Source organism: Pseudomonas sp. R1-6 (assembly GCF_051132115.1).
In the GTDB taxonomy this organism is placed as follows: domain Bacteria; phylum Pseudomonadota; class Gammaproteobacteria; order Pseudomonadales; family Pseudomonadaceae; genus Aquipseudomonas.
This window is the reverse complement of record NZ_CP071662.1, coordinates 2,981,073-3,038,743: the sequence shown is the minus strand read 5'-3', so window position 1 is coordinate 3,038,743 and position 57,671 is coordinate 2,981,073. Positions and strand designations below refer to the sequence as shown.

At 63.0% G+C, this 57,671-nt stretch carries 43 protein-coding genes (1 of these 43 only partly in view); 30 read left to right on the top strand and 13 right to left on the bottom strand.

The window, feature by feature from the left end:
• A protein-coding gene (locus tag J3P81_RS13680) for a prepilin-type N-terminal cleavage/methylation domain-containing protein (RefSeq protein WP_434559133.1) crosses the window boundary here: on the bottom strand, positions 1-228 show its 5' portion. The gene continues 384 nt to the left of window position 1, outside the view; the window shows 228 of its 612 coding nt (coding positions 1-228); its start codon is at positions 226-228; its stop codon lies off the left edge, out of view.
• The gene (gene gspH, locus J3P81_RS13675) at positions 228-686 is read right to left on the bottom strand and encodes a type II secretion system minor pseudopilin GspH (protein ID WP_434559131.1); all 459 of its coding nucleotides are present in this window, start codon (positions 684-686) and stop codon (positions 228-230) included. Before gspH ends, J3P81_RS13680 begins: the two co-directional genes overlap by 1 nt.
• A 92-nt stretch (positions 687-778) precedes the next feature.
• On the opposite strand from gspH, the gene J3P81_RS13670 reads away from it, so the two are divergent.
• Positions 779-1,207: a type II secretion system protein N gene (locus J3P81_RS13670; protein ID WP_420763748.1), complete on the top strand. Its 429-nt coding sequence runs from the start codon at positions 779-781 to the stop codon at positions 1,205-1,207.
• Between the two features lies 1 nt (position 1,208).
• Here the strand turns inward: J3P81_RS13670 and gspI are convergent, their stop codons facing one another.
• Positions 1,209-1,589 (bottom strand): type II secretion system minor pseudopilin GspI, encoded by a 381-nt coding sequence (gspI, locus tag J3P81_RS13665; protein ID WP_420763749.1) that lies wholly within the window; start codon positions 1,587-1,589, stop codon positions 1,209-1,211.
• Between the two features lie 173 nt (positions 1,590-1,762).
• Here gspI and gspG point away from each other — a divergent pair, with 173 nt between their 5' ends.
• The 19 genes from gspG (at position 1,763) to J3P81_RS13570 (ending at position 34,693) form a co-directional block, all read left to right on the top strand.
• Positions 1,763-2,212 (top strand): type II secretion system major pseudopilin GspG, encoded by a 450-nt coding sequence (gspG, locus tag J3P81_RS13660; protein WP_249874554.1) that lies wholly within the window; start codon positions 1,763-1,765, stop codon positions 2,210-2,212.
• Entirely contained in the window at positions 2,200-3,183 is a 984-nt protein-coding gene (gene gspK, locus J3P81_RS13655; protein WP_434564111.1) for a type II secretion system minor pseudopilin GspK, read from the top strand. The genes gspG and gspK overlap by 13 nt, the downstream gene beginning before the upstream one ends.
• A complete protein-coding gene (gene gspL, locus J3P81_RS13650; protein WP_434559129.1) occupies positions 3,180-4,343 on the top strand; it encodes a type II secretion system protein GspL in 1,164 nt (387 codons plus the stop codon). Before gspK ends, gspL begins: the two co-directional genes overlap by 4 nt.
• Entirely contained in the window at positions 4,336-4,890 is a 555-nt protein-coding gene (gene gspM / locus J3P81_RS13645) for a type II secretion system protein GspM (protein ID WP_420763752.1), read from the top strand. The genes gspL and gspM overlap by 8 nt, the downstream gene beginning before the upstream one ends.
• Complete coding sequence (gene gspD, locus J3P81_RS13640; RefSeq protein WP_434559127.1) at positions 4,887-7,259, top strand: type II secretion system secretin GspD; 2,373 nt, start codon at positions 4,887-4,889, stop codon at positions 7,257-7,259. Before gspM ends, gspD begins: the two co-directional genes overlap by 4 nt.
• On the top strand, positions 7,256-8,698 hold the full coding sequence (gspE, locus tag J3P81_RS13635; RefSeq protein ID WP_434559125.1) for a type II secretion system ATPase GspE: 1,443 nt from the start codon (positions 7,256-7,258) through the stop codon (positions 8,696-8,698). The genes gspD and gspE overlap by 4 nt, the downstream gene beginning before the upstream one ends.
• A complete protein-coding gene (gene gspF, locus J3P81_RS13630; RefSeq protein ID WP_434559123.1) occupies positions 8,698-9,909 on the top strand; it encodes a type II secretion system inner membrane protein GspF in 1,212 nt (403 codons plus the stop codon). Before gspE ends, gspF begins: the two co-directional genes overlap by 1 nt.
• Before the next feature lie 340 nt (positions 9,910-10,249).
• On the top strand, positions 10,250-11,482 hold the full coding sequence (locus J3P81_RS13625) for a substrate-binding domain-containing protein (protein ID WP_420763755.1): 1,233 nt from the start codon (positions 10,250-10,252) through the stop codon (positions 11,480-11,482).
• A gap of 203 nt (positions 11,483-11,685) precedes the next feature.
• Complete coding sequence (locus J3P81_RS13620) at positions 11,686-24,198, top strand: filamentous haemagglutinin family protein (RefSeq protein WP_434559121.1); 12,513 nt, start codon at positions 11,686-11,688, stop codon at positions 24,196-24,198.
• A 253-nt stretch (positions 24,199-24,451) separates the two neighbouring features.
• Positions 24,452-25,051 (top strand): transposase, encoded by a 600-nt coding sequence (locus tag J3P81_RS13615; RefSeq protein WP_420763758.1) that lies wholly within the window; start codon positions 24,452-24,454, stop codon positions 25,049-25,051.
• A 146-nt stretch (positions 25,052-25,197) separates the two neighbouring features.
• On the top strand, positions 25,198-26,787 hold the full coding sequence (locus J3P81_RS13610; RefSeq protein ID WP_434559119.1) for a ShlB/FhaC/HecB family hemolysin secretion/activation protein: 1,590 nt from the start codon (positions 25,198-25,200) through the stop codon (positions 26,785-26,787).
• 31 nt (positions 26,788-26,818) lie between these two features.
• Complete coding sequence (locus tag J3P81_RS13605; RefSeq protein ID WP_434559117.1) at positions 26,819-28,651, top strand: DUF2341 domain-containing protein; 1,833 nt, start codon at positions 26,819-26,821, stop codon at positions 28,649-28,651.
• A gap of 10 nt (positions 28,652-28,661) precedes the next feature.
• Positions 28,662-29,087: an ExbD/TolR family protein gene (locus J3P81_RS13600; protein ID WP_434559115.1), complete on the top strand. Its 426-nt coding sequence runs from the start codon at positions 28,662-28,664 to the stop codon at positions 29,085-29,087.
• A 3-nt stretch (positions 29,088-29,090) separates the two neighbouring features.
• Complete coding sequence (locus J3P81_RS13595; RefSeq protein WP_434559113.1) at positions 29,091-29,813, top strand: energy transducer TonB family protein; 723 nt, start codon at positions 29,091-29,093, stop codon at positions 29,811-29,813.
• A 35-nt stretch (positions 29,814-29,848) separates the two neighbouring features.
• Entirely contained in the window at positions 29,849-31,540 is a 1,692-nt protein-coding gene (locus J3P81_RS13590; RefSeq protein ID WP_434559111.1) for a putative porin, read from the top strand.
• A 16-nt stretch (positions 31,541-31,556) separates the two neighbouring features.
• On the top strand, positions 31,557-32,204 hold the full coding sequence (locus J3P81_RS13585; protein WP_434559109.1) for a DNA repair protein: 648 nt from the start codon (positions 31,557-31,559) through the stop codon (positions 32,202-32,204).
• 34 nt (positions 32,205-32,238) lie between these two features.
• A complete protein-coding gene (locus tag J3P81_RS13580; protein ID WP_434559107.1) occupies positions 32,239-32,721 on the top strand; it encodes a YbjN domain-containing protein in 483 nt (160 codons plus the stop codon).
• A 5-nt stretch (positions 32,722-32,726) separates the two neighbouring features.
• The gene (locus J3P81_RS13575; RefSeq protein ID WP_434559105.1) at positions 32,727-33,692 is read left to right on the top strand and encodes a peptidylprolyl isomerase; all 966 of its coding nucleotides are present in this window, start codon (positions 32,727-32,729) and stop codon (positions 33,690-33,692) included.
• Positions 33,693-33,733: 41 nt separating this feature from the next.
• On the top strand, positions 33,734-34,693 hold the full coding sequence (locus J3P81_RS13570; RefSeq protein WP_434559103.1) for a LysR substrate-binding domain-containing protein: 960 nt from the start codon (positions 33,734-33,736) through the stop codon (positions 34,691-34,693).
• Between the two features lie 21 nt (positions 34,694-34,714).
• Here the strand turns inward: J3P81_RS13570 and mqo are convergent, their stop codons facing one another.
• The gene (gene mqo, locus J3P81_RS13565; RefSeq protein WP_434559101.1) at positions 34,715-36,364 is read right to left on the bottom strand and encodes a malate dehydrogenase (quinone); all 1,650 of its coding nucleotides are present in this window, start codon (positions 36,362-36,364) and stop codon (positions 34,715-34,717) included.
• A gap of 220 nt (positions 36,365-36,584) precedes the next feature.
• Between mqo and J3P81_RS13560 the strand changes: the two genes are divergently transcribed.
• Positions 36,585-37,370, top strand: a complete 786-nt coding sequence (locus J3P81_RS13560; RefSeq protein ID WP_420763770.1) for a DeoR/GlpR family DNA-binding transcription regulator — start codon at positions 36,585-36,587, stop codon at positions 37,368-37,370.
• A 91-nt stretch (positions 37,371-37,461) separates the two neighbouring features.
• Positions 37,462-38,388 carry a Gfo/Idh/MocA family protein gene (locus J3P81_RS13555; protein WP_434559099.1) on the top strand — a complete coding sequence of 309 codons (927 nt, stop codon included), beginning with the start codon at positions 37,462-37,464 and terminating at the stop codon, positions 38,386-38,388.
• Between the two features lie 71 nt (positions 38,389-38,459).
• Here J3P81_RS13555 and yghU read toward each other — a convergent pair whose 3' ends face one another.
• A complete protein-coding gene (yghU, locus tag J3P81_RS13550; protein ID WP_434559097.1) occupies positions 38,460-39,299 on the bottom strand; it encodes a glutathione-dependent disulfide-bond oxidoreductase in 840 nt (279 codons plus the stop codon).
• Between the two features lie 331 nt (positions 39,300-39,630).
• Here yghU and J3P81_RS13545 point away from each other — a divergent pair, with 331 nt between their 5' ends.
• Positions 39,631-41,685: a 2Fe-2S iron-sulfur cluster-binding protein gene (locus J3P81_RS13545; RefSeq protein ID WP_434559095.1), complete on the top strand. Its 2,055-nt coding sequence runs from the start codon at positions 39,631-39,633 to the stop codon at positions 41,683-41,685.
• 19 nt (positions 41,686-41,704) lie between these two features.
• Here J3P81_RS13545 and J3P81_RS13540 read toward each other — a convergent pair whose 3' ends face one another.
• Positions 41,705-42,610, bottom strand: coding sequence for an AraC family transcriptional regulator (locus tag J3P81_RS13540; protein ID WP_434559093.1), 906 nt, complete (start codon positions 42,608-42,610; stop codon positions 41,705-41,707).
• 110 nt (positions 42,611-42,720) lie between these two features.
• Between J3P81_RS13540 and J3P81_RS13535 the strand changes: the two genes are divergently transcribed.
• On the top strand, positions 42,721-43,068 hold the full coding sequence (locus J3P81_RS13535; RefSeq protein WP_030140590.1) for a carboxymuconolactone decarboxylase family protein: 348 nt from the start codon (positions 42,721-42,723) through the stop codon (positions 43,066-43,068).
• Between the two features lie 122 nt (positions 43,069-43,190).
• The gene (locus tag J3P81_RS13530) at positions 43,191-43,745 is read left to right on the top strand and encodes a DUF488 domain-containing protein (protein WP_434559091.1); all 555 of its coding nucleotides are present in this window, start codon (positions 43,191-43,193) and stop codon (positions 43,743-43,745) included.
• On the opposite strand, the gene J3P81_RS13525 is transcribed toward J3P81_RS13530, so the two are convergent.
• Positions 43,709-44,680, bottom strand: a complete 972-nt coding sequence (locus tag J3P81_RS13525) for a DMT family transporter (protein ID WP_434559089.1) — start codon at positions 44,678-44,680, stop codon at positions 43,709-43,711. The two genes, J3P81_RS13530 and J3P81_RS13525, sit on opposite strands and share 37 nt — an antisense overlap.
• A gap of 74 nt (positions 44,681-44,754) precedes the next feature.
• Here J3P81_RS13525 and J3P81_RS13520 point away from each other — a divergent pair, with 74 nt between their 5' ends.
• The gene (locus J3P81_RS13520; protein ID WP_434559087.1) at positions 44,755-45,609 is read left to right on the top strand and encodes a LysR family transcriptional regulator; all 855 of its coding nucleotides are present in this window, start codon (positions 44,755-44,757) and stop codon (positions 45,607-45,609) included.
• 19 nt (positions 45,610-45,628) lie between these two features.
• Here J3P81_RS13520 and J3P81_RS13515 read toward each other — a convergent pair whose 3' ends face one another.
• Positions 45,629-45,901, bottom strand: a complete 273-nt coding sequence (locus J3P81_RS13515) for a YceK/YidQ family lipoprotein (protein WP_434559085.1) — start codon at positions 45,899-45,901, stop codon at positions 45,629-45,631.
• A gap of 100 nt (positions 45,902-46,001) precedes the next feature.
• Positions 46,002-47,210, bottom strand: coding sequence for an MFS transporter (locus J3P81_RS13510; protein WP_434559083.1), 1,209 nt, complete (start codon positions 47,208-47,210; stop codon positions 46,002-46,004).
• A gap of 116 nt (positions 47,211-47,326) precedes the next feature.
• On the opposite strand from J3P81_RS13510, the gene J3P81_RS13505 reads away from it, so the two are divergent.
• Entirely contained in the window at positions 47,327-47,785 is a 459-nt protein-coding gene (locus J3P81_RS13505; RefSeq protein WP_434559081.1) for a winged helix-turn-helix transcriptional regulator, read from the top strand.
• Positions 47,786-47,800: 15 nt separating this feature from the next.
• On the opposite strand, the gene J3P81_RS13500 is transcribed toward J3P81_RS13505, so the two are convergent.
• Positions 47,801-48,547, bottom strand: a complete 747-nt coding sequence (locus tag J3P81_RS13500; RefSeq protein ID WP_434559079.1) for a substrate-binding periplasmic protein — start codon at positions 48,545-48,547, stop codon at positions 47,801-47,803.
• A 217-nt stretch (positions 48,548-48,764) separates the two neighbouring features.
• Between J3P81_RS13500 and J3P81_RS13495 the strand changes: the two genes are divergently transcribed.
• A complete protein-coding gene (locus J3P81_RS13495) occupies positions 48,765-49,460 on the top strand; it encodes a tRNA (adenine(22)-N(1))-methyltransferase (protein ID WP_434559077.1) in 696 nt (231 codons plus the stop codon).
• Positions 49,461-49,497: 37 nt separating this feature from the next.
• Here the strand turns inward: J3P81_RS13495 and J3P81_RS13490 are convergent, their stop codons facing one another.
• The 3 genes from J3P81_RS13490 to J3P81_RS13480 all read right to left on the bottom strand — a co-directional run bounded on the left by J3P81_RS13490 (position 49,498) and on the right by J3P81_RS13480 (position 54,438).
• Positions 49,498-51,801: an Orn/Lys/Arg decarboxylase N-terminal domain-containing protein gene (locus J3P81_RS13490; RefSeq protein ID WP_434559075.1), complete on the bottom strand. Its 2,304-nt coding sequence runs from the start codon at positions 51,799-51,801 to the stop codon at positions 49,498-49,500.
• On the bottom strand, positions 51,798-53,207 hold the full coding sequence (gene potE / locus J3P81_RS13485) for a putrescine-ornithine antiporter (protein WP_434559073.1): 1,410 nt from the start codon (positions 53,205-53,207) through the stop codon (positions 51,798-51,800). Before potE ends, J3P81_RS13490 begins: the two co-directional genes overlap by 4 nt.
• A gap of 235 nt (positions 53,208-53,442) precedes the next feature.
• The gene (locus J3P81_RS13480; RefSeq protein ID WP_434559070.1) at positions 53,443-54,438 is read right to left on the bottom strand and encodes an aldo/keto reductase; all 996 of its coding nucleotides are present in this window, start codon (positions 54,436-54,438) and stop codon (positions 53,443-53,445) included.
• A 113-nt stretch (positions 54,439-54,551) separates the two neighbouring features.
• On the opposite strand from J3P81_RS13480, the gene J3P81_RS13475 reads away from it, so the two are divergent.
• Together J3P81_RS13475 and J3P81_RS13470 are read left to right on the top strand one after the other, a co-directional pair.
• Positions 54,552-55,475 (top strand): LysR family transcriptional regulator, encoded by a 924-nt coding sequence (locus J3P81_RS13475; protein ID WP_434559068.1) that lies wholly within the window; start codon positions 54,552-54,554, stop codon positions 55,473-55,475.
• A gap of 124 nt (positions 55,476-55,599) precedes the next feature.
• Entirely contained in the window at positions 55,600-57,600 is a 2,001-nt protein-coding gene (locus J3P81_RS13470; RefSeq protein ID WP_420763785.1) for a M10 family metallopeptidase C-terminal domain-containing protein, read from the top strand.
• Positions 57,601-57,671 lie beyond the last annotated feature (71 nt).

The window sequence follows — 57,671 nt, the reverse complement described above, 5'->3', positions numbered from 1 at the left end:
GTCGGGCGGTGGCGGCTCGGCCAGTTCAGTGGTGGCTCGCAGGGCGAAGTCACGCTGCAGCTGGTTGAATGCGCGCATCAGTTGCGCGTGCTGTTCGGCGCTGTCCTGCAAGTGGGCGTCGGCGCGGGTCACACCGTCGAGCCCGCGCCAGGCGATCAGGCTGACAATTGTCATCAGCAGGATGGCGACCATCACTTCAATCAGCGTGAAGCCGTTTTGCCGAACCATCAATGCACCTCGATGCGGCCAGCCGCGGTGCGCGTCACCGATACGCTGGCCTGGTTGCTGGACAGAATGACGTGCAGGGGCGCGGCAATCCATTCGGCATCGAGCACCAGTGTTTTGCCTGGGTGGATGCGCACCTGCACCGGTCCCGCGCTCCAGTGCCTGGGGCGCAGTTGCGGGTCGTTGATGAACTCCCGGTCCTGTGCGCCGACAGCGTCCAGCCGCACGAAACGGTAACCCTGGCTGTCCGCGACCCAGGCGATGCGACGACCGTCGCTGCGCGCTTCGGCCTGGGCGGTTTCCAGCAGCAAGGCCAGGCGCTTGGCATCTTCGCGCAGGCCACTGGCAGCGTCGGCGTGGATATTCAAGCTGATGGCGGCGCTGGCGATGCCGATGATCACCAGCACGACCATCAATTCGATCAGCGTGAAGCCGCGTTGTCGGTGTCGCCATTCATTCATGGTCTCTACGCCTTTCGCTGGGGTGAATTTGCAATAAAACCGTGAGAAAGCGCTGGTAGCCTGAAGCACTGGACGTCACGGAGGATTCGCTCATGCGCCATTTCCATCGCCTTGATCCGGCCACGCTGGTCCAGGCTGTCGCCGTGTTGGCCAGCGTGGCGGGGCTTGTCACCTGGGGCTTCTTGCTCAACGATTCGGCGCCCGTGCAAGCCCAGGCCAATAGCGAACCCTTGCCGCCCTTGGCAGCCACTGGCCAAGCCGCGGCGCAATGGTTCGCCAGTTCCCCGCACAACCTGGAGATCAAGCTCAGCGGCCTACTGGCCGGACCCCATGGCGCGGTGGCGATTCTCAGCATCGAGGACTCGCCGCCGCGGGCTTTTCGTGCGGGTGAGCCATTGGGCGAAGGCGTGCGCCTGAGAGGAATCGAGGCTGATGCCGTGGTCATCGAGCGGGCCGGCGTTGAGTCTCGCCTGTCGATGGCTCGTTTGCCGGTGCCGGTGGCGCTGCCGTCGTTGCGCTGATTCATGGCGGGGTGACAGGGCGGCTGAGCAGCGTTTCCAGGCGCGCCAGCGGCGGTCCGTCATGTTCACGTTCATGCACCAGCACTTTCACTCTCAGCAGGTCGCCACTGCGGGTTACCTGCTGCTCGCAGCTGAGTTTCAAGCGTCCTTGATCACAGCGTTGCATGGCGCTGCCCTTATCTGTGGTCCCGCGCAGACGCACTTCTGCCAGGCTGTTCTGGGCCGCCAACAGCGCCATCGAGCGATCCCGCAACAGCGCGTTGCTCTGGCTCATCTGTGCACTGGCGCGAACGGCCGCTGACATCGCCACCGCCACGATCAGCAGCGCCACCAATACTTCGATCAGGGTAAAGCCGCGTTGCCGGGGTACCTGTCGGGTCATGGCAATGAGCATCGTCGGGGAAATGTGCTTCAGCCTAATGGCCGCGTTTGACGGATTGCTGACCAAAGCTCCTGAGGATTTTTTATACCAGTGACATATGCCGCTGGAACAATCCGCAGCGAATGGAAACCTCAACCAGCGCCAGAATGCGGCGCCAGCCAAGGAGTGTCGAGATGGGTGTCGCATCGTCTGGCCGTCCCACACGTGGCCCTCGCCGGCAGCGAGGTTTTACCCTGATCGAGATCATGGTCGTGGTGGTCATTCTCGGCATTCTTGCCGCCATGGTCGTGCCGAAGGTGCTTGACCGCCCGGACCAGGCCAGGGCCACGGCGGCCCGCCAGGATGTTGCGGGCCTGATGCAGGCACTCAAGCTGTTCCGTCTCGACCAGGGTCGCTACCCGACCATGAATGAAGGGCTAAAGGCCCTGGCGGAAAAACCCGCCAACGCCACCAGCGGCAATTGGCGCGCGTATCTGGAACGGCTGCCCAAGGACCCTTGGGGCCGCGCCTACAACTACCTCAACCCGGGCACCAACGGTGAGGTCGATGTGTTTTCCCTCGGCGCCGATGGGCAGCCCGACGGCGAAGGTGTCAACGCTGATATCGGCTCCTGGCAGCTCTAGTCGTGAATCGCTCAGCCCAGCGTGGCATGGCGGTGATCAGCGCCTTGCTGGTGGCGACCGTGGTCGCGGTGATCGCCGCCGGCATGATCGCCCGACAGGTCCAGGTGACTCGCGGCGTGGAAAGCGAAAGCCAGCGGGTGCGGGGCGCCTGGCTGTCCAATGGCGTATTGGAATGGACCCGCCAGGCGCTCTGGCAGCAACGCCTGCGCGAGCCCATGACGCGTTTGGACCAGGCGTGGGCGCAGCCCTTGCGTGGGGTGCGCCTGGGCACTGAAAGCGGGGTGTTCGACGGCCATATCAGCGATGAGCAAAGCAAGTTCAACCTGCGCAACCTGATCCTCGACGGCCAACTCGACACACTGGAAGTCGCCGTATTCGAACGCCTGTGCGCCGAGCTGGGCGTGCCCGTGGCCCAGGGCAACCGTATCGTCCAACGCGTGGTAGAGGCCTACCCCAAGCGCCTGCGTCCACCGCCACCAGTCTCCAGCGCGGCACCCGGGTTCGATAGCGGTCGCCTGACATCGCCGGACGCCGAAAGCCAGCCGCTGCCCGCCACCCGGCCGATGTTGCGCGGTCTCGATGACCTGGCCGGCCTGCCCGGGATCGACCTCGCGGCCCTTGAGCGCCTGCGCCCCTATGTCACGGTGCTGCCGGCGCTCACTTGGGTGAACGGCAATACCACCACGGCCCAGGTCTTGGCCGCACGAGTGCCCGGTATGAGCGTGGCCCAGGCACAGGCGGTGATTGCCGAGCGTGACCGTGGCCAGTGGTTCATCAACAGCGGGGATTTCCTCAACCGCTTGCGCGTGCCGCAGATGAGCACCGAGCAGCTGCGCCTGGGCATTACCAGCGAGTGGTTTCTATTGCGGGGACAGGCCACGGTCGAACAACGCCGCTTCGGTGTCGAAGCATTGTTTTATCGCAGCGAGCAGCGCAGGCCCCAGGTGGTCTGGTCGCGGGTGGGCGCATGAGCACCTTGCTGCGCATAGCGCTGGCGCCGTTGGCACAGTTGACCGCCGACAGCCCGTTGGACTTCGCCTGGCTCGATCGCAAGGGTGCGCTGGTCGAGCAGGGGCGGCGACCCCTGCGGGAGCTGAGCGGCGCGGCCCAAGGCAAAGCCCTGGAGCTCTGCTTGCATCCTCAAGACACGTTGCTCGCCTGCGTCGAGTTGCCGCCACTGCCACCGGCGCGCCTTGGCGATGCCGTGCGCTGTGCGGCAGACAACCTTCTGCTGGGCTGCGACGATACCGTGCACCTGGTGCACGGGCCTCGTGATGCGGGCGGCCAGGTTCAACTGGCCTGGTTCGAGCGCGCGGCGCTTTCGCGTCTTTCGCAACTGCTGCAGGGGCTCAGGTTGCAACCGCGTGGCGTGTACGCGGCGCCTTGTTTTCTGCCGCTGGCTGAGCCGGGCACATGCACGGCGGCAAGCGTGGAAGGTCATTTGCTGGTCCGTGAGGATCGCCAACGCGCATGGGTGCATCCGATGATGCAAGAAGGCGCCGAACAGTTGCGCGAAAGGACGGTGCGTTGGATCGGCGAGGGTGCGCAATCCGTCGATCCATGGCCGGACGAGCAACGCTGGATCGGTCCCGTCCCGGCGTGGAACTTACTGAGCGGGATCGAACAAAGCGTCCGGGGCAATCAGCGCTGGGGCCGCGCGGTCGGCTGTTGCGCGATGGCGGCGTTGATCTGGACCCTGGGCCTCAACCTGTACGCGATGCGGTTGGCCGGCGAGGGCCAGGCAATCAAGGGGCAGATGAGCAGCCGGGTCCAGCAGGCTTTTCCTGAACTGCCGGTGATTCTCAATCCCTTGCAGCAGGCTCGCCAGCAACGCGATGCCCGGCGCAATGGCGCGCTGGCGGAGGGTCCGGTCAGCTTCGCTGCCCTGGTGCAGCAGGCGGCTGGGCAGTTGCCGTTCATGGCGGGCGCGGTCGACAGACTCGACTTCGATGGCAGCGAATTGCACCTGACCCCCCGCACGCCTGCCCGCAAGCCACCCGCCGATAGCAACTGGCAAACCAGCCTGGCGCAAGCGGGCATCGTGGCCGATCTCGCCAATGGGCGATGGACGCTGAAGCGTTTGCCAGCGCACGCCGCGGCAGCGCCCGTTGCGGGAGGCGCGGATGAATAGCCTTGCCCGTTACCGCGCCCGCTGGCAGGCGCAGCGAGCCAGCGCTCAGCAGTTCTGGCAACGCAGCAGTGCCCGGGATAAACGCATCCTGCGGATCGCCGCGCTGGTGTTGCCCGTGGTGCTGCTGTGGTACGGCCTGATCCAGCCGCCACTGCAACGCATCGACCATTGGCAAGCCGAACTGCCGCGCCTGCGCTCCCAGGCGGCGGCCCTGGAGGGAGTGCTGGCCGAGGTTCAGGATGCCGGCGTGGTGTCCGGCGCGGTCACGCCACAGCTTGTGAAAGCGCGTTTGGATGACATCGGTCTGGCCGGCGCCTACGACCTGGAGCACCGCGTCGAGGCCGGCGCCGTGACCTGGCGGCTGACCCTCGACGACGCGCCCGCCGATGCCTTGTTGAACTGGTTACTGGACGACGCACCCAGGCTCGGCCTGCAGGTGCGCGACGCTCATTTGCAACGGGCAACCTCGCAAAGCACTGAGACGGCCGCGCGGATTTCCGGGGTCGTTGGCATGGAACAGGCGCCCGGCGCTAAGGAATCCTCATGAAGCGGTTTGGTCTGTATGCGTCAACAATTCCCTTGGCGCTGTTGCTCAGTGCCTGTAGTCAATTGGGCAGCGAGCAGGCGCAGCCCATTCCCGCTCAAAGTGAGCTGGGCCAGCCGCTGGCACAGACCGGCAGCGGTGACGCGTTGGCGGAGCGCCAGCGCGTGCAGGCACAGGCAGAGCAGCGACGCCAGGTCACGCGCAAGGCCCCGTCGCGCTCAAGCCTTCGGCCGCCCGCCGATAATGCCGGCCCGACCGGCAACGGGCTGGGCAACCAACCGGTGCAACTGAATTTCGTCGAGGCGGATATACCCGCCGTGGTGCGTGCGCTGTCACGCGCCACCGGTCGCCAGTTCCTGGTGGACCCACGTGTCAAAGGCCAACTGACCCTGGTGTCCGAAGGCGAAGTGCCGGCCCGCACGGCCTATGACATGCTGCTCGCGGCCCTGCGCATGCAGGGTTTTGCCGTGGTCGAAGTGCAAGGCGTCAGCCAGGTGGTACCGGAAGCCGACGCCAAGTTGTTGGGCGGACCGGTGGGGGACGCCGATCGTGCGGCAGGCAACGGCATGATCACCCGGACCTTTCGCTTGCAATACGAAAACGCCGTCAACCTGATTCCGGCACTGCGGCCCATCATATCGGCCAACAATCCCATCAATGCCTACCCTGGCAATAACACGGTGGTGGTCACCGACTATGCGGAAAACCTCGATCGGGTGGCGCAGATCATCGCCAACGTCGACATACCCGGCGCCATCGACACGGATGTAGTCCCCGTGCAGAACGGCATTGCCGTCGACATTGCGACGATGGTGTCGGAGTTGCTCGACGTGCAGGGCGCCGATGCGACGCAAAAGGTGTCGGTGATTGGCGACCCTCGATCCAACAGCATCATCCTGCGCACCGGCAGCCCCGAACGCACCGAGCTGGCCAGGCAACTGATCTACAAGCTCGACAATGCCCAGAACAACCCGAGCAATCTCCACGTGGTGTACCTGCGCAACGCCCAGGCCAATAAGCTGGCGCAAGCTTTGCGCGGCTTGCTCACGGGTGAAGGGGAAATGGCCGGTGCGTCCACCGACAGCGCACGGAGCCTGTTGAACGGCGGTGGCCTGGGTGGCCCGGCGGGCAGCAGTACGACCAGCAACGGCAGTCATTCGTCGAGTACTACCGGCAGCAGTTCGCAAGCCAACAATGGGCAGAATGCAGGCCTGCAAATGTCGAGCGGCCAGGGCAGCCATCAGGCAGGCGAAGGCGCAGTGGCGTTTTCCGCCAACGGCGTCACCGTGCAGGCCGATACCACCACCAACACGCTGCTGATTTCCGCGCCCGACCCGCTGTATCGAAACCTGCGTGAAGTCATCGATCTGCTCGACCAGCGCCGCGCTCAGGTGGTGATCGAAAGCCTGATCGTCGAGGTCAGCGAAGACGATGCGAGTGCGTTCGGCATTCAGTGGCAAGCCGGCAACCTGGCGGGCAACGGCTGGATCGGTGGCGCCAACCTGGGCGGTGCCGGCATCAATACCTCGGCCAAGAACAGCATTGATGCGTTGCCCGGTGGCTTGAGCATTGGCAAGGTCTCGGGCACGGTGAATATTCCCGGCATCGGCCAGGTGCTGGATCTGAAAGTGTTGGCCCGCGCCCTGAAAAGCAAGGGCGGAACCAATGTGTTGTCCACGCCCAACCTGCTGACGCTGGACAACGAAGCGGCGAGCATTTTCGTGGGCCAGACCATCCCCTTCGTCACCGGCAACTACGTGACCAACGGCGGCGGCAACAGCAACAACCCGTTCCAGACAATCGAGCGGGAGGAAGTGGGGCTGCGCCTGAATGTACGCCCGCAGATTTCCGAGGGTGGCACGGTCAAGCTGGACATCTACCAGGAAGTCAGCAGCGTGGACCCGCGCGCCTCCAGCGACGCCGGCACGGTGACCAACAAGCGCGCCATCGACACCAGCATCCTGCTCGACGACGGACAAATCATGGTGTTGGGCGGCCTGCTGCAAGACGGTTTTACCGAAAGCAGCGACGCGATTCCGGGGCTGGGCAGCATCCCGGGCATTGGCGCGCTGTTTCGCAGCGACAGTCGTTCGCGGACCAAGACCAACCTGATGGTCTTCCTGCGTCCCTACATCATTCGCGACAGTAACGTCGGCCGCAGCATTACCCTCAATCGCTACGATTTTATTCGTCGTGCCCAAGGCAATCTGCAGCCAGCGCACAAATGGCCGCTCACGGATATGCAGGCGCCGCAGTTGCCGCCGGCCGCCCAGGCGATGCCGCTCAATCCGCCGCCACGCCAGCCGATACCGCTCAATCAGCCACCCCGAGCGATGCGCGCCGTGCCGCTGGAACCGGACAAGCAGCCATGAGCCCCTCTCTGCAAACCGGTGCGGGCGCGTTGCCCTATGCATGGGCCAAGGCCCAGCGGCTCCTCCTCAAGGCAGGTGAGGAGGGCAACGTGTTGCTGGTCAGTGCCGCGACGCCGGGCTGGGCCATCAACGAGGTACGCCGGCGTTATGGCCCCACTGCGTTGCAACGGATACGCGACGAAGAGTTCGAAGCGCTGTTGACCAGCGCTTATGCCGACACCGGCAGCGCCGCGGCGATCGTCGGCGCGGCGGAAAACGAAGTCGACCTTGATCGCCTCATGCAGGACATCCCGGAAGTTACCGACTTGCTGGACAGTGAGGGTGGCGCGCCAGTCATCCGCATGATCAACGCATTGCTGACCCAGGCCGCGCGGGATGAGGCCAGCGATATTCATATCGAACCGTTTGAAAGCCATTCCGTGGTGCGTTATCGCGTCGACGGAGCCCTGCGCGATGTGGTCGCGCCGCGCAAGGCCCTGCACGCGGCGCTGGTGTCGCGGATCAAGATCATGGCGCAGTTGGACATCGCCGAAAAGCGCTTGCCCCAGGACGGCCGCATCGCCCTGCGTGTTGCCGGACGGCCCATTGATGTGCGGGTGTCCACCGTGCCCACCGGCCACGGCGAGCGGGTGGTGATGCGCCTGCTGGACAAACAGGCCGGGCGCCTGCAATTGGAAACCCTGGGCATGGCACCCGCGGTGCTGAGCCAACTGGATCAACTGATCCGCCAACCCCACGGCATCGTGCTGGTCACCGGCCCCACCGGCAGCGGCAAGACCACCACGCTGTATGCCGCCCTGGCCCGCCTGGATGCGAGCACCAGCAATATCCTGACGGTGGAAGACCCGGTGGAATACGACCTGCCGGGCATCAGCCAGATCCAGGTCAACACGCGGATCGACATGAGCTTCGGCCTGGCGCTGCGGGCGATCCTGCGCCAGGACCCGGACGTGATCATGATCGGTGAAATCCGCGATCAGGAGACCGCGCAGATCGCCGTCCAGGCGTCGCTGACGGGCCACCTGGTGTTGGCGACCCTGCACACCAACGACGCGGTGTCGGCGGTGACGCGGCTGACCGACATCGGGGTCGAGCCGTTCCTGTTGGCGTCGTCATTGCTCGGCGTCCTGGCGCAACGCCTGGTGCGTCGCCTGTGTCCGGAGTGCAAGCAACCTGACGAAGCCGCGCCGGGCCAATGGCGTCCCCATGGCTGCCCGCGCTGCAACCACACCGGCTACAGCGGGCGTACCGGCATCCACGAACTCTTCGTGGTAGACGACGAGGTGCGGCGCTTGATCCATCAGGGTGAAGGCGAGCAGGCGTTGCGCACCTGTGCGCGACAGGCCGGCATGTTGAGCATGCGCGAGGACGGCGAGCGATGGGTGAGCAGTGGTTCCACCGCCCGCGAAGAAATCCTGCGCGTGACCCGGGACGCCTGATGAACCGCTATCGTTTCGAGGCCGCCGATGCCTCGGGGAACATCGAGCACGGCGTGCTGGAGGCCGACAACCAGCGCAGTGCAATGAGTGAACTGCGCGGCCGTGGGCTGACGCCGTTGCGCATCGACGAGCAGTTGCAAGTCGGCAGCTCGGGTGCCTCGGGCCTGTTCAGCCCGAAATTGTCGGACAGCGACCTGGCCTGGGCTACCCGTCAATTGGCGAGCCTGTTGGGCGCCAGTCTGCCGCTGGAAGCGGCCCTGTCGGCCACCGTCGACCAGGCCGAGAAACGCCACATCGCCGACACCCTCGGCGCGGTGCGCGGCGATGTGCGCAACGGCATGCGCCTGGCCGATGCGCTGGCCGCGCGACCACGGGATTTTCCCGAGATCTACCGGGCGATGATCGCAGCGGGGGAGGAGTCTGGTGATCTCGCCCAGGTGATGGAGCGTCTGGCCGACTACATCGAAGAGCGCAACAACCTGCGGGGCAAGATCCTCACGGCCTTCATCTACCCAGCGGTGGTGGGCGTGGTGTCCATCGTCATCGTCATTTTCCTGCTGGGTTTCGTGGTGCCGCAGGTGGTCAGCGCTTTTTCCCAGGCGCGCCAGGACCTGCCAACCCTGACCCGAGTGATGCTGCAGGCCAGCGATTTCCTGCGCGCCTGGGGCTGGGCCTGTTTCGCCGGGCTGGCCGGTTGCTGGTGGGGATGGCGCCGCTATTTGCGTAACGCCGAGGCACGCCTGGCCTGGCATAGCCGGGTGTTGCGGCTGCCGCTGATCGGCCGCTTCGTGCTCGGGGTGAACACGGCGCGTTTCGCCTCGACCTTGGCGATTCTCGGCAGCGCCGGCGTGCCGCTGTTGCGCGCCCTGGACGCCGCTGGGCAAACGCTGGCCAACGATCGCCTGGCTCATTGCGTTGCTGATGCGACGCTGCGGGTACGCGAAGGCGTCGGCCTTGCCAATGCGCTGCGAGTCGGCAAGGTGTTCCCGCCGATCCTGATCCATCTGATCGCCAGTGGCGAAAAAACCGGTAATTTGCCGCCCATGCTCGAACGCGCCGCGCAAACCCTGTCCCGCGACATCGAACGGCGGGCCATGGGCATGACGGCGCTGTTGGAGCCGCTGATGATTGTGATCATGGGAGGCGTCGTGCTGACCATCGTCATGGCTGTGTTGCTGCCGATCATCGAGATCAATCAGCTGGTGCAATGAAACCTGCGTAATCCCACACCAGAGCGCCACTCGGGTTCATCGGTGCGACATGTACGGCGCGCCAAGCTACGGCGCACGGGGCAGGGCATACAATGGGGATTTAGCTCATGCTGCGAAAGCTGGGCGAAATGTCAGTAAGGTGTCGGTAACTCCCGAGAATATTTAGGAAAAACAACACCGAACACCCGAGATTTTTTCCTTTCTCTGTCACCGGAAGTTGAGAGCTTCTACGCCGTGGCCACCCCTTTAAAAGAGCGCTGGAAACCTGCTCGGGGCAGCGGTCGCGATGAGAAGCACAAGCGAACTACCAACGTCCAGACACGATGAAAGGAGATTCTTCATGTTCAAGCGCAACGTTCTTGCTGTTTCCATGGCCGTCGCCGGCCTTTGCTCCGCCCAGGCCATGGCCGCTGTCGTCGGTGGCGGTGCCACTCTGCCGCAGAACCTGTACGGCGTGCCTCCAACCGGTGGCGTCGCTGCTCCCGTCGGCATCCTCAACGGCCCTGCGCCACAACCGGCCTTCGCCAACTACGTGGGTGTGGGCAGCGGCGGCGGCAAGACTGCTTTCCTGACCAACAACTCGGACGTGCTGGTCTGGAACCTCGACGGCAACTCGGCAACTGCCCTGGAAAAGGTCTACGTTCCGGCCGTGACCGTTGACTACGCCGGCAGCGATTCGATCCTGTCCAGCGCTGAACTGACCACCTATCGCGCCGCTCACCAGTCGCCAGCCGTGCCGACCGGCAACGCCGCCAACTGGGGTCCGATCATTCAGATCCCTGCCGAAGCCACTTCGGTCACCGTTCCATACAAACTCACGTTGGCCAACGGCACCGCCGTCAACAACCTGAACCTGACCAGCGCCCAGCTGTGCGACATTTTCTCTGGCACTGTCACCACCTGGAACCAGGTCAACAGCACCTACCCCAGCACCCCGATCAAGGTCTACTACCGTGCTGGCAGCAGCGGCACCAGTGAGATCTTCACCCGTCACCTGAACAGCCAGTGCCCGACCAAGTTCACCACCAACGGCACCTTCACCACGGCTGTCGGCACCGTTCCGGCGAACTCCACTGCCGTGACCGGCAGCACCGCGATGGCCAGCACCGTGCTTTCCACCGAAGGCGCCATCGGCTACGTCGGTCCGGAAGACGTCAACGCCAGCAGCAACGCCGTGGTCGCTCGCGTCAACGGCAACCTGCCCACCGTCGGCAACGTGACGACCGCCCTGAGCACCATCGCTCCGCCAGCCGCTGCTGATCGTGGCCTGCCGGAAAACTGGGCCAAGGTCCTGCCTAACCCGGCGACGGGCTACAGCATCGTTGGCTACACCTTCCTGGTGTTCAACCAGTGCTACAAAGACAGCACCGATACCGCGGCTGTACGTGACTTCATCGGTCGCCACTACACCCTGTCCGATGCCAACAACAACGACGATGAAATCATCGCCGCCAAGCTGATCCCGATCACCGACACCTGGAAAACTGCCATTCGCAGCACCTTCTGGACCGCCAGCAACTCGCTGTCGGTGGGTAACGCCACCGCCTGCAACGGCATTGGTCGTCCGCAATAAGCCCTGATTAGCGTTCGCTCCATGAACCGGCAACAGCTTCGCGCTGTTGCCGGTTTTTCGTTTCAGGCAACCGCCCGGCAGATGAACATTGCGTGACAAAAGTTCGGTCGCGACGGCTTCAACCTGCCTTGGAATTAGTCATTTGTGCGCCTCGTCCCAGAGGTCGCTATCGAATTCGCCCTGCGTAAAAAGGATCCGTAGTGATGCGTTGCCGCCCCCAGAAAGCCACTCGCCGTAATGCTGATTCCGCCGCTGTGCCGTGCCTCAAGCCCTTGGCTCAAGCCATCGCCTTGCTGTTGCTGGCCAACCCCGCGTACGCAGCGACCAGTTTCAGTTCGGCCTGGTTCGCGGCCAAGGGCGCGGCTCCGGCGGCGGGCCCGGCCAGCCCCAGCGCGCCTCGCCCTGGAACGCCTCCACCGCTGGCGCAGCAGCAACGGGTGCAGCAGCAGTTGGGCCGTTCGCTGGCGAACATGAACAGCACGGTGGCGGCCATTGCGGCCAGCCAAGCTGCCCAGGCGGCAGGACGTGCGGCTACCTTTGGCGCACCGCAAACCATCCATAACGGTTTGGGTGGCAATGGCCTGAACGCGGTGATTGGTCCGGACGGCAAGCCACTGTTCGTCAACGCCAATGGCCCGGTGCAGACCGATGCCAATGGCAAGGTCGTGGTGACTGTCAAGCAGACCGCCGACAAGGCAATCCTCAACTGGGACACGTTCAATATTGGCCGTGACACCACCCTGGCGTTTCAACAGGACGCCAGTTGGGCGGCGTTGAACAAGGTCAACAACAGCACCGCGCCGAGCCAGATCCAGGGCCAGATCAAGGCCGACGGCACGGTGATGATTCTCAACAGCAACGGCGTGGTGTTCAGCGGCAGCAGCCAGGTCAACGTGCGTAACCTGGTGGCGGCCGCCACGGATTTCAGCGACGAACAGTTCAAGACCGGTGGCCTCTACAACGCCAACGCGGCGAGCTTTACCAACGCCCAGGGCGGGATCCGGGTGGAGAAGGGCGCGCAGATTTCCACGGCCGCCCCGAGCAAATCGACCGCCGGTGGCGGCTATGTGTTGTTGCTGGGCAAAAACGTCGACAACGCAGGCACCATCAGTACCCCGCGTGGACAGACCGTGCTGGCGGCGGGCGACAGCTTCACCATCAAGAAGGGCTTCGCCAGCGACGGTAACTCGACGTCGACCACGCGCGGCAATGAAGTCATCGCCCACCAGGATGGCGGCACGGGCGCCGGCCGGGTGAGCAACACAGGATTATTGATGGCGGCCAGCGGTGATGTGACGCTGACCGGCAATCATGTGCGGCAGGACGGTGTGGCCGTGGCCAGCACTTCGGCGGACACCCGTGGCACGCTGCACCTCACGGCGCGAGGCAGCGATGCCAGCGTGGCCCTGGGCGAGGGCAGCACCACGGCGATTCTAGTGGATGCCAGCGCGACGGCCCTGGACAGCCAACGCGACAGTGCCTTGAAACCGATCGTCAGCCAGGACGGCAAAGTCATTCCAGCGGACACCTATCGCCGCGACCTGTCCCTGGTGCAGATCGACAGCGCCGGCAGCGTCGATTTCCAGAAGGGATCGATCACCCTCGCCACCGGCGGTCAGGTGGCGGTGAACGCCGGCACCCGCAGCCTGGTGCGCGACGGTGCGGTGATCGACGTCTCCGGCGCCACCGGCGTCAAGGTGGCGATGGAAGCCAACAGCATCAAGGTCAACATCCAGGGCAACGAGCAGCGCGATGCCGCCGGCAACCGGGATGAAGGTGCGTTGAACAACAATGATGTTTGGGTGGATGCCCGAGAGTTGGTATTCGTACCCGCCGGCACCAACGGGTACGCCACTGATCGCTGGTACACCGCCGGTGGCCTGCTGGAGGTCAGCGGCTACCTCGGTACCCAGGGCCACAGCGCTGGCGAATGGATGGCCCAGGGCGGCACCGTGAGTTTTACCGGTAATGATGTGGTGACCCAGGCCGGCTCGCAGATCAATCTGTCCGGCGGCACGCTGGATGTGCAGAGCGGCACCGTCAAGCAGACCTGGCTCAAGGGCGCCGATGGCCGCTTGTATGAACTCAACAGTGCGCCTGGGGACATGCTCTACACCGGGATCTACAAGGGATACGAAGACCACACCCAGCGCTGGGGACAAACGAAGTATTACTACAATCCCTTGATTGCTCCACGTTCGCGCCAGGAGGCCGGCTACACGGTCGGTCGCGATGCCGGCACCCTAGTGATCGGCACTAAAAACGCGGTGCTCGAAGGCACGCTCGCCAGCGATACCTTCCAGGGTGACCGCCAGACCCGCGCCGCCCAGGCGGGCCTGGATGGCTACCAGCAGTCGCAGAAAGCCGTGGCCCGTGGCGGGCAGTTGGTGGTCGGCTCGTACGTGCCGTTCTACGTGAAGGAAAGCGGCACTGTGGAATATGCCCTTGGCGCCACGGCCAATACCTTGAAGAACGTGGTCTTCGGCCAAGACGCGGCGGGCGTTGCCGGTAGCGTCGGTCTGGACGGTGCCTTGCCGACGGATCGCCAGGGCACGTTGTACCTGGACAGTAACCAGCTCAACGGCTTCAAGCTCGGTGCCGTCAAGGTCGCTGCGAGCGAAGGCATCACAGTCAACGGTGCGTTGCAAGTGGCTCCGGCCGGTTCCATCAGCCTGTTTGGCCCGACGGTGGCCGTGAATGCCAATCTTACTGCCCACGCTGGTGCCATTCAGGTAGGCAGGGATTTCGTCCAGGTCGACGGCACGATGCCGGTTGCCGGCGCGTCCTCGGTCAGGGTGGCTGACGGGGTGCGTCTGGATGCCAGCGGGCTGTGGAGCAATCTACAACTGGACCCTGGCGATATCAGCGCCTTGCCTTACCAGAACGGCGGCAGCATCGCCCTGAAAACCGGCGGCGCCATCGTGCTGGGCGCCGGCAGCGTGCTGGACGTTTCTTCCGGAGCGGCACTGCTCAACTCAGGCAAGTTCCAGGGCGGCAAGGGCGGCGATGTCACCTTGAGCACTCTCACGGGCGAATTGAGCCTGGCCGGCGAATTGCGGGGCCAGGGTGTGAAGGGCGGCGGCACCTTGCAATTGCAGGCCGGTAAAGTCCTCATCAGCGACACCGCGACCTCCGCGGCGGCCGGTACCTTGCTGCTCGATGGCGGCTTCTTCAAAAAAGGCTTTTCCGCCTACGACATCATCGGCAACGACGGCCTGGAGGTTGCCGAGGGCACCCAGGTTGACGTCACCGTGCCGGTTTATCGCCAAGGCGCTGGCGCGCCTGGGGTCGCCACCGGTGGTGCATCGGGCAGCGCGCTGGAAACCTGGACGCCGCCGCTGTACCTCGAAGACGCCAGCAAGGGCGTGCTGACCCAGCGCCAGGGTGCCAGCCTGTCCTTGCAAGCCGGCAGCCAGCAAACCGGCGCGGCGAATGTCGCCACGGCTGACCTGCTGGTGGGCAAGTCGGCGGTGTTGAATGTCGACCCCGGACAAGCGATCCGCTTGACGGGCATTGGCCAAATCACCGTGGACGGCACGTTGAATGCCTGGGGCGGCTCGATCACTGTCGGCTCCGCGCCTGGGCCGCAAGCGGCGGTCATACCGCCCGGTGACAACTTCAAGTCGATCTGGATCGGCGAGAACGCGGTCCTGGACGTAGCCGCTCGCGCCGCCACCGCCACGGGTACCAGGGGGACCCAATACGGGTTCGTGCGTAACGGCGGAAGTATCGTCATCGGTGGTGAAATCGACCATGCGACGGGCGACGGCGGCGGTATCGGAAAATTCATCGTGGTGCGCGAAGGCGCGTTGCTCGATGCTTCGGGTGCCCAGGCGGTGCTGGATGACGCGGGGCAACGCCGAGTGGTTGCCAGCCACGGCGGCGACATCAGTTTTGGCTCGACCAGTGGGCTTTACCTGGACGGTCAGTTCAAGGCTGCCGCCGGCGGTGCCGGAGCGGCGGGCGGGAGCTTGTCGGTCGGGCTCGGGGCGACGGTTTATTTGAACAGCTCGGATTTGCCGGACAACCAGCGCAAGACTCGCGAACTGATTATCGAGCAGCACCATTCCGCGACGGGTATCACGGCCGGGAGCGCGCCAGAGCAGGGCGCCTCCCTGCTGGAGCACGGCTATGCACGGCTTGCGGTGGATCAGGTCGAGGCCGGCGGCTTTGATACGTTGTCCCTTTTCAGTACCGGTCTGCTGACCTTCGATGGCAATGTCAACCTGACGATGGCCAATGCGCTTCAGCTCTACGCGGGTGCGTACGGCATGGCGGAGACAGCGGCGGCGGACTCGGTGGTCAAACTGCGCGGTAACTATGTGCGCTTGGCCGGCGCGCAAGATAATACGACCGCCGGGGCTGACAACAGCAGCACCGGCATAGGGCTGGCGCCTTCGGCACGACCTGCCGCGGGGCAGTTGTTGGTGTCAGCGACCGGGTTGCTTGAGGTTCGCGACGCGGTGAGGATCGGTGGCAGCGGAACGCTGACGATGTCCGACGGAGAAGTCCGGCAGGTTGACCGTCGCGGCTTTGCAGATCTGCAGCTCAACAGTCAGGGTGACATTCGGATGGCAAGCAGCCAGGCCGATCATAAAATGTTACTCCGAACCCCTGGCGTCCTGGGCCTCACCGCCGCGCAGATCTACCCCGGCACCGGCGTGCAAGGAGCGCTGACCGCCAAGCGAATAGACATAGGCCGCAATGGCTCGGCGATCCCTTCGGTGCCTTACTCCGCGTTCGGCGAGTTGCGACTCGAAGCGGATGTCATCAATCAGGGCGGCATTCTGCGGGCGCCCTTGGGCAACCTGATCATCGGCCAGACGGCGCTGGAAACGGAGGGGCGACCTGGCAGTGACGTGAACCTGCTGTCAGGCAGCCTGACCTCCGTCAGCGGCGCGGGGCTCGTCATGCCCTATGGCGGAACAGCGGATGGCAAGTCCTACGTGTTCGATGGCGTGACGCTCGACAAGAGCCTGCTGCGGCCCGCCCTCAATGGCGTGCCGGGAAAGATTGATCTGGTGGGCGAGACCATCGACGTTGCGGCGGGGGCGGTGGTGGATGTGTCCGGCGGCGGCGAATTGACCGGCGCCGGTTTCATCTCGGGGCGTGGCGGCTCCACTGACGCGCGCTTCAACCCCTTGGTGCAGTTCGGTCCGGACGGTTTCCTGTTACCGGCACTGAGCAGCAACCCGGTCTACGCCATCGTTCCTGGCGTACAGACCGGCTATGCGCCCGTGGGCGGTGAAGCCGGCGCCGTCGCCCCCTTGGCCGGCCAGCAGATTACCCTTGGTGCCGGCGTCCCCGGCTTGCCGGCCGGCACCTATACCTTGCTGCCCTCGACCTACGCGCTGCTGCCGGGTGCGTTTCGCATCGAGGTCAACGGCCTGGCCGGGCAGGGCGGGGTGGTGCCGACCCAGGCCATGCGTAACGGCTCCTGGGCAACGGCCGGTACCCTCGGCATTGCCGGCACCGGCGTACGCGACAGTCTGGCGAGCCAGGTGATCGTCACCGCGGCCGATACGCTGCGCCGCTATTCGCAGTACAACGAGACCAGCTTCAGTCAGTTCGCCCTGGCGGATGCCGCGCGCCTGGGCGTGCCCGCCGTCCTGCTGCCCCGGGATGCCAAGGCGTTCAACGTCACGTTCGAGCGCAACCAGAGTGACCTACCGAGCTTCAGTTTTGCCGGCAAACTGCTGAGCAAAGCAGCCAAAGAGGGTCGCGGCAGCACCACCTCACTCACGTTGGTCAGGGCCGGGGACCTGGAAATCATCAAGGCTGGACAGGTAGCCAACGCCGGATTGAACGGTGTAACCCTGACCGACGATGCGGTCAATGCCATCGGCGCCAGCAGCCTGTTCATCGGCGGTTACGCCTTGGCCCGCTATGGCCAGGGCGGTAACTTCCTTGAGTTCACTGACGGTAACGGCAATGTCTCCCGGACCCAAAACATCACCCTGCGTAGCGGCGCGACCTTGCGGGCACCTGAAGTGTTCCTGGTGACGTCCAGCCCGAATGGCGGGATCACCGTGGAGCAGGGCGCGTCGATCAATACGCTGGGCATGGGCGCCGTGGCCCGTGACTCGCGTGATGGCTATCTCTACAACCCCGGCCGCAACAGCGTGCTCGCCGTCTCCAATGGCTACGTGAACATGCTGGCGCCTGCGGCGCCCAACCCGATGACGCCGGACAGCGCACCTGGCATTATCCGCATCGGTGTATGCGATGGTGTTTGCAGCGGTACAACCCGTTTGTACTCCGAAGGCACCATCGCTTCGGCCACGGACAATCGCTTCGAGCTGACGGATGCCGTACGCTTCGGTACCCGTAACCTGACCCTGGCGGTTGGCGGCATCAACGTTGGCAGCGCCGAGACCCTGGCCGACCTGGCGTCACGCAATCTGTTGCCCAGCGGGCTGACACTCAACCAGCAGGTGCTCGACCGCCTGTTGCAGGGCGATACCAGCGCTGGCGCGCCGGCGCTCGAAACCCTGGTGCTGGGCGCGCGCGATTCACTGAATTTCTATGGCAACGCCAGCCTCGATACCTTTGACGCTGTGACCGGCAAGTCGCGGCTCAAGGAATTGGTGCTTGGCACTCCAGCGATCTATGGCAAAGGCAATGCCAATGAAACGGCGCTGATTCGCACCGGTAACCTGATCTGGAATGGGGTGCAAAACGAGGCTGGCAGCATCGTGGCCGGCGGCGCGGGCACCGGCACGGGCAACCTGCAGATCGATGCCCAACGCATCGAGTTTGGTTATGCCCCAGCCACCGAGTCCAAGGCGGCCAAGGCCTATGACCGGCTTGCACTGGGATTTGCCAACGTCAATCTCAACGCCAGCGAACGCATCACCGCCAACCATAAGGGTGGCCTGCTGGTTTACCAGCGTCAGGGTGAATACATCACAGGCAAGGGGTTCCAGTACAGCGGCGGCAACCTGAACATCCTCACGCCGTTGATGACCGGCGAGGCCGGGTCGGTCAACCGGATCACCGCAGGCGGCAATATCCGTGTCAGCGCTCCGGCGGGCAGTCGCTTGCCGGTGGCCAGCGCCGATAGCTTGGGCGCCGAACTGGCGTTGAACGGCAAGAATGTGCGGGTCGAAGGCAACGTGGTGCTGCCCAGCGGCAAGCTGACCCTCAGCGCCGAGGATGAATTGACCCTCACCGATGCCGCGCGCCTCGACCTGGCCGGACGCAAAATCACCTTCAACGATGTCAGCAAGTACAGCTGGGGTGGTGACCTGATCCTCGAAAGCCGCAACGGCAATATCCGCCAGGCCGCCGGCTCGGTGATCGATCTCTCCGCCGTGAACAACCAGGCCGGGACCCTCAAGGCCACCGCATTGGCGGCGGCCGCTGGCAAGGTCGACCTGGCGGGCAGCGTGCTGGGCAGCAGCAGCGGCTACTACGATGCGGGCGGCACCGCCGTGCCCTACAAGGCCGGGAGCTTGGACATCCGTGCCCAGCGCCTGGGCGATGGTAGCCTGAGCGATGACTTCGCCGCCCTCAACCAACGCCTGAACCAGAGCCAGGTCTTCGGCGGCCGCAGCTTCCAGCTCAAGCAGGGTGACCTGGTGATCGGCGATGGGCTCAAGGCCGGCGTGATCAGCGTGTCGGTGGACGGCGGCAAGCTGACGGTCAACGGCACCGTGGACGCCAGTGGCGAGCGCGTGGGGTCCATTCGCCTGGCGGGCAAGCAAGGCTTGACCGTGGGCGGCGACGCGGTGCTCGACGCCCACGGCCGCGTGCTGCGGGTGGACAGTTACGGCCAGATCATCGATTCGCCGAACCGCGCCATGGTTGAGCTCAGTTCCGGAGATGGCCTGCTGACGCTGGCCGGTGGCGCGCGCATCGATTTGCGCCATGGCACCGCCACCACGGTCGGCCACGACGGCAAGGCCCGTGGCACCCTGGAGCTGAATGCGCCACGCCTGGGCGGGGCCACGGCCGGCGACATCGCCATCGACGCCAGCGGCAACCTGAACATCCAGGGCGCCAAGCTGATCGCGCTCAATGGCGTGCAACGCTACGACGATGCCGCCTACGGCACCGACCCGGCGGCCAGTGGCCGGCCGTACCAAGTCATCAATCAGGACTACCTCAACGGTATCCATGACGACAACCGCGACTTTATCGACAATGCCTTGAACAACAATGCCTTACGCGATGGCAAGCTGGCGGGCCTCAACAATGCCGCCTATCGCAACGCGTTCCACCTGCGCCCCGGCGTCGAAATCGTCAGTGCCACCGCCGACGGTGACCTGGTGGTGCAGGGCGACCTGGACCTCTCCGGTTACCGCTACGCCAGCCTCAACCCGCTTACACCAAAGACGGGCGTATACGGCTCCGGCGAAGTCGGCAGCCTGGTGCTGCGTGCCGGGGGCGACCTGACCGTGCTTGGCAGCATCAACGATGGTTTCGCGCCGCCGCCGGAAACCCCGGATGACGATGGCTGGGTGCTGACGCCCGGCAAGGTGATGTTCAACGGTGATTTGATCGTGCCGCGAGCGGGCATTGAATTGCAGGACGGCACGACGTTCCTGTCCGGCGTCATCCTCAACTACGACCTGCCACTGCAAGCCATTACCCTGGCCGCGGGAACCCGCCTGCCCGTGGACGGCGAGTTGGCCGAGGCGATTTCACTGCCTGCCGGCACGGTATTGGCGGCCAATATCCGTTACAGCGACGGCCGTATGGCGTATGCCGCCGGTACGCGCCTGACCGCCGACCTGACCGTGGCGCAAGGGATGATCCTCGGGAGTGGTTCAGTGTTGATCGGCGATACCGCCTTGACCGGTTTGGTCTGGCCAAAAGGCGTGGCTTTGCCCAGCCGTCCGGCAAGTTCGGTGACAGTTCATAGCCCAAGCACCGTGGTTCAGGCGGGCGCGTTGCTGTTGCCCTTGGGCGCGCTGATACCCGCAGGCACCGACGTGAAGCTGGCCGCGGGCGTGGACAAGATCAATCTGCGCGGCGGCGATGGCAAGGGCCGTAACTGGGCAATCGCGCCCATGTTGGCCGAGGGTTCGCAGTCCTGGTCGCTACGTGCCGTGGCGGGCGCTGATTTGCAAGCCGCTGATACCCGCCTGGTCAATCCGTATGCCGAGCATGGGCGCTTTACCGTGGCCGATACTCACTATGGAATGCTGGCCAAGGCGGGTGGCTTGGTGTTGACCGATCAAGCCTCGCTCGACTATTACGGTGACTTGAGCTACTCCGGGCGGCCCGTGGCGGAGTTGGCTGACCTCTACGGCATAAGCGTCGACGAGTTCTGCGGGCAGGGGGCAGGGCTCTGTGTCGCTGCGGGGCGGACGCTGACCGAGCAAGCCTCGCTCGATTATTTCGGTGACCTTACTTATGTCGGGCGGCCGGTGGCGGAACTGGCGGACCTGTATGGCATGTCCGAGGACGAATTCTGTTCGCAAGCGCCCGGATTATGCATCGGTGGGAGCGTTTACACCTACGTGGTGGGCACCAGCAGCTTCAGTGTGCTTCGTACCGGTACAGGCGATCTGGACCTGGTCAGCGCAGGTGATTTCAGCATGCAATCGCTGTTTGGCATTTATACCGCGGGCACGTCGTCCTTGAGCCTGGCCGACTCGGCGGCGTACAACCTTGCGCGAGGCGTCTCGCTGAATAACGCCGGCCTGCCGACTGACTCGATCCTGGGGAACGGTGACAGCCCTTATGAACGCTTGGTGGATGGCGGCGCAGACAGCCGATATCGCGCATGGTATCCAGACCATGGCGGTAACCTACTGCTGTCGGTGGGCGGCGATTTGGCCGGTGACATAGTCGGCAGAAAACAAAGTACTCTCGTGACCGAAGACGCACCGCAGATAGAGAGCTCGGGGGTTGGGAATTGGTTGTGGCGCCAGGGCGATGGTGACGGTACGCCTACCGCCTGGTGGATTAACTTCGGCACTTATGTGCCCCATGGCACCGATCCGGTATTGAACGGTTTTACCGGTATCGGCACCTTGGGTGGCGGCAACGTGGATGTGCGAGTCGCAGGCGACGCGGGTATGTTGGCCCCCCGTGGAGAGCGAGGTGAGCAGAGCGCCAGTCGCAGTCAGGGGATAGTCTTGGCGGTCGGCTCGACCGGGCGCATGGTGGACGGTCAATTGAAGTTCACGGGTGGCGGTGACCTGTCGCTGACAATCGGCGGCGCGCTCAACCCTTCACTGGAGGCTAGGGCGTTTCTCGACTTAGCCGGCCAGCCGGTTGATTCGCGCCATGACATGAATGGCAGCCTGACGAACTTGCGGGGTTCGCTGAGGGCCAGTGCCGGTTCGTTCGGCGGCATGGAATTGATCAACGGTCCGGACAAGGTTTCGCAGGACCCCCGAGAGATCCGTGCCTACAACCCATACGATGCAACGATGGCCAGCGCGACCGGTGGACTGCTGCTGGTACCCGGCGATGCCACCGCCAGTCTGGATGCCCGTGGCGATCTCGTACTTGGCGGCGCAGTGGACCCGGGCCGTGCGCCGACACGAGTCGCCCAGTCGGTGGACCTGGGCGGCGGGACCAGAGGCCCCGGATATTCCTGGTTCAGCCTGTGGACCGACCATACCGCTATCGATCTGTTTGCCGCTGGAGGGAACCTTACGCCTTCGACCCAAGGCGCAGAGCTTTCAACTGGCGTCAATATCGCCACGCCTCGTGGCGGTATGGACTATTCACCGACCGACGGGCGTTTCGTCTATCCGTCGATTTTGCGGGTAGCCGCGCCCTCAGGCAGCCTGTATTACGGGCCCTCATCACGTGGGGTAGGGGGCTTTGTGACCCCCTATTCCTTGATCCTGGCGCCTGGAAACCAGGCGCAGCTGGAGTTTCTCGCTGGGGATTCGATTTATGCGGGAGGCTACGCAATATCACCCACCCGTGCTCCGGAAAGCAGCCTGACGACCCCAGACAATCCTGCGTTCTATTACAGGGACGAGTCGGGCCGGCTGTATGGCGATCTGGAAGGGGCGAGTGTGAACCTCTCGCTACCCAGCAGTATCGGAATGGGCTTGTTCGCGTTTGGCGGTACCGGTGCAGACGGAGATTACCGAGGGGGCGATCAGCCAGTGCGCTTTTATGCGGTCAAGGGCGATATCGTGGGTTTGCGCACGGGCGAAATGATTGCCTTCAGTTCCGGCCCAAGAGCTGGCGAGACGTGGTACGAGGCCGCCAGCCCCGCATGGATCATGGCGGGGCGGGATATCGTCAACAGTGGTGACATCGCGGGCACTTTACTGACGCAGTTCGAAACCCGGCCCACCAGCACCGGCAACCTGTTCGTCCACGATGACCCCACGGACATCTCCATTGTCTCCGCCGGCCGCGACATCCTCTACAGCACCTTCAACGTTGCCGGCCCCGGTACGCTGGAAATCAGCGCCGGGCGCAATATCCTGATGGAAGACCAGGCCGCCGTGACCAGCCTCGGTCCGGTGAAAGCCGGTGACAATCGCCCCGGCGCAAGCATCGTGATGCAAGCCGGTGTAGGCGCCGCCGGGCCGGATTACCTGGGCTTCGTGCGGCAATACCTGGACCCGGCCAACCTGGCGGACGCCGGTGCCGGCCTGGCCCAACAGCCGGGCAAGGTGGCGAAGACTTATGAGGTCGAGCTGGCGGCGTGGCTGGCATTGCGGTACGGCTTCGACGGCGATACCGAGCAGGCACAGGCCTACTTCGCGGCATTGCCGTCCGAACAACAGCGGGTGTTTGCCCGCCAGGTGTATTTCGCCGAACTACGTGCCGGTGGCCGCGAGTACAACGATGCCAGCAGCCCGCGTTCCGGCAGCTACCTGCGCGGTCGCAACGCCATCGCCGCGTTGTTCCCCACCCACGACGTGGCCGGCAATGCCTTGGCTTACCAGGGCGACATCACGATGTTCGGCGGCGCCGGGGTGCACACCAACTTCGGCGGCGATATCCAGCTGCTGACGCCCGGCGGGCAGCAGGTGTTTGGTATCGAAGGCGAGGCCCCGCCGTCCAGTGCCGGGGTCATCACCCAAGGCACCGGTGACATCCAGTTGTTCAGCAACGGCAGCGTGTTGCTGGGACAAAGCCGGATCATGACCACCTTCGGCGGCGACATTCTCGCCTGGTCGGCGACCGGGGATATCAACGCCGGTCGCGGCTCGAAAACCACCCTGGTGTACACGCCGCCCAAGCGCGTCTACGACGACTGGGGCAACGTCACCCTGTCGCCGTCGGTGCCGAGCACTGGCGCCGGCATTGCCACCCTCAACCCCATCGCCGAGGTCGCGCCGGGCGACATCGACCTGCTCGCGCCGCTCGGCACCATCGACGCGGGAGAGGCGGGCATCCGGGTCTCGGGTAACATCAACATTGCCGCGTTGCATGTAGTGAACGCCGCCAACATCCAGGTGCAAGGCAAGTCCAACGGCGTGCCGGTCAGCGCGGTGGTCAACACTGGCGCACTGACCAACGCCAGCTCCGCCGCAGCGTCCGCGAGCGATGCCGCGGAAGGCGTCGCGCGCGAGCAACAAGCCGCGTCGCGCAACCGTATGCCATCGGTGTTCAGCGTGCAGGTCCTGGGCTTCGGCAACGAACGTCTGGCGCCGTCCCAGGAAGGCGCCAGCCGGGCACCGGACCCTGAACCGAACAACAGCGTGCGGGTATTGGGCGCCGGACGGTTGGACGACCAGGCGCGTAATCAGTTGACCCCGGAGGAACAGCGCAACCTGACGCTCTAAGAAACATCAAAAAAACCCCGGGCGACAGGCAACTGTCGCCCTTTTTTGTGGGCGCTCGGTCGCTGTCGGTAACCGTTCATGAAGATTCGATGACAAAAGTTCGGTAGTGGCAGGTGGCCGGGGTCAAGGTTGTGTGAAACGGCAACGGCGCAGGAACGCCGTGGACGAAAAGGCCTTATGCAGGGAAGCCGGACAACTTTTTTCTGGCGCTATTTCGCGCTGGATGCCAGGTGTGACAGGGGCATTGGGGTCTATGGAAAGTTACTCGAAAGTGGGCATGCAGGAGCTGGACCAGCGCCTGTCGAAAATTGTTGAAGCCGCGCGCAAAAAACCGGTCTCGGTGTACCGCTACGGCGCGCCTTGGGTGTGGATTGTGTCCCAGGACGATTGGCAGAGTGCCTTGAAGGAACTGTCCAGCTACGTGCCGCCAGGTCATTCCCTGGTGATGTTGCGCCCGCAAATCGAGGAGCTGCTGGAGGCCGCGTCCGAGCCCTTGCAGCAATGGGCCCGGGAACACCACATCCAGGTGCCGGTACCGGCCTTGATGCTCGCGTTGCTTTTGCAACTGCTGTACTCGCTGCCCAGTGAAAAACAGTTGTACGAGCAGCTCAATTACAACCTGTTGTTCCGCTGGTTTGTGGGCCTTGAGCTGAACCAGCGGGTCTGGGCGTTCTCGGTCTTTGTGCGCGATATCGGCGAGCTGCTGGACAGCCCGCACGCGGCGAAATTGCTCGAGCGCATCGTCAGTGAAGTGTTCTGCGGCGACCTGATGCACATGCCGGAGTTTTCGCTGAACTTCGCCTTGTTGCACACCTGGCTTTCCAGGCACGCAGGCCATTCCAAACGCAAATAAACCGTCAGGCAACAACACGATGCAAAGCGGCGCGTCATGCGGCGCGCGGCTTTGTAGCAGGCGCTGCGCGCGTGGCGCAATTGAATCGAGGGGGATGTGTGGATCATTGGGACTTCAACATCGGCCGGTGCAGGCCATACCTGCCCATGGCGCTCGCGCTGATGCTCGTCGCGGAGGCGCCAACGCTGTGGGCCGAGGAAGCCGATACAGCGGCCGAGGCCGGAACGCCTGCGCGCCTGGTGGACGTGAATGAGTACGTGGTGCGCGGCAACACCGTGCTCGATGCCCGGGAAATCGAAGAGGCGGTGTATGCGTTCCTGGGGCCGCAACGCAAGCTCACCGATATCGAAGGCGCACGCGATGCCCTGCAACAGCGCTACCAGGCCAAGGGTTACCAGTCGGTGTTCGTCGAACTGCCGGAGCAGCAGGTCGAAGGCGGCGTGGTGTACCTGCAGGTCAGCGAAACCAGGATCGGCCGGGTACGCGTGGTCGGCACCGAGCACTACTCTCCCGTCAATGTGCGCGAAGAAGTACCGGCGCTGACAGAAGGCAAGGTGGCCGATTTCGCGGCGGTGCAAACCCAGCTGGGGGTTGCCAACCGTAACCCCGGACGCCAAGTGGTGCCGGTCGTGCGCGAAGGGCAGCGCCCGGGAACGATGGATGTCGACCTGCAAGTCGAGGATAAAAATCCCTGGCAGGCGAGCGTCGGCTTGAACAACGACTACAGCGCCGACACCGAAAAGCTGCGTTCGGTGGTCACGCTCGGCCACAACAACCTCTGGCAACGCGGCCATACGGCTTCGCTGACCTATTTCACCGCCCCCGAGGACCGGGACAACGCGCAGGTCTGGTCGGGTTCCTATAACGCTCCCTTGAGTGAGCGCTGGAACCTGCAGTTCGCTGGCTATCAATCCGACAGCAACGTCGCAACCATCGGCGGCAGCAATGTGCTGGGCAAGGGCCATTCCTACGGCGTGTCGTTGATCTACAACGTGCCTGCGCAAGGCGTCTGGGCGAACTCGCTGTCGGTGGGCGTGGATTTCAAGGATTTCGATGAAGCCCTGCAGTTCGGCGGTTCGAGCGATGAAGTGCCGATCAAGTACGCGCCCATCACCCTTGCCTACAACGGCTTTCGCTACACCGAAACCTCACAGTTCGGCCTGGGCCTGAGCATCGTTGCCGGCACCCGCAGCTTCTTCGGTTATGGCAGCGACGCCGATGAATTTCGGGCCAAGCGCTACGAGGCCAATCCCAGCTTCGCCGTGTTCAAGGGCGACAGCACCTTCACCCGGAATTTTTCCGGGGACTGGCAAGCGGCAAGCAAGCTGAGCTTCCAATTGGCCTCCGGGCCGCTGGTCTCCAACGAACAGTTTTCCGCCGGTGGCGCCACCAGTGTGCGCGGTTATCTCGCTGCGGAACGCACTGGCGATGATGGCGTGCTGTTTTCCCAGGAACTGCGCACACCGTCGTTGAGCAAGCACCTGGGCAAAGGCATCGGCAGCTACGTCGACAACTGGCGTTTATACATCTTTGCCGAAGGCGCGCAGTTGGCCCTGCAAGACGCGCTGCCCGACCAGGAGGCCGACTACAGCCTGGCGAGTATCGGCTTCGGCACCCGCGCCACGTTGCGCGAATGGCTGTCGGGCAGCCTCGACTGGGGCCTGCCGCTCAAGGACGGCCCGAACACCCGCAAACACGATTCACGCGTGCACTTCAATGTGCAGGCGACCTTTTGACCGGTAGGCACAGACCTTGGAGCACTCCGTTATGCATCGCTTGATTTTCATTCTTCTCGCTTGCCTGGGCCTCGTGCTGCCGGCAACGGCCAGCGCTTGGTGGCAGGACGATTGGCACTACCGCAAACAGATCAGCATCGACACCACGCCCCAGGGCGCGGCGATCAGCCAGGCGGTGGGGCGCACCTCGCTGCTGGTGCGTTTGCACACCGGCAATTTCACCTTTGACGGTGTCAACGAAAACGGCTCGGACATTCGCTTTGTCGCCGCCGACGACCACACCGTGCTCAACCACCAGATTGAGAGCTTCGATCCGCTGATGGGCATGGCCTTGATCTGGGTGGACGTGCCCATGGTGGAGGGGGGCAAGCGCTCGGACATCTGGATGTACTATGGCAACCCGAAAGCACCGGCCACCAGCAATCCCCAGTTGGCGTTCGATGCCGATTACAGCCTGGTCTATCACTTCGATGGTGCCGTTGGCGCACCACCGCGTGATGCCAGCGCCTTTGCCAACCACGCGCAGAACGCACCGGCAAACATCATTGACGGTGTCATCGGGCGCTCGGCACAGCTCAACGGTCAGCCGCTGTTGCTGCCGGCCAGTCCATCCCTGGGCGTGAGCGCGGGTGGTGCGTTGACCTTCAGCACCTGGTTGCGAATGGAGCAGGGCGCAGGCGAGCAACTGCTGCTGGCCCGTCGTGATGCCGGCAATGCGCTGCTGGTGGGCGTGAACCAAGGCGTGCCCTTTGTGGAAGTGAACGGCCAGCGCGCCGTGGCCAACCAGGCCGTGGCACTGGGGCAATGGCAACACTTGGCGTTGACGGCTGACGCCAGCGGGTTGCGTTTGTATGTGAATGGAAAGCCGGCGGCGAGCCTGGCGCAACCGTTGCCGGCCTTGCAGGGTGCGATTGCCATCGGCGCCGACTCACCGGCCGCCGTCGATGCCGGCGTGGTGGCTCCGGCCGCTACGTATCAAGCCTTCACCGGCGCCCTCGATGAACTGCGCTTGTCCCGCGTCGCCCGTTCGCCTGAGCAGATCCTGGCCGATGCCACCGCCCAGGGCGCCGAGTCGCGCCTGGTGGCCTATGGGGTGGACGAAGAACAGTCTGGATTTGGTTTCGGCAGCCTGGGTTTCCTGCTCAATGCGGTGCCGCTGGACGCCTGGGTGATCATCGCCGTCCTGGTGCTGATGATGCTGCAGTCGTGGGTGATCATGGTGCGCAAGAGCCGCAATGTCAGCCGAGTCAGCCATGCCAACGAAGTCTTCCGCAGTCATTTCGCCAAGGTCGGGACACGGCTGGAACTGCTTGCAGATGACCGCGACCTGGCGCAGCGCCTGGGCGATTCGTCGCTGTGGCGCCTGTATGGGGTGGCGGTCGCCGAGATCCGCACGCGCCGCGACCAGGGCGCCGACACCTCGTCGATCTCCGCCGCCACCATCGAAGCCATCCGCTGTTCCATGGACGGTGTACGGACCCGGGAAAACCAACAGCTCAGTTCCAAGTTGTCGACGTTGTCCAACGCCATCGCCGGCGGCCCTTACATCGGCCTGCTGGGGACGGTGCTGGGGATCATGGTGGTGTTCCTCGGCACCGCCATGGCCGGTGATGTGAACATCAACGCCATCGCCCCCGGCATGGCGGCTGCGTTGCTGGCCACCGCCATGGGGTTGTTCGTCGCGATTCCGGCGCTATTTGGCTACAACCGCCTGACCACGCGAAACAAGGAAGTCAGCGCCGACATGCGGGTATTCGTCGACGAGTTCATCACCCGCCTGGCCGAAGTCCACGGCGAAAGCCAGTCCAGTGAAGCGGCGCATCGACGGGGCAACCACGTCGCCAGCCCATCGTTGACGGTGTAAGGGAACGACCATGGCCAACCTCAATAGCGCCTCGGACGACGACGAAGATGCCGCCGTCGATACCATCAACATCACGCCACTGGTGGATGTGCTCATGGTGGTGCTGGTGATGTTTATTCTCACCGCCACCGCCCAGGTCTCCGGGATCCAGATCAACCTGCCGAAGGCCAGCTCGACCATTTCGCTTTCGCAGCCCAAGACCAAGGCGATTTCCATCAATGATGGCGGCCAGGTGTTCCTCGATGCTTACCCGGTCACCCTTAACGAACTGGAAGATCGCTTGCGCATCGAGAAAGCCCAGAGCCCGGATTTTCCGATCATCGTGCGCGGTGACTCGGCCGTGCAGTACCAGAAAGTCGTTGAAGTGCTGGACCTGTTGCGCCGCCTGGAGTTGTCCCAGGTGGGCCTGGTCACCGGCAAACCGAGCCAGGGCTGAGTCATGACGTCTTTTCCTGAACAGGCGCAAAACGAACACCTGGAACGACAGCGGGACGGCACCGGCAGGGTGCGCCGCGTATTGCAGTGGACTGTCGGTTTGCTGGTGGGGGCGGGCCTGGCCTGGCTGCTGTGGTCATGGGCCAACGACATGAGCGGCATCCGTCGCGAGGCGCCGAAGATTCCCGCGATCATTCCGTTGCCGCCACCGCCGCCTCCGCCCCCGGAAAAACCGCCGGAGCCGGAAAAGCCGGTGGAAGAAAAAATCGTCGAGCCCGAACCCACGCCCGAACCGGAGGAAGTCAAGCCGGAGGAAGAAGCACCGCCTTCACCCGCCGAGGACCTGGCCGACCCGATGCAAATGGACAGCGACGCCCAGGCTGGCTCCGACGCTTTCAATATCGGCGCGGGCAAGGGCGGCGGGATGGCTGGCGCCGGTGGCGGACGCCTCGGCAACGGCACCTACAGCCAGTTCCTTGCCTACAGCTTCCAGCGCTTGCTGCGCGAGTCGCCCGAGCTGCGCAACCTGGCGTTCCGCCTGGAGGCCGACGTCTGGCTGGACCAGGCCGGTCGCGTGACGCGCGTGGAGCTGGGACGCAGCAGTGGCGATGCCGAACTCGACGCCAAGGTCCTGGCGACCTTGCGCGCTTCACCCCATCTGGAACGTCCACCCGCCTCGTTGCAGGTGCCGGTGCGTATCCGCCTACAAGGACGCCGACCGGCCTGAGCCGGGTCGACAAGAGACCATTAGGAGTTGTGTTCATGATCTGCAAAATCAATCGAGTGGCGCTGGGCGTCGGCCTGGTGATCGCCAGCCTGGCGGGCAGCGCGTTGGCGCAGACACCCTCGCAGAACGCGACGGTCAATCTGATTCGCCTGTTGGTGCAACAAGGCGTGCTCAAGCAGGACCAGGCGCAAGCGCTGATCGATCAGGCCGAAGCCGAGGCCGTGCAAGCCCGGCAGGCCGCCGCGACTGCCGCGCCAGTGCCAGCGCCCGGCGCGCCGGGGGAGGTGCGGGTGCAATACGTGCCGGCCATCGTTCGGGAACAGATTCGCGACCAGGTGAAAGCCGAAGTGATCGCCCAGGCCAAACAGGAAAACTGGGCCCAGCCCAACACCTTCCCCGACTGGGTCTCACGCATCACCTTTGAAGGCGACGTGCGCTTGCGCAACGAGTCGCGCTTCTACTCGGGCAGCAACAGCAACGAGATCGTCGACTTTGCCGAGCTCAACAACAGCGGGCCTTATGACGTCAACCCCAACAGCGGCTCGCAACTTCCGCCGTTGCTCAATACCCGCGAAGACCGCGAGAACATGCTGCGCCTGCGGGCTCGCATGGGGATGCGCGCCGCGCTTTCGCCGCAATGGACAGCGGCTATCCGCCTGGGCACGGGATCGGACAGCAGTCCAGTCTCCACCACCCAGACCCTTGGCGGCGGCTTTGACAAAAAGGACCTGTGGCTCGATCAGGGCTACCTCAACTATCGCCCCACCAAGGAACTGAGCTTCACCGGCGGGCGCATGCCCAACCCGTTCATGTCCACCGATCTGCTGTATTCCAACGACCTCAATTTCGACGGCTTGGCCGGCTCGTTCAATCACCCGTTGAGCCGCGACCTGGCAATGTTCGGCACCCTCGGTGCGTTCCCGGTGGAGTACAGCTCCGACAGCGCGTCGAGCGATGGTTTCAACAAGGAAGACAGCGAGAACAAGTGGCTCTACGGCGCCCAGCTTGGCGCGACCTGGGCGTTTGCGCCGGACAACAGCATCAAAGGGGCACTGGCTTACTACCAGTTTGACGACATCGAAGGGCGGCGCTCCAACCCTTGCGCTATCTACGACGGCGCGCCGGCCTGTGACAGTGACGAAACGCGTCCGGCGTTCATGCAAAAGGGCAACACCCTGATGGAACTGCGCAACCTGGTGCCTGACCCTTCCGCGCCGACCACCTCGCCGCAGCCACAGTTCGTGGGCCTGGCCTCGGAGTTCAACGTGCTTGACCTCAACCTGGTGTGGGACACCTTGCTGTTCGACGATCTCAAGCTGCGCAGCCAGGGCAACTACCTGGTCAACCTTGGTTACGACGAAGGCAAGATGCGCAAGCGCTCGGCCGGTGCGCTGGTCAACAACGTGGACGAAAACGGTGACATCGAAAGCGGCGATACCGCCTGGATGCTGCAGTTCACCCTGGGCAGTTCCCTGGACCTGAAGAAGCGCGGCGATTGGAACCTGTTCGCCGGCTACAAATACATCGAGCCGGACGCCTTGCCGGACGGCTTCAACGACTCCTCGTTCCACCTCGGCGGCACCAACGCCAAGGGTTATTTCCTCGGCGGCAACTACGGCATCGAAGATAACGTCTTCGCGACCGCGCGCTGGTTGAGCAGCGAAGAAGTCTACGGCGCGCCGTTCGATATCGACGTTCTGCAACTTGAGCTCAACACGCGCTTCTAGCGCCGGGAGAGACAGCATGAAAAAGTCATTTCATCCCGCGATCCACGCCGTGGTGCTGCTGTTGGGGCTCGGTGCAGCCCTGGGCGCATCGGCGCAAACCTTGGAAGAACGCCTGCGTGCCCAGTTGCGCAGTACCACTCAACAGCTGCAAACCTTGCAGAGCGAACAGGCGCAAGGCGCCGCCGCGCGCCAGGCAGCACAAACCGAGCTGAGCGCGGCACAAGCGCAAATCAAGCAACTGACCGCCGAACTCGCCAAGGCCCGCAGCCAGAGCGAACAACTGGGCGCGCAACAGGACGCCGTACGCAGCAGCGCCCAGGCGCAGATCGCGGCCAGTACCGAGCAGGTCGGCAAGTTCAAACAAGCTTATGAAGAGCTGCTGGGCCGCGCACGGGGTATAGAGGCAGCGCGCGCCACGCTGCAAGCCAGCCTGACCAGTCGGGACAGTGAAGTGCAGCAGTGCGTGGCGAAAAACCAAGAGATGTACGGCATCGCCAAGGAGATCCTCACTGCCTACGAAAACATCGAGGTCAGCGACGTATTGAAGATCCGCCAACCCTTCGCCAGTGGGGCACGGGTGAAGTTCGAAGAATTGGCGCAGCGCTACGGCGATGCGCTGTACCAGACCCAGTTCGATGCCGCCAAGACCACTGCCGGCAACTAACCATTGATCAAATGACCATAAGGAACATCCTGTCATGACCGCACAGACACTGATCCATAGCATCACTCCCGAGCAACTGGGCGAATTACTGCAAGCCGCCGGTTATCGTGTCAATCGTACCGAGCAAGGCGCCGTGGTTCAGTTGTTGAGCGCCAGCCAGGGCATTGGTTTTGCCGTGCGTTTCGGCAACCCGGCCGCCACCGAGGGCAGCTATGTCGATTTCACGTTCAGTTGCGCGTTGCGCATCGAGGGCCAATTGCCTGACGGTCTGGTCCAGGTATGGAATGCCAGCCGCCGCTTTGCCCGCCTGAGTCGCCAGGGCGATTTCCTGGTGATGGAAATGGATGCCATCGTTGCCGCCGGTGTCAGTGAAGACCACGTGCGTGGCGTGCTGGAACTATGGGACCGCCTGTTGCAAGAGTTCGTGGTGTACCTGCGCGACTACAGCCAGCACGCACGCGAGCAGCACAAAGACGGTGCGGATGTAACGCAGGAAGCTGCGGTCGAAGAGGTCTGATTACGATGAACAGGTTTAGTAGACTGGCTGGCATCAGTGCGGCTGTCCTGATGCTCGGCGGCATTGTGCTGACGGTGATCTCCAACCCTGACGGCGTATCCCAAGCCTCGGTGCCTGCGGCACAACCGAAACCCGCCAGAGCCCCGGCCGAGGCTGCACCGGCCGTGGCCAGTCTGGGCGAACTGCAACTGAGCAGCGCCGAGCTCAACGCTGTGTTGAGCGCGCTCACACCGCAGGTGCGCGAGCAGCTGCGCGGCAATCGTGGTGCGCTGGAGGGGTGGGTCCGAGCGCGCCTGGCAGAGAAAGCCCTGTTGCAGCAGGCCGACGCCCAAGGTTGGCAGGAGCGTCCGGACATCCAACAGATGACCCGCGCGGCCACCGAACAGATTTTGCTGCGCACTTACTTGCAATCCGTCAGCCAGGTCCCCGCCGACTATCCGGATGACCAAGCCCTGCAACAGGCTTACGAGAGCGCCAAGGACAAGCTGCGAAGCCCGGCGCTGTACCGAGTCAGCCAGATTTTCATCGCGGTTGAGCCGGGAGCCAACGAAGAACCGCTGCGCAAGAAAGCCACCGAGCTGGCTCGTCGTGCCCAGGCCCCCAACGCGGATTTTGCCGACCTCGCCCGGCAGTTTTCCGAGGACCAGGCGACGGCCCAACGCGGCGGTGACAGCGGCTTGCAACCGTTGCAACAATACGTGCCGGAGATGCGCCAGGTCTTGAGCCGACAACGGGTCGGCAGCGTCTCCGACGCGTTGCGTAGCCAGGCGGGTTTTCACATTCTCAAACTGACCGACATGCAGCCGGCACGCGCCGCCAGCCTGGATGAAGTTCGCGAACAACTGCGCGAGGCGCTGCGCAATCAGCGGCAGGAACAAGTGGCCAGGGCCTATATGGAAGGGCTGGTGAGCAAGGCAACGCTGAGCATCGATGGCGCGCAACTGAATCAGGCATTGGAGTCTGTTCGTTAAGCGGTCCGGCAATTCGAGGGTCACCTTAGGGAGGAGGGCGTATGGCGTTGGAGGAGGTTGATCTCATTCACGAGTGTGCGCGGCAGGCCACCTCGGTAGGTACCGATGTCTTGAACGGCTTCAAGGATCTCCAGGCATTGGAGTTCTTCCTGGTGGCGGCCCGTTGCAGCTGTTTTATGCAGGCGGCGCGGAGCCTCAACGTCAAAGCTTCGGTGTTGCGCAAAAAACTTTCGCGGCTATCGAGCCATTACGGGCGTCCTTTGTTCGAGCACCGAGGCAATGCGCTGGTGCTCAGCCAGGACGGTCGTCATCTGCGCAGCCAGTTGCTGGCCCACCGTGCGTTGCTGGCATTGCCCGGCACGTCCGACGAGGACCCGGCGCTGGTTCGTGTGGCCGTGGCGGAGCCCTTGTTGCATGACATCCTTAATCGCGACCTGCTCGGCTTCCTGCGCCAGCACGCCAACGTACGCCTGAACCTGCTGCGCCTCGACAGCGAACCGGTCGAGGCGGATGTCATCGTCTGGCTCGCCGACTCGCAAGTCGTGGCTCCGACGCTGTCGTTTCCGGTGGCCGAGCTCAGTTGTCTCGCCGAACTGGAATACATTCCGCACATCGCCAAGCGTTATTCACGGGAAGCGAGCCGCCCGCGCAGCCTGGTCGAACTGCAGGACTACATGTTGGTGAGCCTGCACAGCTACGCGGATATTGCTTCCCTGCAGCCTTGGAATAGAGCAGTCGAGGCGCGTCGTTCTGGCGTCACCCACGTGAATTCCTATGAACTGATGCGCAAGATGATCCAGTGGAGCGCTTGCGTGGGCCTGCTGCCGCATTACGTAGGCGCGCTCGAAAAAAACCTGCAGCCGCTACCCGAGCTGTTCGGCCGTGACATGACGATGCAGGTCTGGATGGCCGTGCACGGCGACGAAGCACACCGGGAAGAAGTCGCCCGGCTGGCGGCGCTGGTCCGCGCGGCGTTTGAGGAACACCGGGAATGGTTCTAGCCCGTGCCGGCCAGCCCTCCTTCACAACGCCAGGTCCGGGTCGGAGTCGCTGTGCTTCTGGCCCACCGGATCGCTGTTGGTCGGAGCCTTCGGCTCACTGTTGCCACGAATATCCGGTGGCGGTGTCAGTTGTAACACGTCGCTGGTGTATTTCCATTCCTCGTAGACACGGTCAGGATCGTCGTTGAGGCGTGTCCCATAGCTGGGCACGATCTGGTGCAGCTTTTGCTGCCAGGCCGGGGAGGCGACCTTGTCCTTGAAGACCCGTTGCATCACTTCAAGCATGATCGGGGCCGCCGTCGATGCGCCAGGGGACGCGCCAAGCAGGCCGGCGATGCTGCCGTCCTGGGAGGCCACCACTTCGGTGCCCAACTTCAGCACGCCGCCTTTTTCCTCATCGCGCTTGATGACCTGCACCCGTTGGCCGGCTTGCCAGAGGCGCCAGTCTTCCTGCTTGGCCTGGGGGAAATACTCCTGCAAGGCCTTGAAACGATCATCATCCGACAGCATGAGCTGGCCGGCCAGGTATTCGACCAAGGGGTATTGCTCGATGCCGACCTTGGTCATGGGCCAGACATTGTGCGTGGTCATGCTGGTGAACAGGTCGAAGTAGGAACCTTCCTTGAGAAACTTGGTGGAGAAGGTCGCAAATGGCCCGAACAGGACGACGCGCTTGCCGTCCAGTACCCGCGTATCCAAATGAGGCACCGACATCGGCGGCGCGCCGGTGGACGCAATCCCGTAGGCCTTTGCCATGTGTCGTTCGGCAACGCTGGGGTTCTCGGCGACCAGGAACGAGCCGCCGACCGGGAAGCCCGCGTATTCGTCAGCCTCTGGAATGCCTGACTTCTGCAACAGATGCAGGGCGCCGCCGCCTGCGCCGATAAACAGGAACTTGGCGTCGGTGGCGCTCGTTTCGCCGTCCTTGAGGTTCTTGTATTCAACGTGCCAGGTACCGTCGTCATTGCGGGTGATGTCGCGCACTTCGCTGGACAGCTTCAGGCTGAAGTTGGGTTTGCTTTGCAGATAGCTGACGTACTGGCGGGTGATTTCACCAAAGTTCACATCGGTGCCGATCGGCGCCCAGGTGGCCGCGAGCTTTTGATTCGGATCGCGGCCTTCCATCATCAAGGGCACCCACTTCTTGATCTGCTCCGGGTCTTCCGAATATTGCATTGGGCGGAACAAGGGGCTCGCCTGCAGCGCTTCGTAGCGTTTGCGCAGGAACCTGATGTTGTCGTCACCCCATACAAAGCTCATGTGCGGGGTGGAGTTGATAAACGAACGGGGGTTTTTCAAGACGCCGCTCTTGACCTGCCACGCCAGGAACTGCCGGGTAATCTGGAAGGCCTCGTTGATCTCGATGGCCTTGGTAATGTTGACGTTGCCTTGGTCGTCCATCGGCGTGTAGTTCAGCTCGGCCAGCGCCGAATGGCCGGTGCCGGCGTTATTCCAGCCGTTGGAGCTTTCTTCGGCCACGGCATCCAGGCGTTCGACCATTTCCATCGACCAGCCCGGTTCTAGCTCGTTGAGCCATATGCCCAGGGTTGAACTCATGATGCCGCCGCCCACCAGCAGCACATCGACTTTTTTCGTTTCCGCGGCCTGGGCACCGTTGACGCTCAATGAGAGGGCGACGCTCAGCAGGGTCGCAATGATTGCAGTGTTCATAGTTCCATCCTCGGCGACCGAGGAAGTCGCTCGTTAACGAAATGACGCAACCGACCTTGTGTTGACTGGCGTCACGGGGCGCTGTTCAGCGACCCGGCGGGAGAGGGTGACGAAAGGTGATTCAGCCTGGGCTGCGGCGGGGGTTTGACGACCCGAACAAGACCCGGCATATTGTGCTCGTTTATGTTTATTCATGCTCGTTTATGCAGGTTGTGATGTCATGAGCGCCACTCACGAAGTATTTCCCGGCGAGCGCCAACGCTTGATCAGTGAGCGACTCGCCGTCTATGGCCGGGTCATCGCGGCGGACCTGGCCAGCGAATTCAATGTATCCGAACACTCGATCCGCAGGGATCTAGGGGCATTGGCGGCGGCAGGCTTGTGCAAGCGCGTCTATGGCGGCGCGATTCGCCTGCCGGCGGCCGAAGCGCCCATAGACGTTCGGATCCATCAGGATCCGGCGCGCAAGGACGACCTTGCCCGGACGGCGGCATCGTTGCTCAGCGCCGGTCAGCACGTCTTTCTCGATGCCGGGTCGACCAACCTGGCCATTGCCCGTGCCATCGATCCAGCGCTGCGCTTGACCATCAGCACCAACTCGCCCTTGATCGCGGTGGAGTTGATGAAACTGCCCAACGCCGAGGTCATCCTGCTCGGTGGCCGTCTGAACCCTGTCGCCGGTGGTGCGATCGGGCTGGCGGCCGTCCAGCAATTGCGCCAGTTCAATTTCGACCTGTGTTTTGTCGGCGCCTGCGCCATCGACCCGGACAATGGCGTGACGGCGTTTGGCCTGGATGACGCCGAATTCAAGCGTGCGGTGGTCGCGGCGAGCGGTCAGGTGGTCGTGGCGGTTACCAACCAGAAGCTGTCCAGCGTTGCTCATTACCAAGTGGCGACGTGTGAAGAAGTCACCGCGCTGGTGGTGGAACACGATGCACCCCATGAGCGGCTCGACCCCTTCCTGGAGCGCATCGCCAAGGTCATCAAAGCCCCCGCCAAGACATAAGATGCTGCAACGGGCCACGAGCCCATTGTCCGACAAGCGTTTTACGTCTAGTTTGCTGCCCCATCATAAGTACAAAAGTCAGGAGTCATCGATGCAACCGATCCGTCTCGGTCTGGTGGGCTACGGTAAAATTGCCCAGGACCAACACGTGCCCGCTATCCGCGCCAACCCTGCTTTCGAGTTGGTGGCGGTCGCGACCCAAGGGCAGCCTTGCGCTGGAGTGGAGAACTTCCAGTCCCTGGGGGAGCTGCTGGACAAAGGTCCGCGCGTCGATGCGGTCGCGTTTTGCACGCCGCCCCAGGGCCGGTTCGAGCTGGTGCGGCAGGCGCTGGAGGCGGGTAAACACGTCCTGGTGGAAAAGCCGCCGTGCGCCACATTGGGCGAGGCCATGGCGTTGGTGGACCAGGCGCATGCGGCAGGCGTCAGCGGGCTGTTTGCCTGGCATTCGCGTTATGCGCCCGGCATCGAGGCGGCCCGCGACTGGCTTGCCAGCCGCACGCTGCAAAGCGTCCAGATCGATTGGAAGGAAGACGTGCGCAAATGGCACCCCGGCCAGGCATGGATCTGGCAACCCGGCGGCCTGGGCGTGTTTGATCCGGGCATCAACGCCTTGTCCATCGCCACCCACCTGTTGCCGCTGTCATTGTTCGTCGGGTCGGCCGAACTGCGGGTTCCCGACAACTGCCAGTCGCCCATCGCCGCGAGCATCAAGATGTCGGACGCGCGCGGTCTCGATATCCGCGCGGAGTTCGATTTCGACCATGGTCATGATGAGCTCTGGAGCATCGAGATTCGTTGCGCCGAAGGCACTTTGCGCTTGGACAACGGCGGTGCGCTGCTGAGCATCGACGGCGTGCGCCAGGTCGTGTCGCAGGAGGGTGAGTACGCGGCGGTGTACCGGCACTTCCAGCAACTGATCAATGACAAGGCGTGCGACATGGACCTGCAACCGCTGCGCCTGGTGGCGGACAGCTTTTTCGTCGGCAGCCGTACCTTGGTCGAGCCGTTCTACGACTGAAATACCCCATGCCGGGGGTATAGCAGAGCTTCCATGGCGAGCGAGCTTGCTCCCTCGCCATGGCGCCTTGCCTAGCCCAAATCCTGCGCCCGATGCCGCTCCGGCACCTGGCTCGCCTCATCGCCCCAGGTCCGGTTGACACGCTGTCCGCGCATGACTGCGGGCCGCTGGGCGATTTCCTCCGCCCAGCGCTGCACATGGGTGTACTCATGGGCGCTAAGAAATTCGGCCGCCGAGTACACGTTGTTCCGCACCAGTTGGCCATACCAAGGCCAGACCGCGATGTCGGCGATGGTGTACGCCTCGCCGGCCAGGTAGCGGTTTTCAGCCAGGCGACGGTCCAGGACATCCAGTTGGCGCTTGGCTTCCATGGTGAAGCGATTGATGGGGTATTCCAGTTTGTCCGGCGCGTAGGCGTAGAAATGGCCGAAACCACCGCCCAGGTAAGGGGCCGAGCCCATCTGCCAGAACAACCAGTTCAGGGTTTCAGTGCGGCCGGCCAGATCGCTGGGCAGCAAAGCGCCGAATTTCTCCGCCAGGTAAAGCAGGATCGAACCGGACTCGAACACACGGGTCGGCGGCTCGACGCTGCGGTCCAGCAGGGCCGGGATCTTGGAGTTCGGATTGACCTCGACAAAGCCGCTGGAGAACTGGTCGCCTTCGCCGATGCGAATCAGCCAAGCGTCGTATTCCGCGCCGGTGTGCCCGAGGGCCAACAGCTCTTCGAGCATGATCGTGACTTTCACGCCATTGGGCGTTGCCAGCGAATAGAGCTGCAAGGGATGCTCGCCGATCGGCAAGTCTTTTTCGTGGGTCGGCCCGGCGACAGGCCGGTTGATGCTCGCGAAGTGGCCACCCGAGGGGGCCTCGTGTTTCCAGACTTTGGGTGGAACGTAAGACGCTTGGCTCATGAACGTACCTTATCGTTGAGTGCACTTGTTCCGGGACGAAGCCACGACACGTTTGCGCTATGGCTGGCGTCGAGACGTGGACTCTAATCTATGGGCGCTCTGTCAGGCAGACAAGGGCAACCGACAAGATAAGTCGAGTCGACGGCGCAGCGCTTTGAAGGGTCATTCCATTTAATGAAACAGTGGATTTCAATCCATGCGTATTCCTGCGCCACCGCTTTGGGCAGAAGATGGCTCCACCTCATGCACCGTTCGCCATCGGTGTGATGGACCCTCCCTGACCAATGCGCATTCAACCCCGTTGCAAAACGGGGGGCGCGAGGAGTAGCTGATGAACGAAGCCACCAAAGCACAATCTTCGCCCTGGCATGAAGGGGAGTTGACCTTGCAGCGCTCCGTCGGGGCGGTTGAGATGATGGCCGGCGTCGGTCAGCGACAACTGGCGCGTACCTGGATGCCGGACCAGCATCGGGAGTTCTACGGGCAATTGCCGTTTGTGGTGCTTGGGGCAGTGGATCGTCAGGGCGATGTCTGGGCGACTCTGCGCACCGGGCAGCCCGGCTTCATGAATTCACCAGATCCTGAAACGCTGCATATCCATTTCGATCCGCAGCCTGAAGACCCGGCCCAGGAAGGGCTGGGCGAGGGCGACGCCATCGGCATGCTGGGTATCGAATTGCACACCCGTCGGCGTAATCGCATGAACGGCGTGGTGCGCCGCGAGCTTGACCAGGGCCTGGAGATTTCGGTGACCCAGGCCTATGGCAACTGCCCGCGCTACATCAATCTGCGCCAATACCGCTTCGTCGATGAGCAGCCTGCTGCCTCACGTGAGCTGGAAGTAGCCGATCCTTTGGTTCGTCGTCTGGTCACCGCGTCAGACTCGTTCTACATCGCGACTTACGTGGTACGCGACGGCGAACGGCAGGTCGACGCCTCCCATCGCGGCGGCAAGCCCGGTTTCGTGCGCATGGACGAGGACGGGACGCTGACCATCCCGGATTTTTCTGGAAACCTGTTCTTCAACACGCTCGGCAACATCCTGCTGAACCCACGCGCAGGCTTGGTGTTCGTCGATTTCCAGACCGGCGACCTGCTGCAGATGAGTGGTTCGGCGCAGGTGGTGTTGGAAGACCCGCAGATCGCCGCGTTCCAGGGCGCCGAACGGTTATTGCGGTTCACCCCGCAGCGCGTGGTCTACCGTTCGACGGCAATACCGTTGCGCTGGAAGGATCAGGCTGAAGGCGACTCGCCCAATTCACTGATGACCGGCAACTGGGAACAGACTGCCGAACGCTTGCAGGCCGAGGCCCTGCGTACCCATTGGCGTGCGCTGCAAGTCACGCGAGTGGTGGACGAAAGCCACAACATCCGCTCGTTCTATCTGCAAACCACCGACGGTGCCGGCTTGCCCCGGTTCGAGGCCGGGCAGCATCTGCCCGTGCGGGTGTTGTTGGAGGGGCAGGGCGTGCCTTCGATCCGGACGTACAGCGTGTCCAGCGCGCCCTCGGATGATTTCCTGCGCATCAGCGTCAAGCGTGACGGCGCGGTCTCTTCGCATCTGCATGAGCAGATCCAGGCGAGCCACGATATCGAAGCCCGGGCGCCACAAGGTCATTTCACGGTGGACGCCACCGAGCGCCGGCCGTTGGTGCTGCTGGCGGCGGGCGTTGGCATCACGCCGCTGTTGTCGATGCTGCGCGAGGTGGTCTATCAAGGAAAACGCATCAGCCGCATGCGTCCGGTCTGGCTGGTGCAAAGTGCCCGGCACGTGGCCGACCTGGCCTTTGGCGAGGAAATCGATGAGCTGGTGGCGCGTGCCGGTGACAAAGTGAAAGTGCTGCGCCTGGTCAGCCAACCGCCCGCCGACGGCAAACCCGGGCAGGGTTATGACGTGGCCGGACGAATCGATGTGGCGCTGCTCAAGCAACTGCTGCCGCTGGACGACTACGATTACTACCTGTGCGGTCCGGGCACGTTTACCCAGGCGCTCTACGACGGCCTGCGCAAGCTGCGTATCCCGGATGATCGCATTCACGCTGAAACCTTTGGTCCGTCTACGCTGGTGCGCGATATCGAGGTCCGCGTACCGGCCGCCGAACAGGTGCCGGCGGCGACTGAGGCGGTGAAAGTGCTGTTCTCCGGTTCGGCCAAGGAAGCCCGCTGGGAACCCGGCAGCGGGACGCTGCTCGAGCTGGCCGAGGCCCGCGGCCTGAATCCGGAATTCAGTTGCCGTGGCGGTTCCTGCGGTACCTGCAAAACCCGCATGACCCAAGGTCAGGTGCACTACCTGACCCAACCCGCCGAGCCCGTGGCCGACGGCGAAGTGCTGATCTGTTGCGCGGTACCGGCCCAGGGCAGCGAGCCTTTGGTATTGGAGGTTTGAAACCGGCGATGCAAGCTGACTAGATCGTCCGCCTTACACGTCCCGGCGCCTCGCCATAGACCTCTTTGAATTTCTTGCTGAACGCCGCCTGGGATTGATAGCCGACCTGTGCGGCGATATCGCTCAAGCCCAGATGCGAATGGCTCAGCAGGCTGAACGCCAATTCCATGCGCACCTGGGTCAACAGCACCCACGGCGAGACGCCGGCCACTTTGACAAACGCGCGCATGAAGTTGGCCCGGGACATGCTCGCCAGTTCTGCCAGGCCCTGAATGGTCCAGTCATGGGCGGGGTCATCCAGCATCGCCTGCCAGGCGCGGCCAAGGCGCTTGTCAGTCAACAATGCAAGCGAGCCGCTGTCCTGGCCGTGATTGGCCAGGTGCGCCCGCAGGATCAAGGTGAACAGAGCCTGGGACAACGCATCCAGCAAAAATCGCGCGCCTACCTTGTTGTCGTCCGCTTCGGCGCGAATCACCTCCACCAGCCCCTGTAGCGGACCATTGGCGGGCAGCGCGCCGCTGGGAATCACCAGGTACTCAGGCAGCGATGCGAACAGCAGCGAGGCACGATTGAAGTGGAATCCGCCACAGATCATGTCCAGTTCCGCGCTGGCGCCACCGATGCGGTGGACCGGCAGCGTGCCTCCGTTGATGATTTTCGGCGAGGTCGGCGCCACGGTTTTTCCGGGGCTGTGCATGACGTGTCGGGCGCCCCGGGGTAATAGCAGGATGTCGCCGGCGCGCATGGGCAAACGCTGGCCGTCGGGGAACTCCACCCGGCATTCACCCGCCAGCACGATGTGGTAGGGCGCATTGCCGAGGGCTTGCTGTTCGCGGTGCAGGGCCCAGTCACCCTGGAACTGGCAACGCAGATCCAGGCTGCCGCGCACGTTCGCCAGGCTGATGAGTTTATCGATGGCATTCATTTGAGCGTTTCGCGACAAAAGCTGAGCGGATCGAACAAACCCGACCCGCACCCAAGTGGAAAACTGAGGGCGTTGAAACAGTACACCCAACCCACTCAGGAGTTAATGCCATGTTCAATAATTGGTCCGAATTGTTGCCTACCATCCAGAAAGCCTTTGGTGCCCTGGGCCGCAGCAACCCGAAAATGGTCAAGGCCTATATGGCCCTTGGCGAAGCCGCCAGCGAAAATAATGTACTCGACGCCAAGACTCGAGAGTTGATTTCCCTCGCTGTGGCGATCACCACTCACTGCGACGGTTGCATCGGCGTGCATACCGATGCCGCGATCAAGGCCGGCGCCAGCCGCGAAGAAGTCGCCGCCGCCCTGGCAACCGCTATTTCGTTGAATGCTGGCGCAGCTTATATCTACTCGCTGCGGTCGCTGGAGGCGTACGACACGCTCAAGCAACCGGCTTGATTGCGCGCTCTGCAAAGCCCCGGGCATGTTGTCGTGCCCGGGCTTTTGTGACTGGCGTGTTGGGAAACTAACGTGCGGCGCAGTTGTTCCTATAAAAACGCTCAGCTGAATCCGGATCCGTCATGGAAGAACCCAGCCTTTACACGATCGGTCATTCGACCCGAACCCTCGAGCAATTCGTGGACATCGTAAAAAGCTTCGATGTCGAGATGATCGTAGACGTCAGGACTGTTCCGAGATCCCGGACGAATCCTCAATACAACCTCGATACGCTTGCGGGGCTGTTGGAGCCGCACGGGTTGAAGCATGAGCAGATACGGGAGCTGGGCGGCCTGCGAAAAAAATCCAGGACGGTAGCCGATGAGGTCAACGGATTCTGGGAAAACCGCAGTTTCCACAATTATGCGGATTACGCGCTGTCGGACGAATTCGAGACGGGCCTGGACCGCCTCCTTGCGCTCAACCAGGCACGCCGATGCGCCATCATGTGTGCGGAAGCGGTCTGGTGGCGTTGTCATCGCCGCATCATCACCGATTACCTGCTGATTCGCGGTGTCGACGTCTTCCATATCATGGACAAGGACAAGGCGACCCGGGCGGCGTTGAATCCGGCGGCACGACGCTCCGAACTGAAGCTGACCTACCCGGCGGTTTCCGATTCGGCAGCCGTTCCGTGAGGTTGTTTGCCTCGCGCCTCACGCGCTTCCCCTCGCACAACCAATCCGATCCCGACAGCAGACACCGCCATCCCCAGCGCCATTTGCCATGACAGCGGTTCGTCGAACATCGCCCAGGCCCATACCATCGTGATGGGCGGGCTCAGGTAAAGAACGCTGGCGACCCGGGTCGCCGAGGCCCGGCGCAGGCATAGCCAGTAGAGTCCATAGCCGCCCATCGTCGACAATCCGGCCGTCCATATGACGCTCAGGGCGAACCCGGTACTGGGTATCGGCGCCAGACTGCCTTGCACGCCTTCGATCAGGGCAAAGGCCAGGCCCGAGACACAACATTGCAACCAGAGGTTCGGTAGCAGGCCCATGGATTGCGAGGCTGGCAGGTGTTTTTGCCAGAGCGTCGCCGCAGCGAGCGACAACATGCCCAGCAGTGGCAGCCCGTAGACCCACAACGGCGCGCTGCCCCACCCGAGCGCGCCATGGGTGCCCAGGGCAACGCCCGTCAGGCCTATGAACAAACCTGCCCAGACCCGCGGCGCCATGCGCTGCCCCAGGATACCCGCGGCCATCAGCGCCAGGCCCATCGGCAACAAGTCGGCGAACAAGGCGGCCAGGCCAGCGGGCACACCCCAGGCAATGCCCTGGGTAATACCAGCCAGGTAACCCGCCATCGCCAGCAGTCCGATACCGGCGTTTTTCAGGAGGGTGACGAGGGCGGTACGCCTCAGTTGCCGGACGACGAAAGGAAACAGCAGGAGCGTGACCAGCACGCAACGCCAGAACACCACAAGCAGCGGCGGGGCGTAATCGATGGAGAATCGCGCGCCGACGAAGCCGGAGCTCCAGGCCACGAGTAATGCCGCTTCGAGCAAGGGCAACGGAATCAGCCAATACGCACTGGGCGGCAACGAGCGGGTGATCGATTTGGTCGGGTTCATGGTCACAGGCTACGAAAGCCGACTAATCTAATAAATCAAAATATCGTGCAGCACTGGTTTAAAAAGGTTGAATCATGACAGCCATACTGGATATCGAACTGATCCGGACGTTTCATGCAGTCGCGCGCCTGGGCAAGTTCAGCGGCGCGGCGCAGCAGCTCCACAAGAGCCCGGCAGCGGTGAGCGTGCACATCCAACGATTGGAAGCAGTCGCCGGGGGCCGTTTGCTGGACCGTGACAATCAGTCGGTTTCCCTGACCGCCCTGGGCAAGCGCCTGCTCGTGTCCACCACGGAGCTGCTCGCGACCCATGACCGCGTGCTCGCCGACCTACACGGGACACGGCTGGCGGGGCGCGTCACCCTGGGCGTGCCGGACGAATACGCCGATCATGTCATTCGCGACATTCTGCCGACATTCACCGCAGCCTGGCCAAACGTGGTCCTCGAACTCAAGACCGCACCCAGCTATGCGCTGCGCGAGTATGTCCAACGTGCAAAACTGCAGGCCGCCGTACTCACCCAGCCAATGGACCAGCCTGAGGCGGCGGGCCAGATCCTGGTCACCACCACGCCGGTTTGGGTAGGCGCGACCCATGGGGCGCCGAGCGCGACGGACCCGCTCCCGCTGGCCGTGCATGCGGCGCAATGCCCTTACCGCCAAGTCATGCTGCAGGCGCTGCGGCAAAGCGGGCGCAAGGTGCGAATCGTCCTGGAGAGCCCCTCGAACCAGGCCATCAAGGCATGCGTGGAAGCCGGACTGGGAATCAGCCTGATCGACCGCGCCCGGGTGACGGAGAACATGCGCATCCTCGAGGGTTTGCCGGTGGTGCCCGATCATGAAGTGGTGTTCGTGCGCTCCCAGGCCTCACACGCCGATGAAGCGGTAGATCTGTTGGGCAAAGCGATCCAGCAGCGCTTTCGACTGTAAGAACAGGAGGAGGCGACGGCTATTCTTCCGCCGGCCTTATGTGAAAGATGGTGTAGGGCAGGATAAGCGTATCGGCGACAAAACTGAGGGGCAGATCGATGGCCGCGAGCGGCGCAAACGCACTGGCGTACGTCGCGTTATCCTCCGTCGCCGCTTCCTTGAGCACCTGATAATCGAAATACGTACCGCAATAAGGCTGCACACCGCAGAGCGACCCGGGGCCAAAGGTTTCGTTGGCCGTTGCGCAGCCGGTCAGCATTGCGATGGTTAGAGCCGCTCCGATGATGCGCATGGCGTTCCCTCGATATTGGAGCGCGACTGTAGCATTTGTGACGGGTGAGTCGGTGCCTTGATCGAAAGCGCCTCGCAGCTCGCCGCGCACAAGTTATCGATCACGCCGATTTCTGTTCAGCGCACCCGCCCCGATGAATCGAAACGCCCCACAAACCCAACGCTACAACACTGATCGACCCACCCAGCCAACTGACCGCGGCCCAGCCCCACAGCGCATAGGCCTGGGTCGCGGCGGCGGCACCCAGTGCGCTGCCGATCGAGTAGAAACACATGTAGGCGCCGACCATGCGGCTTTGCGCGTCGGGGCGTGCGGCGAGGATGAGGCTCTGGTTGGTGACATGCACGGCTTGTACGGCGAAGTCGAGCAGGACCACGCCGAAGACCAGGGCGATCAGGGAGCTTTCGGCGAAGGAGATGGGCAGCCATGAGAGCACCAGCAGACCCAGCGAAAGACCCGTCACGCGTTGCCCCAGGCCTCGATCGGCCCAGCGACCGGCTCTCCGAGCCGCCAGCGCGCCGGCAACCCCGGCCAGGCCAAACAGGCCGATGGCGGTGTGGGAAAGCGACAATGGCGGGGCACTCAACGGCAGGACCATGGCGGTCCAGAGGACGGAAAACGCGGCGAAGATCAGCAGCGCGAACAGCCCCCTGATTCGTAACAGCGGTTCGGTCATGAACAGTTGGAACAGCGAGCGGATCAGGGCCGGATAGGGCTGCCGATTTCCCGGTGACGCCGTGGTGGGTGCCACTTTCCAGAACACCGTCGCGATGATCAGCATCAGTCCCGACGACACAAAATAAACCGCACGCCAGCCGGCGAGGTCGGCGATGAACCCCGAGATGAATCGCGCCAGAAGTATGCCCATCAGGACTGCGCTGGTGAGGGTGCCGACGGTCTGGCCTCGTCGGGACGGTGCCGATAGCACGGCTGCATAGGCCACCAGCACTTGGACGACGACCGCGAGCAGGCCCGTGGTGATCATGGCGCCCAGGAGGATGAGCCAATGCTGGGATGCGCCGACGACCGTCAATGCGATCACGGACAACGTCACCAGGGTCAGGATCAGCCGTTTGCCGTCGATCCTGTCGCCCAGCGGGACGATAAAGAGCAAGCCCAATGCGTATCCAAGCTGGGTGGCCGTGACCACGATGCCGATCGAGGCGGGAGCGACGCCCAGGCTCTCGGCCATCGAGGCTAGGAGGGGTTGGGCGAAGTAGACGTTGGCGACGGCCAGTGCGCAGGTGATGGATAACAGGGATGTGAGGGCTGGGGACAGGCCTTGGCTTGGGATGATGTGTGCGGTCATGTGCGCCTTCCAATCTGGTTGCAATTAAAAACCGGATTGGATTTTTGCTTGAATGGGTTTTAATTTGCAACTAGTTTGGTGGAGCTACTCCCCTGCGTCAGCAAACAGGAAACCCAATGTCAGAAAACACCCCATCGCCCAACAGCGAATGCCCGGTAGCCCGAACACTGGAAATCATCGGTGACCGCTGGTCGCTCATGATCATCCGCGATGCCTTCGACGGCATTCGCCGCTTCAGCGAATTCCAGAAGAGCCTGGGCGTTGCCAAGAACATCCTCGCATCGCGCCTCAAAGGCCTGGTTCAAGTCGGTGTATTGCGCGTGCAGCCCGCATCGGACGCAAGCGCCTACAAGGAATATGTCCTGACGGAAAAAGGCCAGGAAATCTTTCCAATCGTGATCAGCCTGCGGCAGTGGGGCGAACGGTTTTTGTTCGCCGAGCACGAGACGCGGTCGGTGCTGTTGGACAACGCCTCTGGCGAGCCGTTGATGCCCATCGAGGTCCGCGCATTGAGCGGCCAGAAATTGCAACCGGGGGATTGCCACAGGGTGAGACGCATCGCCGCCGAGCCGTGACTCAGGCGCGTTGCTTCAGGGCTGGGGAGGCTGCTCATAGCGTTGCTGGATACGCGCCAATTCGCCAGACCGACGCAGTTGCTCCAGCGCGTTGCTCCAAGCGGTGATCAGTTCATCGTCACTGTCGGTGCTGAAGGCGATGTACAGCGACGAGCGGTAAAGCTCGATGGGAATCTTGCGCAGGGTGCCCGGCGCGATGTCCAATTGGCGGCTGTAATACGCCACTCCGGCCGCGGTGTCGCCGACGATGATGCTGGTTCGTCCGGCAAGCAGCATGCGGTACAGCAGCCTGCTTTCGGTCGCACTTTTGTCCAGGTTATTGAACCCCAGCGATTGCAACGTCTGCGGCACCAGGCCCGCGTGCCGCGTGGTGACCTGGGGAGCGCGCAGCAGTTGTTCGAGAGAGTTGATCGGCGGCGAGCCGGCCAGTTGGTAGGCGTGGATGGATTCCTCAACGATCGGGCCGACCCATTTGTACAATGGCTCACGCTCCGGTGTGCGGAACAGCGAATACATGATGGTCTTGGGCCGGTTCTTCAGGATCTGCGTGGCGCGCATGCTGGGTTGCACCGACATCTCGAAATGATCGCCAGTCAGCGCCATGATGGCCCGGACGATTTCCGTGGTCATGCCGGTGAGCCGATGGTTCTCCACATAGTTGTAGGGTGCCCATTCCTCGGTGACGACCTGATATTGCCCGTGTGCGGTTGCCGGGCCGAGCAACAGGCTGAGCAGCACTGCGGCAGGCATCGAATACTTCACGTGTTCTCCTGATCAACGGTTCGCTGTTGCTGGCGAACCCAAGACAAGCATAGACCCAAACACGTGCCGGGCATCGGCGGCTGCTTCGTTATGCGAGCGATGCCTCAGTTCATTGTCGCAAGCGTGGCCGGTAGCAACTTTTACATTCCATCGCTGATAAAGTGGGCGCCCCGCCAAGACAGCGGCAGCATAAGCAACGCAAAACAGGATTGAACGCTTGAACGAACAGACATTGTCCATGCGCCTTGAACGCGTGGCGGGGCTCGTGCCGACAGGGGCGCGCCTGGCCGATATCGGCTCGGACCATGGCTATCTCCCGGTGGCGTTGATCAAGCGTGGGGTGATCGCGGCGGCGGTGGCGGTAGAGGTGGCGTTGACGCCGTTCCGCGCGGCTGAGCGCACCGTGCGTGAAAGCGGCCTGGACGAATGGATCAGCGTGCGCCTGGCCGACGGCCTGGCGGCGATCGAACCGGCGGACGGCATCACGGCGATCAGTCTGTGCGGCATGGGCGGCGAGACGATTCGCGACATTCTTGACAGCGGCAAGTGTCGCCTGAGCGGTCGGGAACGCCTGATCCTCCAGCCCAATGGCGGCGAACAGCCCTTGCGCCAATGGCTGATGGACAACGACTACCGCATCCTGTGCGAAGACGTATTGTGGGAAAACCGCTTCTACTACGAAATCATCGTCGCCGAGCGTGACGGGCCGGTGATGTACAGCGCCGAGGAGCTGTACTTCGGCCCGCTGCAAATGCAGGCCCGCAGCCCGGTATTCCTGGCCAAGTGGCAACGCATGCTGCGCCTCAAGCACAAGACCCTGGCCAATTTCGCCCAGGCGCAGCAGGCCGTGGCTGAAGAAAAAGTACAAGAGGTCGCGCGGCAGGTGCGGTGGATCAACGAGCTGCTGGCGTGAGCCCAGCGAATCTCGATGACATCCTCGATCCAATCGGCTAACGGTCCGCCGCGTCCTGTTTCAACACCAGCAACCGATAGACGCCGCCGTCATTTTCGATCCCATGGGTGTCATGGGTGAAGCCAGGGAATGACCGGTCAAAACTCTCCAGAGCCTTGAGGTAAGCCAGCAAGGGTCCGTCCGATGGGCCTGCATTTTCCCCTGGCATCAACAGGGGGATGCCCGGTGGATACGGCACGATCCCCGTTGCCGCGATCCGACCGGCGGCCTCGTCCAGCGTCACCTGCTCGATTTCGTTTCTGACCAATTTTTCGTAGGCCTCCACGGGGCTGAACTGCGCTTGCGGCAGCGTGCCGAAAGCCTTGGCCATGGCTGCGGTGGTCTTGGTTTTTTTCATGGCGGCGAAGATCTCTTCGGCCAGGTCCTTGAGCCCCATGCCGGCATAGCGCTGTTGGTTGGCGCTCAACAGGTCGGGCAGGCACAGCTCCAGTTCGAGGTTGGCGTCGTAGTCGCGCTTGAAGTCGAGCAGGGCGTTGACCAGGGTGCCCCATTTGCCTTTGGTGATGCCGATGGAAAACAGGAACAGGATGGTGAAGTCGGTGGTTTTTTCCACCACGATGCCTTGCGTGCCCAGGTAGGCGCTGAGTACACAGGCCGGGATGCCGAAGTCCAGCAGATTCCCGTCGTCGCCCATGCCAGGGCTCAGGATCGAGACCTTGATCGGATCGAGCATGCAGTAGCCGTCTTCAATGTCGCCGAAGCCGTGCCAGACCTCATTGGGGTGCAGCACCCAGCAACCGGGGTCGGCCTTGAGCCGCGCTGGATCGACCTCATGGAAGGCGATCGACTGCCCGTCCACTTGCACCATCGGCGGTTGCCAGCACGAGAAGAACCAATCGTCGTGACTGAACATCTCGCTCTGCATATGGGAAATGACCTGCCGGAAGGCGACAGCTTCTTCGATCGCCTCGCTGGTGAGGATCTGCCCGCTGGGCGCCTCCATCATCGCCGAGCTGACATCGCACGAGGCCATGATCGCGTAGTTGGGCGAGGTCGAGGCGTGCATCATGTACGACTCGTTGAAGCGCCCGTGGGGAATCGGATTGCGGCCATTGCGCACGTGGATCATCGACGCCTGGGACAGCGCAGCCAGCAGCTTGTGAGTGGACTGGGTGGCGAACACGGTCGGTTTCGACGGGTCGTGGTCGTCCGGGCTGCCGTGCATCGCAAAGCGGTCCTTGTACAGCGGGTTGAAGCGCGCGTAGCCATACCAGGCTTCGTCGAAGTGCAAGCGATCGACGCTTTGCCCCAACAGTTCCTCGACGCGGGTGACGTTGTAGGTCAGGCCGTCGTAGGTGGAATTGGTGATAATCGCGTGCACGGGTGTCGGGTCGATGTCGCTCTTGACCAACGGATTGCTGGCTATGGCGGCCTTCACGCCCTCGGCGCTGAGGGTCTGCGGCAGGATCGGGCCGATGATGCCGAAGCGGTTGCGAGTCGGCACCAGGTAGGTCGGAATTGCCCCGGACAGCGTCATCGCATGCTCGGCGGATTTGTGACAGTTGCGGTCGCACAAGGCGATCTGGTCCCGCGTCACGCTGGCCATCAGGATCACGCGGTTGGACATCGATGACCCGTTGGTGACGTAGTAGGTGCGATGGGCGCCGAAGACCTTGGCGGCATAACGCTCGCCTTGCCCGATGGGGCCGCTGTGGTCGAGCAGCGAACCCAGCTCGCCGACGGAGATGGACAGGTCCGAGCGCAGCAGGTTTTCCCCGAAGAATTCATAGAATGCCCGGCCCGCCGTGCTTTTCAGAAAGGCCGTGCCGCCGGCGTGGCCCGGCGTGTGCCATGAATATTCGTAGCTGCGGGCAAATTTCAGCAGGGCGCCGAACATCGGTGGCAATACTGCCTGGCGATAACGTTCGATCGCCGCCAGGATCCGCCCGCTCAGGAACCGGCTGGTGTCCTCGGGCAGCCAGATGAAGTCGTCGGCGTGTTGCATGACGATCAACGGCACGTTGGACGCGGTGCTGCGATCACTGATCAGGAACACCGGCACGCGGGTGTTGCGCTCGCGCAGGGCGGTCAGCAGGTCGATGCATTCGCGATGGTCTTCGCTGGTGTCTATTTCCCAGCTGAGCAGCACGCACTGGATGGCCGGGTCGGAGCTTAGGATCGACTTGGCATCGCTCAGGGTCTCGGAAGTCAGCACGCTGACGGCGCGATCCTCTACGTCACTGATCAGCTGGATCAGGGCCCGGCCGAATACGCTGCGCTTGTCGGGTGCGTTGGAGACGAGCAGGGCCAGCATCCCCAATAGATTTCGATGTTCCGTCATGGCAATGCCTCCAGGTTAGCCGGCTTCAAGTGGTTGACGGGAATGGGCTCGCCAACGATGTGCTGCGCCGCGACGGTCTGGGTCGGTACGCTGTTGTTCATGGCCTCCAGGCGGATCAGGCGGGTATTGACGTAACCGAACAGCGTGTAGCCGACGATGACCGCCACGCCGCCGAGCATCAGCGCTTGTTCGCCCGAGCTGTAGAGCGCCAGGTAACTGTAGGCCGCGGCGATGCCTGCGACGATATTGGTGACCAGAGCCTTGTTCGCCGGGACATTGGAAACCTTCTGCAGGGTCACCAGCGTCGCCATGGAGAGAATGTACGGCACCAGGTTGGTCACCACGGCGAGGTTCACCAGCGTATCGAACTGCTTGGCGAGGTCGGGACTGATGGTCAGCAGCGCCATCGCCGTCTGCATCGCCAGCAGGATCAACATGCTGATGATCGGCACGCCATGCTTGTTGGCCTTGGCGAAGATCGGCAGGAAGTAACCCGTGTCCGCCGAACTCTTGAACACCTGGGCGACGGTGAACTGCCAGCCGAGCAGGGAGCCGACGCACGCCAGCACCATCAGCCCCATGACGATGTTGCCCACCAGGGGCGTGAACATCTTGGCGAACACCAGGCCGAACGGCGCGGTGGAGGACACCAGCTCGGCGTTGTCGACGATACCGGCGATGACGTTGGTCGAGACGATGTAGATCACAGCGGCCCCGAGCGTCCCGCCGAGAACGGCGATCGGCACGTTCTTCTCGGGGTTCTCCACCGCGTCACCGTTGGCGCACGCCGACTCCAGGCCTAGGAAGGCCCAGAGCGTGATCGCCACCGATGCGCCAGCCGCTTCGTACCAGGGTTTATCGTGAGGGTTCCAACCGGCCGCATAGACACTGCTGTCGAACCAGAACCAACCAATAGTCGACACCAGCACCACCGGGGCAATGACGCCCCATACGGTCACGGCGCCGATCTTGCCGGTAACGCTTGCGCCGCCGAAATTGGCGAAGGTGGTCAGCCACAACAAGGCGATGGTTGCCAGGCCGACTTGCAGCGAGTCGAGCTGGATGCTGAAAAGCGTCTGGATATAGCCGACGGCCGTGATGCTGATCGCCACGTTGGCAATCAGCAGCGATAGGCCATAGGTGTAGTTGGTGATGTAGTTGCCGGATTTGCCAAAGGTGTATTCGGCGTATCCGCCCATGCCGCCGGTCTTTCGACTGAGCATGCCGCAGCGGGCGAACGCGTAGGCCAGCGCCAGGGAGCCCGTGGCGGTGATCAACCAGGAGAGGATGGAGATGCCGCCGACTTCGGCGAGCTTGGTGGGTAACAGGACAATGCCGGATCCCAGCATGTTGACGGCAGTCAGCATGGTGAGTTGCCCCACGCTCATTTTCTTGGCGGCTGACATTCCCTTGCCTCACATACTGAAAGTGACGGGGTTAAGTCATAGCAGAGGATCTCCAGTAAGCAAGAATCGCTCGCATCGCGATGACTCCATCTATCGAATAACCCGTGGCGAGGGAGCTTGCTTCCGCTGGCCGGCGAAGCCGTCCCCGGCGGTCTTCGGGCAGACCGCGTCGGCTGTTTGCCACTGCTATGCAGCCGAGCGGGAGCAAGCTCCCTCGCCACGGTGGGTGTGAGGATCAGCCGTCGAGCAAGGTCATCACCTCGGCACTGTAGCGCTCGCCGGCCACGGCGCCTGCGGGGGCGAAAATGGCGTCCAGATGATTCAAGTCATCGCTGCTCAGGAAAACGCTGGCGGCGGCGACGTTGCTTTCCAGGTACCGACGCTGCTTGGTGCCCGGGATCGCGGTGACATTGCTTCCCTGGGCCAGTACCCAGCCCAAGGCCAGTTGCGCGGCGCTGATGTGCTTGTCCTCGGCCATGGCCCGGACTCGTTCGACCAGGGCGAGGTTGCGATAGAAGTTGTCGGCCTCGAAACGCGGATTGAAGCGCCGATAGTCGTCGGCGGCAAAGTCCTCCGGCGTCTTCAACTCGCCCGTCAGGAAACCACGCCCCAACGGGCTGTAGGCGACAAAAGCGATTCCCAGGCGTCGGCAGGTTTCGAGCACGCCGTTGTGTTCCGGCTCCCTGGACCACAACGAATATTCGCTTTGCACCGCCGCCAGGGGATGCACGGCATGGGCCCGCTCGATTGTCTCGGCGCTGGCTTCCGAAATGCCGATGTGGCGAATCTTGCCGGCTTTGACCAATTCGGCCATGGCGCCAATCGTTTCTTCCACCGGCACCTGAGGGTCGATTCGGTGTTGATAGTAAAGATCCAGGTAATCGGTTCCGAGCCGCTTGAGGCTGCCGTCGATCGATTGCCGGACGTACTCCGGGCGACCATCGACGCCCCGGGCATGTGGATCGTCGCTGCGAACCAGGCCGAACTTGCTCGCCAGAAAAATCCCATCGCGCTTGCCGCGCAACGCCCGTCCCACCAATTGCTCGTTGGTGTGCGGCCCGTACATGTCCGCGGTGTCGAAGTGTGTTACGCCCAGTTCCACGGCGCGGTGGAGCGTGGCGATTGCCTCTGGCTCATCCGCGCCGGTGGTGTAGAAATCCGACATGCCCATGCAGCCCAAGCCGATGGCGCTGACGTGTGGGCCTTGATGGCCAAGTTGGCGGGTGATCATGAGAGTGTTCCTTTGGGTTGAGATGACGAGATCAGTCTCCTTAAATTGGTTTTATGGATAAAGCTGGTGACTTTGGTTTAACTATTCGTGATTTCTAAACAGTGAGCCGAATAATGGACCGATTACAGGCAATGCAAGTGTTCCGACGCATCGTCGAGCTGGGCGGTTTTGGCAGGGCGGCCGATGACCTGGGGCTGCCCAGGGCCACCGTCAGCTTGTTGATCCAGCAATTGGAAAGCCACTTGGGCGTGCAGTTGTTGCAGCGCACCACCCGGCAAGTGCGTGCCACCCTCGACGGCGAAGCTTATTACCAGCGCTGCGGCCACTTGTTGGAAGAACTGGACGACCTGGAAAACTCGCTCTCCACGCAACGGAGCCAACCCCGGGGCACCTTGCGCGTGGACATGCCGATCGCCTTCGGTTGCACCTGGATCGTGCCGAACCTGGCGGACTTCTATCGACGCTATCCGCAGTTGCAACTGGACCTTGGTTTCCATGATCGGCAAGTACATCTGCAACGCGAGGGGGTCGATTGCGCCATCCGGGCCGGCAATATCGTCGACCAGGCGCTGGTGGCGCGGCCGATCGTGCGGCTGCATCAAGTGACCTGCGCCAGCCCGCAGTACCTGGCTCGCGAGGGCACGCCACGGCGACCTGAAGAATTGTCCTGGCACCGCGCCGTTGGCTTCGCGTCCGGCAATGGACGTTTTTTTCCGTTCGAGTTCGAGGCAGCGGGGCAGGTGCGAGAGCTGAACATGCCTTCGGAACTGACCGTCAACAATGCCGACGCCTACTTGACGGCCTGCGAAGCGGGACTCGGCTTGATTCAGGCGCCGCGTTACCACGTGCAGCGGCAGTTGGCAGAAGGGCGCTTGGTGCAAGTGTTGACGGAACATCCAGTGCCGTCATGGCCGATTTCGGTGGTCTATCCGCCCCATCGGCAACTGTCGCCCCGGGTGCGGGTGTTTATCGACTGGGTGATCGAGTTGCTCCATGGCGAAGCGGATGCCCAAGGCGAGTTGATGATGAAGGTGTAAGGCTTGGAAAAGCACGGCGCTGCGTTGCGCTGATGGGATCCAAGACTGGCGAAGCCGCCATGAGTGACTATTTTGTAAGGTGCGAAAATTTTCTGGAGTGTCTCATCGACACATGAGGTTCAGCATGGACAACGCACACAGCAATGCAGGATTGGCCCCACGAGCAGGCACTGGGAAGACCTTCGTCGACCTTGACGGCTACAACGACACCAAGAAAATCGCGGTGGCCCCGGACGGCACGATATGGCTGGCGGGCATGACAAAGGTAGAAAAGGATTGGGAGTACGAAGGCTACCGGACCTCCCTGATGCGCTTCAATGCCGACGGCACCCTCGATACGACCTTCAGCGACGACGGCAAGACGCAGCTCCCTCACGATATTTTCCCAGGGGAAGGCTACAGTGCGGCCGTACAGCCAGACGGGAAGTATCTGCTCGTCTACCCACAATTCACGTCCGGCATCGCCATGATCCGGCTCAATACCGACGGCACGGTGGACCAGGGGTTTGGTGTCAACGGTAAGGCCATCGTGCCGGGGTCCTGGGGCGATTATGCCAGTGCCACGGTACAGCCTGACGGCAAGATCCTGGTGTCGAATCAGGACAGCTACGAGAGTCTGTTTTCGGTCAGTCGCCTCAATGCCGACGGAACGCTTGACTCGACCTTCAATGGCGGCAACGCCATCCAATTCAATATCCCGAACATGGGCGCGCTGGAAGGGTACGGATTCACCCTGCAAGCGGATGGCAAATTGCTGGTGCCGGGTTACAACGGCGAGATGGTGGTCGCGCGCTTGAATGCAGACGGCAGCCTGGACAGCAGTTTCGGCACGGACGGCCTGGTCGATACGCAGGTGGCGGGCCTGGCAGCCTCGGTCACCGTCCAGGCCGATGGCAAGATCCTGTTGGCCGGTGGCGGCGAACAAAATGGCAGCGGTTTTGATTTCAAGATCATCAGGCTGAACCAGGACGGCACTCTGGACACAAGTTTCGGCAACGCTGGCGTCGCGGTGATCGACCTGACCGGTGATCGGGACATGGCTAGGGACATTACCGTTCTGGCGGACGGGAAAATCCTGGTGGCGGGGCAGAGCACCTATTTCGGCAACGCTGATTTCAGCCTTATCCGGCTCAACCCCGATGGCACGCTCGATACCACCTTCGGCGCACTTGACGGTGTGTTGCCGGGCATCGATGGAGGGCGGGGCGATGACGTCCTGTCAGGCACCTATGTCCCGGAACGACTCAGCGGCCATGACGGTGCCGACTTGCTTGATGGCGCTGGGCAACGGGACGTGCTGGAGGGCGGAGCCGGTGCCGATGTCTTCCGGGTCAGTACGATCGGCGACAGTTACCGCACCGACAACCAGGCCGTCAGCGATCGAATCGTCGACTTCGACGCCGATCTGGATCGGATCGATTTGACGTCGCTGGGGTTCAGCGGGTTCGGCAACGGATTGGATGGAACCCTGGCGGTGCACGTCAACGAGGCCGGAACGCGAACCTATCTGAAAAGCTTCGACGCGGACGGGCGGGGGCATCGTTTCGAATTGGTCCTGGATGGCGACGTGGCTCAGGCCCTCGATGAAACCAACGTGGTATTCGCGCCGCACCTGATCCAGGGGACCGAGTCAGCCGACCGACTGATGGGTTCGGTGGTCGGTGACCAGATTGTCGCCGGCGCCGGTAACGATGTCGTTTCGGGCGGCAATGGGCACGATGTCATCGACGGCGGGCTGGGACGCGACGTGCTCAGCGGCGGCGAGGGCTGGGATGTTTTCCGCTTCGATGCTCTCGATGACAGCTTTCGCACGGCCGACGGCAATTTCCAGGATCGGATCATCGACTTCGATCCGCTCACGGACAAGATCGACGTGTCGGCGTTGGGCTTCACCGAGTTCTGGAGCGGCTATAACAAAACGCTGCAAGCGGTCGTCAGTGAAGACGGCCAGCGGACCTACCTGAAAAGCTATGAGGCCGATGACGAGGGGCGCCGATTCGAGGTCACCCTGGAGGGGAATGTGGCAGCGCAACTGAGCGACAAGAACTTTATCTTCGCTTCAGGTGACGAGCCCTTTGCGCAACTGCAACTCTTGGGCGTCGCGGCCCCGGAACAGTTCGGGTAGACGGTCTGCCTGCGAGTAAAAATGTCGGAACTAACGCGCTCCCGACACGATCCTTTTCCAAGGCGTATCAC

Coding starts and splice junctions, on each gene's coding strand:
- gspH (WP_434559131.1), bottom strand. CDS start 686: ATGAATGAATGGCGACACCGACAACGCGGCTTCACGCTGATCGAATTG.
- J3P81_RS13670 (WP_420763748.1), top strand. CDS start 779: ATGCGCCATTTCCATCGCCTTGATCCGGCCACGCTGGTCCAGGCTGTC.
- gspI (WP_420763749.1), bottom strand. CDS start 1,589: ATGACCCGACAGGTACCCCGGCAACGCGGCTTTACCCTGATCGAAGTA.
- gspG (WP_249874554.1), top strand. CDS start 1,763: ATGGGTGTCGCATCGTCTGGCCGTCCCACACGTGGCCCTCGCCGGCAG.
- gspL (WP_434559129.1), top strand. CDS start 3,180: ATGAGCACCTTGCTGCGCATAGCGCTGGCGCCGTTGGCACAGTTGACC.
- gspM (WP_420763752.1), top strand. CDS start 4,336: ATGAATAGCCTTGCCCGTTACCGCGCCCGCTGGCAGGCGCAGCGAGCC.
- gspD (WP_434559127.1), top strand. CDS start 4,887: ATGAAGCGGTTTGGTCTGTATGCGTCAACAATTCCCTTGGCGCTGTTG.
- gspE (WP_434559125.1), top strand. CDS start 7,256: ATGAGCCCCTCTCTGCAAACCGGTGCGGGCGCGTTGCCCTATGCATGG.
- gspF (WP_434559123.1), top strand. CDS start 8,698: ATGAACCGCTATCGTTTCGAGGCCGCCGATGCCTCGGGGAACATCGAG.
- J3P81_RS13625 (WP_420763755.1), top strand. CDS start 10,250: ATGTTCAAGCGCAACGTTCTTGCTGTTTCCATGGCCGTCGCCGGCCTT.
- J3P81_RS13620 (WP_434559121.1), top strand. CDS start 11,686: ATGCGTTGCCGCCCCCAGAAAGCCACTCGCCGTAATGCTGATTCCGCC.
- J3P81_RS13615 (WP_420763758.1), top strand. CDS start 24,452: ATGGAAAGTTACTCGAAAGTGGGCATGCAGGAGCTGGACCAGCGCCTG.
- J3P81_RS13610 (WP_434559119.1), top strand. CDS start 25,198: ATGGCGCTCGCGCTGATGCTCGTCGCGGAGGCGCCAACGCTGTGGGCC.
- J3P81_RS13605 (WP_434559117.1), top strand. CDS start 26,819: ATGCATCGCTTGATTTTCATTCTTCTCGCTTGCCTGGGCCTCGTGCTG.
- J3P81_RS13600 (WP_434559115.1), top strand. CDS start 28,662: ATGGCCAACCTCAATAGCGCCTCGGACGACGACGAAGATGCCGCCGTC.
- J3P81_RS13595 (WP_434559113.1), top strand. CDS start 29,091: ATGACGTCTTTTCCTGAACAGGCGCAAAACGAACACCTGGAACGACAG.
- J3P81_RS13590 (WP_434559111.1), top strand. CDS start 29,849: ATGATCTGCAAAATCAATCGAGTGGCGCTGGGCGTCGGCCTGGTGATC.
- J3P81_RS13585 (WP_434559109.1), top strand. CDS start 31,557: ATGAAAAAGTCATTTCATCCCGCGATCCACGCCGTGGTGCTGCTGTTG.
- J3P81_RS13580 (WP_434559107.1), top strand. CDS start 32,239: ATGACCGCACAGACACTGATCCATAGCATCACTCCCGAGCAACTGGGC.
- J3P81_RS13575 (WP_434559105.1), top strand. CDS start 32,727: ATGAACAGGTTTAGTAGACTGGCTGGCATCAGTGCGGCTGTCCTGATG.
- J3P81_RS13570 (WP_434559103.1), top strand. CDS start 33,734: ATGGCGTTGGAGGAGGTTGATCTCATTCACGAGTGTGCGCGGCAGGCC.
- mqo (WP_434559101.1), bottom strand. CDS start 36,364: ATGAACACTGCAATCATTGCGACCCTGCTGAGCGTCGCCCTCTCATTG.
- J3P81_RS13560 (WP_420763770.1), top strand. CDS start 36,585: ATGAGCGCCACTCACGAAGTATTTCCCGGCGAGCGCCAACGCTTGATC.
- J3P81_RS13555 (WP_434559099.1), top strand. CDS start 37,462: ATGCAACCGATCCGTCTCGGTCTGGTGGGCTACGGTAAAATTGCCCAG.
- yghU (WP_434559097.1), bottom strand. CDS start 39,299: ATGAGCCAAGCGTCTTACGTTCCACCCAAAGTCTGGAAACACGAGGCC.
- J3P81_RS13545 (WP_434559095.1), top strand. CDS start 39,631: ATGAACGAAGCCACCAAAGCACAATCTTCGCCCTGGCATGAAGGGGAG.
- J3P81_RS13540 (WP_434559093.1), bottom strand. CDS start 42,610: ATGAATGCCATCGATAAACTCATCAGCCTGGCGAACGTGCGCGGCAGC.
- J3P81_RS13535 (WP_030140590.1), top strand. CDS start 42,721: ATGTTCAATAATTGGTCCGAATTGTTGCCTACCATCCAGAAAGCCTTT.
- J3P81_RS13530 (WP_434559091.1), top strand. CDS start 43,191: ATGGAAGAACCCAGCCTTTACACGATCGGTCATTCGACCCGAACCCTC.
- J3P81_RS13525 (WP_434559089.1), bottom strand. CDS start 44,680: ATGAACCCGACCAAATCGATCACCCGCTCGTTGCCGCCCAGTGCGTAT.
- J3P81_RS13520 (WP_434559087.1), top strand. CDS start 44,755: ATGACAGCCATACTGGATATCGAACTGATCCGGACGTTTCATGCAGTC.
- J3P81_RS13515 (WP_434559085.1), bottom strand. CDS start 45,901: ATGCGCATCATCGGAGCGGCTCTAACCATCGCAATGCTGACCGGCTGC.
- J3P81_RS13510 (WP_434559083.1), bottom strand. CDS start 47,210: ATGACCGCACACATCATCCCAAGCCAAGGCCTGTCCCCAGCCCTCACA.
- J3P81_RS13505 (WP_434559081.1), top strand. CDS start 47,327: ATGTCAGAAAACACCCCATCGCCCAACAGCGAATGCCCGGTAGCCCGA.
- J3P81_RS13490 (WP_434559075.1), bottom strand. CDS start 51,801: ATGACGGAACATCGAAATCTATTGGGGATGCTGGCCCTGCTCGTCTCC.
- potE (WP_434559073.1), bottom strand. CDS start 53,207: ATGTCAGCCGCCAAGAAAATGAGCGTGGGGCAACTCACCATGCTGACT.
- J3P81_RS13480 (WP_434559070.1), bottom strand. CDS start 54,438: ATGATCACCCGCCAACTTGGCCATCAAGGCCCACACGTCAGCGCCATC.
- J3P81_RS13475 (WP_434559068.1), top strand. CDS start 54,552: ATGGACCGATTACAGGCAATGCAAGTGTTCCGACGCATCGTCGAGCTG.
- J3P81_RS13470 (WP_420763785.1), top strand. CDS start 55,600: ATGGACAACGCACACAGCAATGCAGGATTGGCCCCACGAGCAGGCACT.